This window comes from Streptomyces sp. NBC_01463, assembly GCA_036227345.1.
In the GTDB taxonomy this organism is placed as follows: domain Bacteria; phylum Actinomycetota; class Actinomycetes; order Streptomycetales; family Streptomycetaceae; genus Streptomyces.
This window is the reverse complement of record CP109468.1, coordinates 2,011,827-2,069,497: the sequence shown is the minus strand read 5'-3', so window position 1 is coordinate 2,069,497 and position 57,671 is coordinate 2,011,827. Positions and strand designations below refer to the sequence as shown.

The window sequence follows — 57,671 nt, the reverse complement described above, 5'->3', positions numbered from 1 at the left end:
CGCTTCCACGCCGTCGGCAAGATCCACCCCGACACCGGCCTGCCCGTCGCCACCTCCGGCCTCGACTGGACCTCCGTCTTCGGCGAGGAGATGGTCAAGCTCGGCCACGAGCGCGAGGACATCGTCGCGATCACCGCGGCCATGCTCCAGCCGGTCGGCCTGACCAAGTTCGAGAAGGCCTTCCCGGACCGGATCTACGACGTCGGCATCGCCGAGCAGCACGGCGCGGTCTCCGCGGCGGGCCTCGCCACCGGCGGTCTGCACCCGGTCTTCGCGGTGTACGCCACCTTCCTGAACCGCGCCTTCGACCAGGTCCTGATGGACGTCGCCCTGCACAAGTGCGGTGTGACGTTCGTCCTGGACCGGGCCGGGGTCACCGGTACGGACGGCGCCTCGCACAACGGCATGTGGGACATGTCGATCCTGCAGTGCGTGCCGACGCTGCGGATCGCCGCCCCGCGCGACGCCGACCAGGTCCGCGCCCAACTGCGCGAGGCCGTCGAGGTCGACGACGCGCCGACGGTCGTCCGCTTCTCCAAGGGCGCGGTCGGCCCGTCGGTCAAGGCCGTCGGCACGGCCGGCGGCATGGACGTGCTGCGCAAGCCGGCCGCCGCCCGGCCGGACGTCCTGCTCGTCTCCATCGGGGCGCTCGCCCCGATGTGCCTGGAGATCGCGGACCTGCTCGACGCCCAGGGCATCTCGACCACCGTCGTCGACCCCCGCTGGGTCAAGCCCGTCGACGAGGCCATGGCCCCGCTCGCGGCCAGGCACCGGGTCGTCGTCACCGTCGAGGACAACAGCCGGGCCGGCGGTGTCGGCTCCGCCGTCGCCCAGGCCCTGCGCGACGCCGACGTCGACGTACCGCTGCGCGACTTCGGCATCCCGCCGGTCTTCCTGGACCACGCCTCCCGCAAGGAGGTGATGGCCGAGATCGGGCTGACCGCACCGGACATCGCCCGTCAGGTCACCGGCCTGGTCGCCAAGCTCGACGGCCGCTACGACACGGACGCGGCGAACAGCTCGGTGGCGGAGCCGGTCCGCGACTGACGCGTACCGCCGCACGGCCGACTGGGCCGGTCGCCCACCCTGTACGGGTGGACCGACCGGCCCATTCGTGTGAAATCCCGCCCGGTGAGGCGTGGCGGAGGCGGCCGGGTCCGAATCATGGCGTGCACGACGAGTGCGTGGAGGTACGCCGGTGAGCACCCAGCAGGACCTGCCCCCCAGTGGAGACGGGCTGTTCCGGACCAAGACGGTCGAACAGTCCATCCGCGACACCGAGGAGCCGGAGCACGCCCTCAAGAAGTCCCTCTCCGCCCTGGACCTCACGGTCTTCGGAGTGGGCGTCATCATCGGCACCGGCATCTTCGTGCTCACCGGCAAGGTGGCCAAGGAGACCGCCGGACCGGCCACCGCCATCGCCTTCGTGGTGGCGGGCGTCGTCTGCGGCCTGGCCGCGCTCTGCTACGCGGAGTTCGCCTCCACCGTCCCGGTGGCCGGCTCGGCGTACACCTTCTCCTACGCCTCGCTCGGTGAGCTGGTCGCCTGGATCATCGGCTGGGACCTGGTCCTGGAGTTCGCGCTGGGCACGGCGGTGGTGGCGGTCGGCTGGTCCGGCTACGTCCGCTCGCTGCTGGACAACGCGGGCTGGCACCTTCCCGACGCGCTCTCCGGACCGGACGTGGCGGACGGATTCGGCTTCGACATCCTCGCCTTCGTCCTCGTGCTGGTGCTGACCGTCATCCTGGTCCTCGGCATGAAGCTGTCCGCGCGGGTCACGACGGTGGTGGTCGCCATCAAGGTGACCGTCGTCCTGATCGTGATCATCGCGGGGCTCTTCTTCATCGACACGGCGAACTACTCGCCCTTCGTCCCCGAGGCCCAGCCGCAGCCCTCCGGATCGGGCCTTGACGCCCCGCTGGTCCAGCTGATCTTCGGCTACGCCCCCACGAACTTCGGCGTCATGGGCATCTTCACCGCCGCCTCCGTCGTCTTCTTCGCCTTCATCGGCTTCGACGTCGTCGCCACGGCCGCCGAGGAGACGAGGGTCCCGCAGCGCGACATGCCGCGCGGCATCATGGCCTCGCTCTTCATCTGCACGGCCCTGTACGTCGCCGTATCGATCGTCGTCACCGGAATGCAGCACTACACCGAGCTCTCCGTGAGCGCCCCGCTCGCCGACGCCTTCAAGGCCGTCGGCCACCCCTTCTACGCGGGCGTCATCAGCTTCGGCGCCGCGGTCGGCCTCACCGTGGTCTGCATGATCCTGCTGCTGGGCCAGACCCGGGTGTTCTTCGCGATGAGCCGCGACGGCCTGCTGCCGCGCTTCTTCTCCAAGACGCACCCGCGGTTCCACACCCCGTACCGCCCGACCATCCTGCTCGGCGTGCTCATCGCGGTCATCGCCGGTTTCACCAGCATCAACGAACTCGCGACGCTGGTGAACATCGGCACGCTCTTCGCCTTCGTCGTCGTGGCGCTGGGCGTCATCGTCCTGCGCCGCACCCGCCCCGACCTGCACCGCGCCTTCCGCACGCCGCTGGTCCCGCTGATCCCGATCCTGTCGGTCGCCGCGTCGGTCTGGCTGATGCTCAACCTGCCGGCCGAGACGTGGCTGCGGTTCGGCGTCTGGATGGTCATCGGCGTGGTCATCTACTTCGCGTACGGACGCGGGCACAGCCGGGTGAACCGCACCCGGGTGTGACGACGACGGCCCCGCCGGGCCACGGGGCCGGCGGGGCCGTACGGTCTGCCGCGGCGTCAGCCGCCGGTGGCAGGCGACTTCTTGGCGGACTCCGGGATGGTGGCGTCCTCGCGGATCGCCTTCCACAGCGTGCCGGCCTGCGGCTCCGCGGAGATCACCCGGTTCGGGTCGATTTTGTCGTAGGCGACAGGGAGCATGATGGTCTCCATCGATGCCGGGTCGACCCCGTTCATCGAACGGGCGAAGTCGGTCAGCGACTTGAGCGAGGCGAGACCCTCGTCGGTGGTCAGCGACTTGGTCGCGGAGTTAGCGATCTTGTAGGCGCTGGTCGGACTCCCCAGCAGATCCTGCTTCTTGACCTCGCTGAGCAGGGCGAACAGGAACTGCTGCTGGAGCCCGATGCGCCCGAGGTCGCTGCCGTCACCGATGCCGTGCCGGGTGCGGACGTAGGCGAGGGACTGGGTGCCGTCGAGCTTGTGGGACCCGGCGGTGAGGTCGAGACCGGAGGACTTGTCGTGGATGTCCTCGGGGACGTCGACGGTCACGCCTCCGATGGCGTCGACGAGACCCTTGAACCCGGAGAAGTTGATCTCCAGGTAGTGGTCGATGCGCACACCGGACAGCTTCTCGACGGTCTTGACCACACAGGCGGGGCCGACCTGGGAGTACACGGAGTTGAACATCACACGGTTCGCGGACTTCACCGTCGAGCCGTCGGCCTTGGTGCACTCGGGCCGGGTCACCAGGGTGTCACGGGGTATCGAGACGGCGACCGCCTTGCTGCGCCCTTCCGGGATGTGCACGACCATCGCCGTGTCGGAACGTGCCCCGCTGACGCCCGCGCCGCCGCCCAGCTCCTTGTTCTCGGCCCCGGCCCGCGAGTCCGAGCCCAGGACCAGCAGGTTCTGCCCGCTGGTCGGCAGCTTCTCGGGACGGTCCTCACCGAGCGCCTTGTTGATGTCGACGCCCTTGATGTTCCCGTCGAGCCGGCTGTAGAGCCAGTAGGCCGTGCCGCCCGCGGCGATGACGAGCACCAGAACGGACAGCAGGACGGCCCGGCGTATGCGCTGGCCCCGCGTCCGCACACGCTTGCGCCCGCGGCGGGGGTTCTCCGGGGAGCTCCGGTGTCCGGGCATGGTGGCGTCTTGGCTCATCCTGAGTGAGTCCTCACAACTTGTGGCCTGGTCAGGGCGCAGGTGATGGGGGTGGGACTCGGGTGGGGGGTGAAGCCGGTCCGCGTTTCCTGGTGAATGAGCACTATAGACAGTCGATCTGGTGTACGTACGGTGCCCATGGTGTGAAGACGGCCCGCCGACCGGCCGGGGGAGTCGCCGGGCGGCCGCGAAACCGTACGCGGGGCGGGCCGGAAGGCACCTTCGGGGCGGGGCTTAGGATGTGACAGCTTCGGGACGCTGCACGCGTTGCTCGAACACCGGTTCTTGAAAGGTGATCGCAGACCATGCTCGGACAGGATGCCCGTGCGACCTCGAAGGTCGCGCCTGAAAGCAAGGCGCTCCGCGGCATCTGGCTCACCCGCGGGAAGGACGGCAGGCTCACCGCCTACGTCCCCGGGGAGGGCGGCCTGCGCCGCTGGACGGAGAGCCGCCCGGGCGGTCCCGGCTGGGACGCTCAGGACACGGTGCCGGCGCCTGACCTGACGCATCTGTCCGTGACCCAGAACGCCGATGCCTACGTCCACTTCGCCGGCCGTCGTGAACGAAGCGCGGCCGACGGAGCGGTCACCGTCGACATCGTGCACGCGATCCAGTACCAGACCGGCCGCCCGGCCTCGGCCTGGCACTCGCTCGGCACCCCGCACAAGGAAGCCGACGTGGGCCGCAGGCTCGGTGCGCCCGTCGCCGTCGTCAGCGAGTCCGGCGAGGTGCACATCGCCGTACGCAACGGGCGCGGGGGCATGATGATGCGCCGCGAGCGGCCCGACGGGAAATGGCGTGGCTGGGAGGACCTGCGCGGCAAGCACATCAAGCAGGAGCCCGCGGTGGTCGCGCTCGCCTCCGGCTGCGTCGTGCTCCTCGCGGCGACGCACGAGGCCTGCCTGTACTGGGAGCAGCAGGAGCCCGCCGGGGGATTCGGCGCGTTCCGGAGCCTGGAGATCACGGCGGACCCCGGCTCCCTCAGCGTCCTGGAGACGGCACCCGGCCGGGCCACCTACTACTGGACGGATCCCGAGCACGGGGTCGTCGCCTACCGCGCCGGCACCGGGACCATGCCCCTGGGCGGCGCCCCGGGCGACGGTCCGCACGCGGCGGTCCGCACGTCCCTGGACGGGCTCGACTGCACGGTGCTGGCCCATCGCGGGACGAACGGCACCGCGGTCGTCGGCGTCGGGGTCACCGAGAACGAGGCCGACGGCCTGTGGTGGTCCGACACCGGAGCCCCCTGCCTGACCACCCCGGCGCTGGCGCACGACGCCGAGGGCCTGCTGGTGATGGCGGTCGCCGGCCCGGACGGTGTGCCGCGCGTGGCGAGGCAGACGGACGGGCCGGGCCTGAGCTTCGGGCAGTGGCGCGAGATCTGAGCCGTCCCCGTCACCTCCACAACACCGCGGGAGCGGTGGGGTGATGACCTCGGCACCGGACGACCGGTGCCCGTGAAGGCTGGGCGCGGGACGCCGGGCACGGCGGCAGCCACCCGTTCATGTGTCCGATCCTGCCTATGATGTCTCGATTCTGGCCCCCGATGTGAGGGCCGCTGCCCTGGAAGGTTGAGGAAGAGCCATGCGGGGTGCCCTGTCACACGAGGCGGAGCGGCGGAGCGCGCCCACCGGCGCCGGACCGGTCGGCCGGGTCCTGGGCGGACCCTGGCTGCTGGCCGGACAGGACGGCAGGCTCACTGCCTACGTGCACACCGAGGACGCGCTGCTCCGGTGGACGGAGGAGGCCGTGGGGGGTCCGCGCTGGTCGGGTCCGGACACGTTTCCGGCGAAGGACCTGACGCACCTCACCGTGGTTCAGGGACCCAACCGCTATGCCCACCTGATCGGACGCCGGGTGCGGCCGAAGGCCGACGCCAGGTCGGCCGTGGACATCGTGTGTGCCACTCAGTTCCAGACGGGCCGCCCCGTCACCGAGTGGCGGTCGCTGGGCAATCCCTTCAAGGACATCGACCGGTCCGAGCAGGTGGGAGCTCCCGCGGCAGCCGTGGCCGACGGGGGCGCCCTGTACGTCTGCGTTCCGACCGCCTGGGGAGGCGCGGCGCTGCGGCGCGAGGACAAGCACGGGCAGTGGGAGGCCTGGAAGGAACTCGACGTCGCGGGCGTCACCGACCGGCCCTCGCTCGCGGCGACGGCCGCCGGGCTGGTCGAGGTGCTCGTCCCCACCCGGGTGGCAGCCCTTCATCTGCACCAGGGCAGCCAGGGCGGGGCCATGGTCCGGGGCTACGACGCCGGAGTGATCCCGCTCCCCGGGTCGGCGACGGCCCTGGAGACCGCTCCGGGCCGGATGACGCACTACCTGACCGATGTCCGGGGGGCCGGTGTCGTCGCCTTCCGGGCCGGGAACTGGCCGATGCCGCTCGGCGGCACCCCCGGGGACGGGCGGACCGCGGCACTGCGTGCGACGGTGGACGGTTTCGACTGCACGGTGCTGGCCCTGCGGGATACGGACGGCGTGGTCCGGCTGGGTGTCTGTCCGGCCGAGGAGGAACGGGGCGGTATGTGGTGGACGGACACCGGTACGGACTGCGCCGGGGACCCGTCGCTCGCGCTCGACGGACACGGCCGGGCGGTCGTGGCGGCGGTCGGGACCGACGGCTGCCTCGTTCTCGCCCGGCAGACGGACGGGCCGGGTCTGACCCTGAGTGACTGGAGACGGATATGAGCACCACCGCCGGGAGTGGCCGGGTGGCCGTCGTCGCGGAGTGCGCGCGAGACGCCGCGGTGCTCGTCGCGGCCGAGGCCGCCGGCGGGTCCGGAATCGGTGTGATCTGCCTCCGTGACGACGGCAAGGAGGGGCGGGCTGCCCTGGACCGGGCCCTTGCCGATGCCTCGGGGCGCGGCTGCCGGGTGGCGGGACCGCCCCGGTTCGTGACCGGGGAGCGCGAGGCCGCCGTCGCCGGAGTCGTGAAGGAACTGCTTGCGCTGCGGCCGCGGCGGATTCGCGTTCCTGACCCCGATCCGACCCATCGGGACTGGGACATGGAGGCGGGCCGCCCCGTGTACGACGAGCCCGACGAGCGCGCTGCGGCGGCCCTGGTCGCGCTCCGGGCCGCACGCGAGTACCAGGTGGAGTCGTCGGCTCCCGTCCTCGTGGACTGCCGGCGTACGGAACCCCCCACCGCCCACGGCGCCGCCGTCTCCTGCCCGCGCTATCCGGCTGTCACCGGCTGGCTGACCGAGGGTTTCGACGGCAGATCGTCCGCCTTCCTCCCCTCCGCGGCGGGTGTGCTGAGGTGGACCCAGCAGCGGCGGCACGGCACCGCCTGGGACGGACCGGAGCTTCTGCCGGGGCCGCGACTGATGCCCGGGCTCCGCGTCGTGCGGGACTTCTCGGGTCTCCCGCACCTCTTCGCGCTGCGCAGGACCGCCCGCAAGGGCGGGGGCGATGACATCGAGATCGTGCACGCCGCCCAGTACCGCACCGGACACCCGCTCACTCCGTGGCACTCCCTGGGCAGCCCGAACGCCGGGGACGCGTACAAGAGCCGGGAGACCGGATTCCCCGCGGCCGGGTTCGACGCCGCGGGCGGCCTCGTGGTCTTCGCACGGAACTTCGGCCACAGCGTCAGCTTTCGCGAGCAGCGGCCGGAGGGCGGCTGGTCCCCCTGGCGGCACCTCTCGGGTGTGCGCGTGGCCGACGAACTGGTGACGGTCACGACGCACAAGGGAGAGGTCGAGCTCCTCGCCCGGGTGCGGGACTCGGCGGCCGTCGTGCGCTGGCACCGTCCGGCGCCGGACGGGGAGTGGGCCGAGGACCGCACCGTGCCCATCGCTCCCTGCGCCGGCTCCATGGCGGCGGGACCCGAACCGGGCACGGTGGTCTACCGGGACCTCGGGACGGGTGAACCGTGGCTGTGGTACCTGGGCTCGACGGCCCCGGTTCCGCTCGGCGGGGCCGCGGGCGAGGGCCCGGTCACGGGGGTGCGCGGCGTCGAGGCCGACGGGTGGAGCTACTCGTTGCTGGTGCGGCCCGACGCCGGCGGCGCGTGCGCGGTCGGCGCGTTCGCCGAGGGCAGGCCCGATGCCGGGGTGTGGTGGAACAGCCTGGCCGGAGCGGAGCCGTACGGCGTGCCCGCGGCGGTCCTGGACCGTACCGGCATGGTCACGGTGGCGACTCTCACAGGAGAGGCACAGCTCACCGTGATGAACCGAGAGTCACGGACGGGGGGCTTCGAGTTCGGCCCCTGGTACACAGCGTGATGGTGGCCGACCGAGGCTGATCGTTCTTCTCCATATGAACGATCAATGCTGGTGAACATCGGTTTAGTTTTTGATAAAGTCCGCAAGCCTTCATGTGAGGGACCCGTGGACATGTCGCGAAGATGAAGGCACCTCTCGCCTGAACGTGCATCGCCCGGGCTGTCCGCTGTCGTTCTCGTGACTGAGGGGTTATGGCCAAGCTGTCCCTGCGTGCTGTCCAGAAGCTGACATGCAAGAAGCGTGACGCGTGGTGGACGGTTGTTCTGGTCGATCCTGTCGCGACCCGCATGCTCATCGTCATGGCGAGGTTCCGCTTCATCACGCCGAACCGCGTGACCTGGGCCGCCCTCTTCGTGGGGCTCGGTTCCGCCGCACTGTTCCTCAAGGGCGACACGCAGTCCCTCATCATCGGCGCCGCGCTCTACCACCTGAGCTTCATCTTCGACTGCATCGACGGCAAGCTCGCACGCCTCAAGGGCAACGGCACGGTGTTCGGCGGCTGGCTGGACTACGTTTTCGACCGCATCCGCGTGCTGTTCTGCGCCCTCGCGCTCATGGGCGGGCAGTACCTGCGGAACGGGGACGAGCGGTACCTGCTGGCGGCGCTGCTCGTCGTCTTCCTCGACATGCTGCGGTACGTGGACGCCCTGCAGATCTACAAGATGCGCATGTCGATGCGTACGAAGATCGAGAAGGTCACCCGGGAGAAGCAGGAGGCCGAACTCGCGGCGGCCGAGGCGGCGAGGGGCGCGTCGGGCGAGCCGGCGGCGCCGCAGATCCAGTTCATGGAGGACCTGCTGCGCGAGAACCCCGAAGCCGAGGCCGAGACGCTCAAGGAACAGGCCGAAGCCGCGCACGTCGTGGACCTGCACGCACAGTTCCGCCACCGCTTCCCCTGGTACCAGCGGTTCCGTCAGGCCCTGCTCCGCAGCCGGATCAGGCCGCACCTGATCAGCGGCATCGAGTTCCAGATGTTCATCTTCATCGTCGGTCCGCTGATCGGCCGGATCCTGATGACCACCCTGGTCTCCGCGGTCCTGCTCGGCATCTTCGAGCTCGTCATCATGTACAAGTTCTGGCTCTCCACCCGCGACTTCACCACCGTCATGGAAGAGCTGAGCACGGCCCCCACCCAGGCGGGCACCATCGCCCCCCACCTGCACCGCGGCCGTCATCGCCGCGGAGTGCAGGACGAATTCCTGGTGGACCAGCGCCTCGTCGATCCGCGGCCCGACGAGGACCCGTACTTCCAGCCGTACCCCGAGCCGTACACGTCGTACGAACCCGACGCATGGGAACCCCATGCGCAGACGTACACGCAGCAGCCGGTGGAGGGCTACGTCCTCCCGGTGCACGGCGGGTCGCACGCGGCCGGCCCGTACCACCCCCTGCCGCAGGAGCAGGGATACCCGGGTGAGCGAGAGAGCGTCGGATGAACAACGAACGGGACACCCCTGACGTCTGGGTGACAGTGGTCATCCCCGCCTACAACGCCGCGACGACCATCGGCAAGGCGGTCCAGTCCGCCGTCAACCAGACATACGAGCTGGTCGAGGTCGTCGTCGTCGACGACGCCTCCACGGACAACACGCTCGACGTCGTCAAGGGCTTCGCCGGCAACAACCCGCGCGTGCGCGTACTGCGCCGCGCGGAGAACAGCGGTGGCGTCGGAGCGCCGCGCAACATGGGCATCGCCCAGGCCGCCGGCCGGTACGTGATGTTCCTCGACGCCGACGACGAACTGCCGCCGCGCGCGTGCGAGCTGCTGCTGGCCAGTGCGCTGGAGACGGGCAGCGACATCACGGCGGGCAAGGCCGTCCGGACCAACCGGGCCACCGGCGACAGCCAGACTTGGGCTCCCGAGGTCTTCGCACTGGGGCGCACCGTCCCCAACCTCGTGGAATTCCCCCTGATGCTCACCGACCCGATCGCGGCGGCGAAGCTGTACCGGGTGGACTTCCTCCGGTCACAAGGGGTCTTCTTCCCGGAAGGGGTCTTCTACGAGGACACCTACTTCTCCACGGTGGCCGGCTGCCTGGCCGACGGGATCACGATCATCACCGACCCCGTCTACCGGTGGATGTGGGAATCCGATGGCGGTTCCATCACCGGCCGCACCGGGGAGCTGCGCAGCATCACGGACCGGGTCGCGGTGCACCGTGCCACCGACGCGTTCCTCCTGGACCGCGGTCTGTGGCAGCTCAAGGTGCGCAAGGACTCCAAGTTCCTCGCCCACGATCTCCGCCTCTACATGCGCGCACTCGCCGAAGGCGACCCGGACTTCCAGCAGGGCTTCGCGCAGATCGCGAGCAACTACCTCTTCTCGATCAGTGAGGAGGCGTTCGAGCTCTGCGACCCCGTCGACCGGGTCCGCGCCTTCCTGCTCATGTACCAGGAGATCGAAGCGGCGCTCACGACCCTGGACTACGCCCAGCGCAAGAGCACCCTGTCGTCCTTCCTGGTCGAGGAGGAGGGGCGCGTCTACTGGTCGGGCGATCACCTGCATCTGCCGGAGGCCCGGCGCATGCTCGACGTGACGGAACTCGGTCTGTCCGCCGCGAACCTCTCCCAGGTACCGCTCTTCGCCCAGCTGGACCGCTGGTCGCTGACCGGCGGAAAGCTCCGGTTCGATGGCAGCCTCGTCAACCGTTTCGGGCGGATAGCGGCGGGCGACGACCTCAAGCTCACCCTGGCCGTCCGCAACCGGTTCACGAAGCGGGACCTCACCGCCGCCGTCTCGGGCACGGAGGTCGACGAGCGGTTCGTGGGCTTCGGCGGTGTGGTGGACCTGGAGTCCGTGCTCGGCAGGGAATTCTCCGACAGCACCGTCTGGAACGTCTCCGTCATCGTGGAGTGGAAGCGGACCCGCTCCCGGTCCCCGCTCAACGTGCGCGACAGCGACCTCTCCGCCTTCACCTTCCGGGCGCAGGACCAGGAGCTGGAGGGGTACCGCACCGTCAGCGGCAACCTGGCCCTGCGATGCGCCGCCGACGGGCGCAGGACCTTCGACGCCGAGCAGAGCGACCCGGCCGCGCCCTGGATGTGGTGGCGGAACAGGATCTCCCCGCCACTGCCGTACGTGACGGGGGAGTACGGTCTCGCGGTCGTCGTGCCCTGCTACAACGTCGAGAAGTACATCGACGACTGTCTCGGCTCGGTCGCCGCCCAGAGCGGCTTCGCCGACACCCAGGTCATCCTCGTCGACGACGGATCCACCGACGACACCTCGCGCATGCTGGACCACTTCGCCGGCTTCTACGCCAACGTGGTCGTCGTCCACCAGGAGAACGGCGGTCTCGGGAACGCCCGCAACAACGGCCTCGACCGGGTCACGGCGCCCTACGTCACCTTCCTCGACTCCGACGACATCCTCGGCGAGGACGCCTTGGCGCACATGCTCCGGGCGGCCCGGCGCGACGCGTCGGACGTCGTGGTCGGCGACCTGGTCAACTTCCCGGACCGCCCCTACGGCCCCTGGAAGCAGTACTTCGGGGGCGGCGACCGCCTGGTCAAGGACTTCGCCGAGGTGCCGGACCTGGTCTTCAGCGGCTCGGCGTGCAACAAGCTCTTCAGCACCGGGCTGCTGCGCGACCTGGGTCTGCGCTTCGGTGAGGGCGTCCACTTCGAGGACGCGTGGCTGACGCTGCCCGCGATGCTGCGCTCCGGCGCCATCAGCGTGGTCGACCGGCCCGTCTACTACTACCGGGGCCGCCCCGACGGTTCGTCCATCATGGACTCGCTGTGGAGCAAGCCGGCGAACTACTGGGACCACCTGAAGCTCAACCACTTCCTGCTGAACATGTCGGCGGACGAGTCACCGGAGATCCGCAGGATCTTCCAGAGGTACGTGACCCGTACGTACAAGGGATTCCTCTGCAACGCCCGCAACATGATGGGGAGGTCGCAACTGGAGGAGATATTCCCCGGGATCCGGTCGCACTACGCGGACATCCCGGACGACGTGATCGACGAGTTCGTCACCAACCCGGCGCAGCAGCTCGACCACTATGCGGCGAAGACCGGGAACTTCGCCCTGTTCGTCGCGCCGGAGGACGTCCTGGAGAACGTTCCGCTGGCCGTTCAGGTGGACGACCAGGGCTTCTTCCGGATGTTCGGGAATCCCGCACGGCAGTCGAGTGCCGCCCGCGTGAAGGACCCCAACGTCGTCGTGGAGTCCGTGCGCGCGCGGGGCTCGGTTCTGGTGGTCGAAGGCTGCATGTCCTTCCCGGGCATGAACATCGACTCGAAGTTCGTCAACCTCCTGGAGTTCGTCCATCAGACGCGTGCGGAGAAGATCGTCGTTCCGCTCCGGCAGATCTACCGGCGGGACCTCAACAACGCCAGGAACGGCAAGGACGTCTATGCCGGCTGGTACGCCGAGATCCCGCTGAGCAAGCTCGTCGAGGGCGGGTTCAGGGCGGGCGACTTCCGGCTGCGCGTTCATTCGCCCGACGGCACGCGTCACCGCAACGTGGTGATGAAGGCCCGGCTGCCGCTGCACCGCCTCAAGGGCGTCGGTGAAGTCGGCGGGTACCGGTACATGATGACGATCGGGGACAGCGACTCCCTGCACTTCAGACTGATCAACCGCACGGTGAGGGCCCGTCTGAAGCAAGTCCTGTGGCGGACCGCGCGTGAACTCCGGATCATGAAGCGGCGGAACCCGGGCTGGCGGATGAGGCTGGCCTACTGGCTCGTCTATCCCCTGCTGCACTCGCGCGAGATATGGATCATCGGCGAACGCTCGGACACGGCGCAGGACAACTCGTACCACTTCTTCAAGTGGATCAGGGAGAACCGGAAGCGATGCCGCGCCTACTACGTCATCGACGGTGACTCCGCCGATTTCGCGAAGGTGAGTCCGTACGGAAACGTACTGAAGCTGGGCTCGTGGAAGCACCGCATGTACCTGCTCCACGCGACCAAGCTCATCGGGGCCTACGACTCCGAGTCCTATCTGGTCCCGCAGGGCTACCGGAAGGCTCTCTACCTGCACCGGTTCGGTGAGCTGATCCGGTACCAGCGCATATTCCTGCAGCACGGCATCACGTACAACGACGTGACGAGCGGTGCGTCGCAGTGGATCACCAGCTACGACATGATCATCACCGGCGGGCGTCAGGAGCGCGAGTTCTTCGCCGAGGAGGCGGGATACGGATCGAGGGCCGTGCTCGCCGGCTTCACCCGGTTCGACGCGCTGCGCAAGGAGCCGAGGGAGCGCCCGCGCATCCTTCTCATGCCGACCTGGCGCCAGTGGATCGTCACGGCTTCGTACAAGAAGGGCGCGGGCCCGGCGAAGACGTCCTTCACACAGTCCGAGTACTTCCGGTTCTACCGCGCGCTCCTGTCCGACGCCCGGCTCGCGCGGGCGCTGGACCACTTCGGCGTCGACCTGGAGTTCTTCCCGCACTACGAGATCCGTCCCTACCTCCATCACTTCCAGCTCGATTCGCCGTCGATCATCGTGGCCGATCCGCAGGCACGCAATGTGCAGCAGGCCATGAAGGAATGCGCCCTGATGGTGACGGACTATTCCTCCGTCTTCTTCGACGTGGCCTACATGGACACCCCGATCGTCCATGTGCCCTTCGACGAGGAGGACTTCTACGGGCGGCACTACAAGCGCGGCTACTTCGACCTCTCGACGGACGGGTTCGGTCCCGTCTGCCGGACGGTGGACACCGCCGTGGACGAGATCATCGCCTCGATCAGGAACCGGTTCGTCGTGCAGTCCCCGTACCGCGAGCGGGCCGAGCAGTTCTTCGCCCACCGGGACCACGGGAACTGCGAGCGGGTCTTCGAGGCGATCGACAGCCTGGGCACCGCGGGGGCGAGCGCCCTCGCACCGCCGGGACCGGTGGTCCCCGGTCACGTGCGGCAGACCGAGAAGGTGTGGGAAAGTGCTGCCTGAGAGCGGGGCGGGCATGGAGCCCGCATACCGGATCTTCATCGCCGGTGATTCGACCTCGGTCGCGAGGGAGATGAGCCGGGCGCCGATGACCGGGTGGGGGCAGGTGCTTCCGCTCTTCTTCGATCCCCGGGTCGAGATCGTGAACTGCGCCCGGGCGGGAGCCAGTTCCCGCACCTTCAGTGAGCGCGGCCGGCTGGACTGGATTCTGGAGAACATCGCGCCGGGCGACTACCTGCTCATCTCGTTCGGCATCAATGATGCCAAGCCCGAGAAATGGCTGCGGACCGAGGCCTTCGGCGACTTCCGTTCCTGTCTCCGCCGTTTCGTGCACGGCGCCCGCTCGCGCAACGCGCACCCGGTGCTGGTGAGCACGCACGAGCGGAACACCCACGACGTGCACGGAAACCTCTCGCGTGAGCACGTGGAATACGCCATGGCGATGCATGACGTCGCCGTCGAGACCAGCACGCCCTACATCGATCTGTATCACCAGAGCCTGTCGTGGTGGACGGAGCTGGGGGACGAGGGCACCCGTTCGCTGTTCGTTCACCTCCGGCCGGGTGAGCATCCGAACTATCCCGACGGCTTCGACGATCCGGGGCACCTGATTCCCGCCGGAGCCATCGCCTGCGCCCGTTTCGTCGCCTACTCGCTCGTCGCGCAGCAGATCATCCCGCCGAACTGGGCCGTCGATCTCGACCGGCAGGATTTCCCGCCCACGGCGGTGACCTGGCTCGACGACGAGACCCATGCCGCCTTGACCCGGGCCAGGACCTCCGGCGCGGGGGCGGAACTGTGACGGACACGCGCATGTACCCGATCGCACGGCTGAGGAGCGTCCAGCCCGGAAACCCGGCCATCGTCTGCACCGTGGAGCTTCACGGGGACAAGGACCCGGCCCGTCCGCTGCGACCGGGCGAGACGGCCGCGTTCGAGCTCAAGGTCGTACCCGAGGGGCCGGGATCGCGCTACTACGGCTATCTGATGGTCGAGTCGTTCAGCAGGGTGGCCGTGGTGGAAGGGGCCGCCGGGATGAGCCTGCTCGCGGTGGGCGACCGGTATGCGACCTCCACCGTCCCGGGGGAGGAACGGACGGCCCGGTTCGCGCTGACGGTTCATGAGAACGTGCCCCTGGACGCCTTCCTCGTACCGCAGCTGCGGGCAGGCATCATCGCCGACGGCGGGAGCAGCCTCACGGCGAGCACCCGGTCGATCAAGCAGCTCGGCTACCGGATCGCCCCGCTCCCGGCCCAGGGCAGGAAGCTCATGGTGCCGCCCGGGTACCGGGGCGCGGTCAACGGCCTCACGGACGGACTGGGGGACGGCGTGCGGCTGGTCGGCGTCGGCCCGGCCCGTTTCGGGGAGACGGGCGTCGGCCCCGACGGGCTGGTGACCTACAGCCCGGTCACCGGGTTCGCGGGCTACGACTCGTTCGACTACGTACTCGCCGACGCGGCGGACCGGCTCACACGTGCGCAGGTCACCGTCTTCGTGGGCGATCTGGGCACCACGCCCGGAGTGATCGCGGGCTGAGGCCCGCCAGTGTCCAGGGGCCGAGAACGTCCAGTCCACCAGGGGGCAGTGTGACACCGGCACGCGTCCGGTTCGGCGTGTGGGCCCTGACCGTCGGCCTGCTGGCAGCGGCATGCGGTCCCGGGCCCGGCGGGAGCCCCGGCGCCCCGCCCGCGAAGCGCTCGGCGTCCCCGGGGACGGGTGCGCCCGCCCCGACCGTCCCCGACGGGGTGGAACTGGAGCGGTCCACCCGCCGGCTCGCCGACGGCAGCCCCGTCAGGATCAGTGTGATCTCGCTGTCGCCCGGTGCGCGGGTGACGGTGAAGGGCGTGCACGGCAGGGGCCTGGCCGCGTCCGCGACCGTGCGCAGCATGGCCCATGAGGCGGGTGCCTGGGCCGCGGTGAACGCCTCCTACTTCGACATCCGCGGCGGGCCGGCGTTCAGCGGCTACGAGGGGGACCCGCTCGGGGTGTACGCGACGGGAGGCAGTCTGCTGAGCGAGGCGGCCAACGGACGGACCGCCCTGATCCTCGGAGGCCCCGCCACACGTCCCCGCATCGACGAGGTCTCCACGTCCTCGTCCCTCGCCGCGTCCGACGGCGCGCACCGGGAGCTGGACGGGATCAACCGGGTGCCCGGGCGCATCGTGGGCTGCGGAGGAGTCGGCGGAGACCGGCTCGCCCGTACCGGCGAACCCGTCTCCTACCCGGTCCACAACCAGCTGTGCCTGGACCCGGACGAGATCGTGGCCATCGGCGCCGCATGGGGCGCCGCCTCCCCCAAGGGCGGCAGGGGCAGCGTGGACGCACTCCTCGACAGCACCGGAAAGGTGACGGCACTCCGGGTGCCCGCCGGGGGCCCGGTGCCGTCCGGGGGACGCGTCCTGTCCGGGATCGGCAAGGGCGCGGAATGGCTCTCGCGCCACGCCCGGCCCGGGGCGTCCGTCGCGGTGACCTCCGCCGTGTACGACAGCCGGGAGGTACGGCTGTCCGGTACGCAGACCTCGGTCATCGGGGCGGGTCCCGCACTGGTCCGGGACGGCCGGACCCGGATCAACGCCGAGGCCAACGGGCTCTCCCGCGCCGCGGTCGCGCAGCGGGAGCCCCGAACCGTGGCGGGCGTCACCGCGGACGGAACCCTCCTGCTGGTGACGTTCGACGGCCGGAGGCCCGGAATCAGTGCCGGCGTCTCGCTCCAGGAGGCGGCGGACCTCATGGTCTCGATGGGGGCGGCCGACGCCGTGAACCTGGACGGCGGAGGTTCGACGACCATGGTGGTCGAGGACCGGCTGTGGAACCGGCCGACCGACTCGCCGGGCGGCGCCCGCACCGAACGGGCGGTGGCCACCGCCCTGGCGGTGATCGCCGAATGAACCGCGGCCCGGCACAGGTGTGCCGGGCCGCGGTCCGAGGAAACGAAGGGTGTTACGCCGGGACGCTCGCCACGCCCTGCGCCAGGAACTTCTTCCCGTTCACCCGCTCGGAGACGCCCTCGCGGTCCAGGTACGGCGTGATGCCGCCCAGGTGGAAGGGCCAGCCCGCGCCGGTAATCAGGCAGAGGTCGATGTCCTGGGCCTCGGCGACGACGCCCTCGTCCAGCATCAGACCGATCTCCTGCGCCACCGCGTCCAGGACGCGGTCGCGGACCTGCTCCTCGGACAGGACGACATCGCCCTGCTTCAGGAGTGCGGCGACCTCCGGGTCCAGCTCCGGCTTGCCGGAGTCGTAGACGTAGAAACCGCGCTTGCCGGCCTTGACCACGGCCGCCAGGTTCTCGGAGACGGTGAAGCGCTCCGGGAAGGCGCGGTTCAGGGTCTCGGAGACGTGCAGGCCGATCGCCGGGCCGACCAGCTCCAGGAGCACCAGCGGGGACATCGGCAGGCCGAGCGGCTCGATGGCCTTCTCCGCGACCTCGACCGGGGTGCCCTCGTCGATGACGTTCTGGATCTCGCCCATGAAGCGGGTGAGGATGCGGTTCACGACGAACGCCGGGGCGTCCTTCACCAGCACCGCGGTCTTCTTCAGCTTGCGGGCGACACCGAAGGCCGTGGCCAGCGAGGCGTCGTCGGTCTGCTCGCCGCGGACGATCTCCAGGAGCGGGAGGATCGCGACCGGGTTGAAGAAGTGGAAACCGACGACCCGCTCGGGGTTCTTCAGCTTCGACGCCATCTCGGTGACCGAGAGGGACGAGGTGTTGGTGGCGAGGATCGCGTGCGCCGGGGCGACCGCCTCGACCTCCGCGAACACCTGCTGCTTGACGCCGATCTCCTCGAAGACCGCCTCGATGATGAAGTCGGCGTCGGCGAAGCCCTCCGCCTTGTCCAGCACACCGGAGACCAGGGCCTTCAGACGGTTGGCCTTGTCCTGGTTGATGCGGCCCTTGCCGAGCAGCTTCTCGATCTCGGCGTGGACGTAGCCCACACCCTTGTCGACGCGCGCCTGGTCGATGTCCGTCAGCACGACCGGTACTTCGAGGCGGCGCAGGAAGAGCAGCGCGAGCTGTGAGGCCATCAGGCCCGCGCCCACCACGCCGACCTTGGTGACCGGACGGGCCAGGGCCTTGTCCGGGGCACCGGCCGGGCGCTTGGCGCGCTTCTGGACCAGGTTGAACGAGTAGATCCCGGAGCGCAGCTCGCCGCCCATGATCAGGTCCGCGAGGGCCTGGTCCTCGGCGTCGAAACCGGCGCTCAGGTCGCCGTCCTTGGCCGCGGCGATGATCTCCAGCGCGCGGTACGCGGCCGGGGCGGCGCCGTGCACCTTGGAGTCGGCGATGGCCCTGCCCCGGGCGACGGCCTGGTCCCAGGCGTCACCGCGGTCGATCTCGGGGCGCTCCACCGTGAGCGTGCCGTTCAGGACGTTCGCCGTCCAGATCAGCGACTGCTCCAGGAAGTCCGCGCCCTCGAAGAGCGCGTCGGCGATCCCGAGCTCGAAGACCTGCTTGCCCTTGAGCTGGCGGTTCTGGTTCAGCGAGTTCTCGATGATCACCGAGACCGCGCGGTCCGCGCCGATCAGGTTGGGGAGCAGCGCGCAGCCGCCCCAGCCGGGGACCAGACCGAGGAAGACCTCGGGCAGCGAGAACGCGGGCAGCGCCTTGGAGACGGTGCGGTACGAGCAGTGCAGACCGACCTCGACACCGCCGCCCATCGCCGCGCCGTTGTAGTACGCGAACGTCGGGACCGCGAGGCCGGAAAGGCGGCGGAAGACGTCGTGGCCGCCCTTGCCGATGGCCAGCGCGTCGCTGTGCTCCTTCAGCAGCTCGACGCCCTTGAGGTCGGCGCCGACCGCGAAGATGAACGGCTTGCCGGTGATGCCGATACCGGTGACCGTGCCCTCGGCGGCCTCCTTCTCGACCTGGTCGATGGCGGCGTTCAGGTTCGCCAGCGACTGCGGTCCGAAGGTGGTCGGCTTGGTGTGGTCCAGGCCGTTGTCCAGGGTGATGAGGGCGAAGTTGCCCGCACCGCCCGGGAGGTCCAGGTGGCGTACGTGCGCCTGGGTGACGACCTCGCCGGGGAACAGCTCGGCCGCGCCCTTCAGAAGCTCAGTGGTGGTCGTGCTCACTTGTTGCCTCCGTCGAAGTGCGGGTTCTCCCAGACGACCGTGGCGCCCATGCCGAAGCCGACGCACATGGTCGTCAGGCCGTAGCGGACCTCCGGCTGCTCCTCGAACTGGCGGGCCAGCTGGGTCATCAGCCGGACGCCGGAGGAGGCCAGCGGGTGGCCGTAGGCGATCGCGCCGCCGTACTGGTTGACGCGGGCGTCGTCGTCGGCGATGCCGTAGTGCTCCAGGAAGGCGAGCACCTGCACGGCGAACGCCTCGTTGATCTCGAAGAGACCGATGTCCGAGATGGACAGCCCGGCCTTCGACAGCGCCTTCTCCGTCGCCGGGATCGGGCCGTAGCCCATGACCTCCGGCTCGACGCCGGCGAAGGCGTAGGAGACGAGGCGCATCTTGACCGGGAGGCCCAGCTCGCGGGCGACGTCCTCGGCGGCGAGCAGCGAGGCGGTGGCGCCGTCGTTGAGACCCGCGGCGTTGCCGGCCGTCACGCGGCCGTGGGCGCGGAACGGGGTCTTCAGACCGGCCAGGGACTCCAGCGTGGTGCCCGGGCGCATCGGCTCGTCGGCGGTGACCAGGCCCCAGCCCGTCTCACCGGCCTCCGCGTTCGTGCGGCGCACGGAGACCGGCACCAGGTCCTGCTGGATCTTGCCGTTGGCGTACGCCTTGGCGGCCTTCTCCTGCGAACGCACCGCGTACTCGTCGGCGCGCTGCTTGGTGATCGTGGGGTACCGGTCGTGCAGGTTCTCCGCGGTCATGCCCATGAACAGGGCGGACTCGTCGACCAGCTTCTCCGACACGAAGCGCGGGTTCGGGTCCACGCCCTCGCCCATCGGGTGGCGGCCCATGTGCTCGACGCCACCGGCGACGACGACGTCGTACGCGCCGAAGGCGATCGAGCCGGCCGTCGAGGTGACGGCGGTCAGGGCGCCCGCGCACATGCGGTCGATCGAGTAACCGGGGACGGACTGCGGCAGACCGGCCAGGATTCCGGCGGTGCGGCCGAGCGTGAGGCCCTGGTCGCCGATCTGTGTGGTCGCGGCGATGGCGACCTCGTCGATCTTGGCGGGGTCCAGGTCCGGGTTGCGGCGCAGCAGCTCCCGGATGGCCTTCACGACGAGATCGTCGGCGCGGGTCTCGTGGTAGATGCCCTTCGGGCCCGCTTTGCCGAACGGGGTGCGGACGCCGTCGACGAAGACGACGTCCCGGATGGTACGAGGCACGATGGCTCTCCTCCAGGGTGCGGGATGGCACTGCTGCGGGGCACGCCCAGGAGCGCGCCGCCACCCACATGCTACTTGCGGGTAACCAGACTGCCCAGTCCTTGTGGCGGGAGCGGCGAAGGTCACATGCGCGAAAAGGCCCGGACGGCCCCGAAAAGGGGCCGTCCGGGCCTGGGACGAGCGCGTGGTGCGGGTCCGGGGAGCTCGTGGAACCTGGCGTGAATACGCCCCTGTCCCATGCCTTCTCAGGCGGCCCTCCTCCGAATTCTTCGGATTTCCCGGACTCCCTCAGGCTTCCGAGGCGAGCGCGCGGAGCAGGATCGGGCCCACCTGCTCGATCTGCCAGTGCCGCGCACCGTATCCGGCGAGTGCGTTCTCGACCGTGTCCGGCGTCAGGTTCTTCGGCGGCTCCCAGCAGACCCGGCGCACGGTGTCGGGGGTGATGAGGTTCTCCTGCGGCATGTTCAGCCGCTCCGCGAGCTCGGACACGGCGGTGCGGGCGGCCGACAGCCGGGCGGCGGCCGCCGGGTCCTTGTCCGCCCAGGCGCGGGGCGGGGGCGGGCCCGTGAGGGGCTGGCCGGGCTGCGGCAGCTCCGTGTCGGGCAGCTCCTTCGCCCGGTCCACGGCCCCCTGCCACTGCTCCAGCTGGCGCCGGCCCATGCGGTGGCCGAAGCCGGGCAGGGCGGTCAGCGCCTGGGTGTTCGGCGGGAGCGCGAGCGCGGCCTCCACGATCGCGGCGTCGCCGAGCACCTTGCCGGGGGAGATGTCGCGGCGCCGTGCGACCTGGTCGCGCAGCGTCCACAGCTCCCTGACCACGGCCATCTGCCGGCGGCGGCGGACCTTGTGCATGCCGGAGGTGCGGCGCCACGGGTCCTGGCGCGGGGGAGCGGGCGGTGCCGAGGCGATGGCCGCGAACTCCTCCTGCGCCCACTCCAGCTTGCCCTGCCGGTCGAGCTCCTCCTCCAGCGAGTTGCGCAGGTCGATCAGCAGCTCGACGTCGAGCGCCGCGTAGCGCAGCCAGGGGTCGGGCAGCGGGCGGGTGGACCAGTCGACGGCGGAGTGGCCCTTCTCCAGTGAGTAGCCGAGCACGCTCTCGACCATGGCGCCGAGGCCGACCCGCGGGAACCCGGCCAGCCGTCCGGCCAGCTCGGTGTCGAAGAGCCCGGTCGGGGTCATCCCTATCTCGCGCAGACAGGGCAGGTCCTGGGTCGCCGCGTGCAGGATCCACTCGGTTCCGCGCAGCGCCTCCCCGAGCCCGGACAGGTCGGGACAGCCGACCGGGTCGACGAGCGCGCTGCCCGCGCCCTCACGGCGCAGCTGCACGAGGTAGGCGCGCTGCCCGTAGCGGTAGCCGGAGGCGCGCTCGGCGTCGACGGCCACCGGGCCGGTGCCCGCGGCGAAGGCCGCGATCACCCCGGCCAGGGCATCGTCGGAGGCCACCACCGGTGGAATGCCCTCGCGCGGTTCGAGCAAGGGGATCGGCGCCGGGGCGACGTCGTCCGGGGGGGCGCCCCCGGTGGTTCGCAGTGAAGTGTCTGCTGCGGTCTCTTGGGCGTCGGTCACGTGTCAAGGGTATCTGTGTATGTACGGCGCCCGTCGACGGAATGATCCGTCGACGGGCGCCGATGCATGTAATCCAGCCGGTTCCGCATCTCTGCACACCGGCGGGGGTGCGGTTTCGTCGGGATTCAGTGGATGATGCCCGTTCGCAGGGCGACGGCGACCATGCCTGCGCGGTCCCCGGTGCCGAGTTTGCGGGCGATGCGGGCGAGGTGGCTCTTGACGGTCAGGGCGGACAGCCCCATGGAGACGCCGATCGCCTTGTTGGACTGTCCTTCGGCGACGAGGCGCAGGACCTCCACCTCACGTCCGGACAGTTCGCGGTAGCCGCCCGGGTGGCTCGGGGTGCCGGGGGGCCGGCGGTGCATACGGGCGGCGGTGGCGCCGATGGGTGCGACGCCGGGACGGGTGGGGTGGCCGATGTTGGTACGGGTGCCGGTGACGACGTAGCCCTTGACGCCGCCCGCGAGGGCGTTGCGCACGGCGCCGATGTCGTCGGCGGCGGAGAGGGCGAGGCCGTTCGGCCAGCCGGCGGCTCGGGTTTCGGACAGCAGGGTCAGCCCGGAACCGTCGGGCAGGTGGACGTCGGCTACGCAGATGTCGCGCGGGTTGCCGACGCGGGGGCGGGCCTCCGCGATGGACGACGCCTCGATGACGTCACGTACTCCGAGTGCCCACAGATGGCGGGTGACGGTGGAACGGACGCGCGGGTCGGCCACGACGACCATGGCCGTCGGCTTGTTCGGGCGGTAGGCGACCAGGCTTGCGGGCTGCTCGAGGAGAACGGACACCAGGCCTCCTGGGGAGTGGCGGGACGGGCCGGCTCGGGGATGAAGCCGGGGCGAACCGTGCTTGAAGGGTCATTGACTCCTTCGGCAGCAGACCCCTGCTCCTTTAGAGGAAGATCACGATTTGGTGAGTAACAATTCGGGCAAATAGGACGCGCGATCGATTGTACGAAAAAAGAGCCGGTGACTGTGCGAGGTTCCGTGACGCTGTGTCACGGAACCTGGACGCGGAGACGCGGATCCGGAACGGAAATCCGGAGCGGGGGGCTCGCGCGGGCGGACGCCTACGAGACCTGCGGACCGCGCCGCTGCGGCAGCGTCACCACCGCCGCGTCCACGGGACCCGACGGCGGCAGGCCGGCGATCTGGCACAGCAGGTCGCCCCACGCCATCAGGTGCGCCGCCGTGTCCGGCACCCCGCCGCGGCCCTCGCGCGGCGTCCAGGACGCCCGGATCTCGATCTGTGTGGCCGGCCGCCGCGTCTCCAGCGCACCGAAGTAGTGCGATCCCGCCCGGGTGACCGTGCCGCCCGCCTCCCCGAACGACAGACCGCGCGCCTCCAGTGCTCCCGTCAGCCACGACCAGCACACCTCCGGCAGCAGCGGGTCGGAGGCCATCTCCGGCTCCAGCTCGGCACGCACCAGCGTCACCAGCCGGAAGTTGCCCTGCCAGGCCTCGTGGCCGTCCGGGTCGTGGAGCAGGACGAGCCGCCCGTCCGCGAGGTCGTCCTCGCCGTCGACGACCGCCGCCTCCAGCGCGTACGCGTACGGAGCGAGCCGTTTGGGCGGCCGCGTCGGCTCCACCTCCAGTTCGGGGCGCAGCCGCGCCGAGCGCAGCGCGTCCACCGCCGAACGGAACGCGGGCGGGACGGAACCACCCTCCGCACTGTCCTCGCTGTCACCATCGGATTGATCGGAGAAGTGTCCCTGCGCCGGAGCCATGCCGGGAAGAGTAGGCGGAACCGGAGCCTCGCGCGCGGAAGGACACCCGTGCGGGGCAGGGCTCATTCCGTGTGCGTGCGAAGATTCTGTGTGTGAGTGCTATTGACCGCCCCTCGGGCCAGCAGACGAAGACCCCCGCCACCCACGACTCGGCGTTCCTGAAGGCGTGCAGGCGCGAGCCCGTGCCGCACACGCCGGTCTGGTTCATGCGCCAGGCGGGACGCTCGCTGCCCGAGTACCTGAAGGCGCGCGAAGGCATTCCGATGCTCGAGTCCTGCACGATGCCGGAGCTCGTCGCCGAGATCACGATGCAGCCCGTGCGCCGCCACAAGGTCGACGCCGCGGTCTACTTCAGCGACATCGTCGTCCCGCTCAAGGCGATCGGCATCGACCTCGACATCAAGCCCGGCGTCGGACCGGTGATCGCCGAACCGATCCGTTCGCGGGCCGACCTGGCCCGGCTGCGCGATCTCACCCCCGAGGACGTCTGGTACGTCACCGAGGCCATCGGCCTGCTCACCGCGGAGCTGGGCTCCACCCCGCTGATCGGTTTCGCCGGCGCTCCCTTCACCCTCGCCAGCTACCTGGTCGAGGGCGGCCCGTCCCGCAACCACGAGCACACCAAGGCCCTGATGTACGGCGACCCGGAGCTCTGGGCCGACCTGCTCGACCGTCTCGCCGACATCACCGGCGCCTTCCTCAAGGTCCAGATCGAGGCCGGCGCCTCCGCCGTGCAGCTCTTCGACTCCTGGGTCGGCGCGCTGGCCCCCGCCGACTACCGCCGCTCGGTGCTGCCCGCCTCCGCGAAGGTCCTCGACGCCGTCGCGTCGTACGACGTCCCGCGCATCCACTTCGGTGTCGGCACCGGTGAACTGCTCGGCCTCATGGGCGAGGCCGGCGCGGACGTCGTCGGCGTCGACTGGCGGGTCCCGCTCGACGAGGCCGCGCGCCGCGTCGGCCCCGGCAAGGCGCTCCAGGGCAACCTCGACCCCGCCGTGCTCTTCGCCCCGACCGCCGCGGTGGAGGCCAAGACGCAGGAGGTGCTGGACGCCGCCGCGGGCCTGGAGGGCCACATCTTCAACCTGGGCCACGGCGTGATGCCGAACATGGACCCCGACGCGCTGTCGCGGCTCGTCGAGTACGTCCACACCAGCACCGCACGCTGAACGACGGGCAGGCGGGCGCCGCTCAGGCGGTGCCCGCCTGCCGCAGCGCCGTCACCGTCTTGCGCGCCGCCACCAGCACCGGGTCCCAGACGGGCGAGAACGGCGGCGCGTACCCCAGGTCCAGCGACGTCATCCGCTCGACCGTCATTCCCGCGGTGAGCGCCACCGCCGCCACGTCCACCCGCTTCGCCGCCCCGTCCCGGCCCACGATCTGCACGCCCAGCAGCCGCCCCGTGCGGTACTCCGCGAGCATCTTCACCGTCATGGGCCGCGCCCCCGGGTAGTAGCCCGCCCGGCCCGTCGACTCGATCGTCGCCGAGACGAACCGCAGGCCCACCGCGCGGGCGTCCTTCTCGCGCAGACCGGTCCTGGCGATCTCCAGGTCGCAGACCTTGCTCACCGCGGTGCCGACCACGCCGGGGAACGTGCCGTAGCCGCCGCCCACGTTCGAACCGATGATCTGGCCGTGCTTGTTGGCGTGCGTGCCCAGCGCGATGTGCCGGGTGCGGCCCGCCACCAGGTCCAGGACCTCGACGCAGTCGCCGCCCGCCCAGATGTTGTCGTGGCCCACGACCCGCATCGACAGATCGGTGAGCAGCCCGCCGTGCGGGCCGAGCGGCAGCCCGACCGCCCGGGCCAGTGCCGTCTCCGGCTCGACGCCGATGCCGAGCACCACCACGTCCGCCGGGTAGGACGCGTCGGCCGTCTCGACGGCGGCCACCCGGCCGTCCGGCCCGGTGCGGATCGCGGTGACCGCGGCCCTGTTCACCGTCGTGATCCCGAGCCCGTCCATCGCGTCGTGGACGAGACGCCCCATGTCGGGGTCGAGCGTCGCCATCGGCTGCTCGCCCCGGTTGAGGACGGTCACCTCGAAGCCGCGCTTCAGCATCGCCTCGGCCATCTCGACCCCGATGTAGCCCGCGCCGACGACGACCGCGCGCCGGCGCTCACCGCCCGCCCGGTCCAGGGAGTCCAGCAGGGCCTGCCCGTCGTCCAGCGTCTGCACACCGTGCACCCCGGCCGCGTCCATGCCGGGCAGCGCGGGCCGCACCGGACGGGCGCCCGTCGCGATCACCAGCTTGTCGAAACCGGTCCAGGCGCTCTCGCCCGAGTCCCGGTCAAGCGAGCGCACCCGCTGCCCGGCGACGTCGATCTCGGTCACCTCGGTGCGCGTGCGCAGGTCGATGGCGCGGGCCCGGTGCTCCTCGGGCGTGCGGGCGATCAGGTCGTCCCGCTGTTCCACGTCGCCGCCGACCCAGTACGGGATGCCGCAGGCGGAGTACGAGGTGAAGTGGCCCCGCTCGAAGGCGGTGATGCTCAGCTCGTCCGGGCCCTTGAGCCGGCGTGCCTGCGACGCCGCCGACATGCCCGCCGCGTCGCCTCCGATGACCACCAGTCGTTCCGCCGCCATGCCAGGTCCCTTCGACACCCCGTCCGAGGGGCCCACGCTACGGCGCGGCGGAACCCGGGGGCGCCGCGGCGCCCCCGGGAGACCTCACTCGCCGGCCGGCGGCGCCCCCGCCCTCCTGCCCCGGCGGCGCAGCAGCACCCGCCACAGGACCAGCAGCACGGCGGCCACGGCCAGGAACGGGGCCGAGGCGCCCAGCACCATCGCGATCCACCGCAGCGTCGTCACGAAGGCGTCCCAGCCGCCCGACAGGGCGTCCAGGAACCCCGGACCTTCGTCGTCGTCCTCGGCGGCCGTCTCCGGCTCCGTCAGGTCGAGCGTGATCGTGGCCATGCCCGTACGGTCCTTCAGCGAGGCCTGCTGGGCGAGCAGCGACTCCAGGGCCGCCTGACGGCTGCTCAGTTCGCCTTCCAGCGTGACCACGTCGGCGAGCCTGTCGGCCCGGTCCATCAGCTTGCGCACCCGCGCCACGCTGGCGCGCTGGGTGGCGATCCGGCTGTCGGTGTCGACGACCTGGTCCGTGACGTCCTTCGCGGTCGACGTACGGGAGAGGAGCTTCCCCGCCCCCGAGAGCTCCCGCAGCACACGGTCGTACGCGTCCTGGGGCACCCGCAGGACGAGATGCGAGGAGTCGTGCGTCTCGTCGACCTGCTCGGTGCTCTCGTCGGCGACCAGACCGCCCGCGTCCTGCGCGACGGTCCGGGCGCTCGCGGCGGCCCTGGAGGCGCTCTTGACCTGCACGGACAGTGCCGCGGTGCGGATGACGTGCGGCGCGGACGCCGGGTCCGGCTTCTTCGGCTCCGCCGACTTCGCGGGTGCCTGCTTGCCGTCGGCCTCCCCCTCCCCGGCCGCGGAGTCCGCCTTGTCCTGCCGCTTGGCGGAGAGCGCGGGCCGGTCGGAGCTCGCGCCGTCGTCACCGGCCGCGCCGCAGCCGCTCAGCGCGAGGACGGCGGTGAGCAGCCCGGCGGCGAGCGCGGTGCGCGAGCGGCGGGCCGCGGGACCGGCCGTTCGTCTGCCGGTACGGGTCTGGAGTGCTGCCTGCATAACTGTCCCCCCAGGACGGGTGATTGATGGCTCCGATTCGACGTACGAGGGGGTGGGCCGGGTTGCGTGAAACCGGTTTCGAAGCGGTCACGGTCGGGACTCGGAAGAGGTTTGAGAGAGTGGGGGCATGCAGCGTTCAACACAGCGTGCGGACAGGGCCCCGGGGCACGTCGTCGTCATCGGCGGCGGCATCGCCGGACTCGCGGCCGCCCACCGGCTTCTCGGTACCGGCCTGAAGGTCACCCTCCTGGAGGCCACCGCCCGGCTCGGCGGCAAGCTCATGACCGGTGAGGTCGCTGGCGTGCAGGTCGACCTCGGCGCCGAGTCGATGCTCGCCCGGCGCCCGGAAGCGGTCGGCCTGGCCCGCGAGGTCGGCCTCGGCGGGCGCCTCCGGCCGCCGGCCACGGCCACCGCCTCGCTGTGGACCCGCGACGCGCTGCGCCCCATGCCCAAGGGCCATGTGATGGGCGTGCCCGGCGACCCTTCCGTCCTGGGCGACGTGCTCTCGCCCGAGGGCCTCGCCCGGATCGCGCAGGAACGCGACCTCACCCCGACCGCCGTCGGCGACGACGTGGCCGTCGGTGCGTACGTGGCCGACCGGCTGGGCCGCGAGGTCGTCGACCGGCTGGTCGAGCCGCTCCTGGGCGGGGTCTACGCCGGCGACGCCTACCGGATCTCGATGCGCGCCGCCGTACCGCAGCTCTTCGAGCTCGCCCGGCAGTCCGGCTCGCTCCTCGACGGCGTCACCCGCATCCAGGAACAGGCCGCCGCGCGGCAGCAGACCGGACCGGTCTTCCAGGGCATCGAGGGCGGGATCGGCACGCTGCCGGGCGCCGTCGCCGACGCCGTGCGCGCCGGCGGCGGCGAGATCCTCACCGAGACCCCCGTGCTGGGCCTGACCCGTACCGCGGACGGCTGGGACGTACGCACGGACACCCGGGTGATCACCGCCGACGGCATCGTCCTCGCCGCCCCCGCCTGGTCCGCCTCCACGCTGCTCGCCGCCGAGTCCCCGGCCGCCTCAGCCGAACTCGCGGGCGTCGAGTACGCCTCCATGGCCCTGGTCACCATGGCCTTCCGCCGCTCCGACGTGGCCGGGCTCACGTCCTTCGACGGGCGCTCCGGCTTCCTGGTGCCGCCGGTCGACGGACACACCATCAAGGCCGCCACCTTCTCCACCCACAAGTGGCAGTGGGTCTCCGACGCGGCACCCGGCCTCTTCGTCCTGCGGACCTCGGTGGGCCGGTACGGCGAGGAGGACCACCTGCACCGCGAGGACGCCGAACTCGTCGGCGTCTCGCTCGCCGACCTCGCCGCGGCCACCGGACTGACCGCACGGCCCGTCGCCACCGAGGTCACCCGGTGGATCGGCGGACTGCCGCAGTACCCCGTGGGCCACCTCGGCCGCGTCGCCCGGATCCGCGACGAGGTCGCCAAGCTGCCGGCGCTGCGCGTCTGCGGTGCGGTCTACGACGGTGTCGGCATCCCCGCCTGCATCGCGAGCGCCCGGCGCGCCGCCGACGAGATCGCCGCGGACCTCGCGGGGGAGAGCGGCACGGACACCGCCGGTGACGGCGGGGAGATCATCGCCACGGGGACCCTGGTTCAGGGCACACGGAGCGAGGCGGGACAATAGCCGTATGAGTGCTCCTGAGACTGAGACATCAAGCAAGGTCCCCAACGCCGGCAAGAAGGCGAAGGACCTCAACGACGTGGTCCGCTACACGCTGTGGTCCGTCTTCAAGCTGCGCGACGTGCTGCCCTCGGACACGGACCGCGCCGCGTACTCCGGTGAGGTCCAGGAGCTGTTCGACCAGCTCGCCGCCAAGGACGTCACCGTGCGCGGCACGTACGACGTGTCCGGGCTGCGCGCCGACGCCGACGTCATGGTCTGGTGGCACGCCGAGACGGCGGAGGCGCTGCAGGAGGCGTACAACCTCTTCCGGCGCACCCGGCTGGGCAGGAGCCTCACCCCGGTCTGGTCGAACATGGCGCTGCACCGCCCGGCCGAGTTCAACAAGTCGCACGTCCCGGCGTTCCTCGCCGACGAGTCGCCGCGCGACTTCATCAGCGTGTACCCCTTCGTGCGCTCGTACGACTGGTACCTGCTGCCGGACGAGGACCGCCGCCGCATGCTCGCGGACCACGGCAAGATGGCCCGGGGCTACCCCGACGTGCGCGCCAACACGGTCGCCTCGTTCTCGCTCGGCGACTACGAGTGGGTGCTGGCCTTCGAGGCCGACGAGCTGTACCGCATCGTCGACCTGATGCGTCACCTGCGGGCCTCCGAGGCGCGGATGCACGTCCGCGAGGAGGTCCCCTTCTTCACCGGCCGGCGCAAGTCGGTCGCGGACCTGGTGGCCGGGCTCGCGTAGCGAGCGGGTTCCGACCACCCCAACCCGGAAGATCAGACGGCGGACCCAGCGGCATCCGTGCCGCCCGCCGTTCCAGCGACACCGGGTTCGGCCCCCGGTGCGGCGCGCTTCCAGCGCGCCGCACCGGTGTCATTCACGGGAAGATCCGCGCGGTCCCGCCGCGGCCGGTGAGCGCGGCCCGCAGCGCCGGATCGGCCACCGCGCCCACGCCCCGCACGGCGAACGCCACCAGCGCGTCGCGCTCCTGTCCGCCCGCCGACGCCGTACGCGCCTCCAGCAGCCGCTGTCCGGCGGGGGAGGCCCAGGAACTGTACGGGCGCACTTCCATCCGGGCGATGGCCAGACAGCCCAGGGTCAGCACGAGCGGGAGCCCGAACCAGACCAGCACCGGCACCGCCGAGCCGCCCGGAGTCTGCTCCCGGCCGGGGGTCAGCACTGCGGCGGCGCCCAGCGCGACCACGAGCAACGCCGCCCCGCGCACCGCCCGCAGCGCGGCCCCGATGTCCGACCCGGCCCCGCCGGGCAGCGCCAGGCCCGCCGCGACGAGCCGGTCGGCCAGGGCGCGTACGGCATCGGCCGCGGCCGCCGCCGACCGGACCGGCGCGATCGGTGACTGGCCCCGCGGACCTATGGCACGGATCACCGTGCGCTCCACCTCGTCCCGGCCGTCGGGGTCGACGACCGTCGCCCAGCCGGTGTGCGCGAGCAGCAGCCGCCGGCGCAGATGCATGGTGACCAGGGCCAGATCGGCGACCCGGTGCGGGCCGCCGGCCAGGAACGCCGTCTCGTACAGGGTGAGTTCGGGGCCGTCCGCCGGACGCGGACCCTCCCCGGCCTCCCGGGACGAGCCGTCGGGCGGCGGGGCCAGGCGCGCGGCCACCAGGCAGAGCCTGGTGCATGAGATGGCTGCCGCACCCCATGCGACCAGCAGAAACAGAACCCAGAGCATGCCGGATTTCTATGCGAGACGGATCCGGAGCACCAGGGGATTTCATCATGCGGACGACGACGGCTCAGGAACTGCTGCCGCAACTGGACCCGGAACTGCCGCCGCAGCTCGATCCGGAGCTGCAACTGGACCCGGAGCTGCAACTGGATCCCGAGCTGCAACTGGACCCCGAGCCGGAACCGCAGCTCGACCCCGAGCCGCCGCAGCCGCCCCCGCCGCCGGTTCCGGCGGAGCCGCCGCAGCCGCCGCCCGGGCTCGATCCGGCACACCACACCGTCGGCACGAGCAGCATCCCCGAGGAGTCCGAGGTGTGGTGCGAGGGCGGGTACGCCCCCGTGGGCCGCGTCCGGGCCGCCGCGATCAGATGCGTGCGCAACGCGGGGTCGGGGAGTGCCCGGAGCCCGGCCGTCGCCACCAGATGGGCCGCGTCCGTCCGGTACGCGTGGGCGAAGCGGTACTCCGCGGCGGCCCTGCGGCCGGCCTTGGTGATCCGGGAGCGGGCGCCGGACGCGCGGATCAGCCCGATGAGGGTGCCGGCGACCAGGGCGGGGAACACCAGGAGGAAGAACGGGACGCCCTCCCCGGAGAACCGGGCGAGGGTCAGCACGAAGGCGACCGGGAAGCCCAGCAGGCAGACGAGTCCCTGCACCCGGCCCCACACGTGCCACTTCAGGTTCTCCCCTGGCGGATTCAGCAGTCCGCGCCCGGCCAGGCCGTCACCGAGTTCCTGCACGGCGGGATGACGCATCACCGCGGTCCGCAGGACGGGCAGCGCGCCGCTGGGGGCCGCGGCCAGCTCCTGGAGCACGGCCCGCTCCACCGGGTCGTGGGCGACGGGGCGCTGGACCGCGACGATCCCGGGCCCGCCGACCACCAGCCTGCCGTCCTCCTGCATCGCGGCGAGCGCGGTGTCCACCACCCGGCCGGGCCCGCCGTTCAGGAAAGCCACCTCGGACAGGTCGTGGGCGGGGCCGCCGGGGCCGCTGCGGGCGGTCCGGGCCGTCCCCACGATCAGGAGGGTCGAGGAGACCACCACGGCGAGATTCAGGACCAGGGCCAGTGTGTTCATCCCGGTCACCTTCCTACGAGTACGGAACGGGCCGCCCGGGCCAGCCGGGTGACGCGGCGGGGCGGCCTCGGGGCCGCCCGGTCCTGCCACCAGTGGGTCAGCCGGCGGCGGGCCGCGGCGTCCCCGGGGTGGCCGGTGAGGAGCAGGTGCTCGGCGAAGTCCAGGGCGTCGCGCCGGTACCCGGCGGACATCGGACGGGCTCCGGCGTACGCGAGGAACGCGTCCCGGTAGCCGCGCCCCAGGATCTCCGGGAGCTCGGGGGCCACCTTGGCGACGACATCGGCGCGCTTGGCGGCCAGCGCCCGGCTCTGGACCCGGAGCCGGCGGCGGTCGAAGCCCTCCGGGGCGGGCGTGCCCGCGACGAGGGCGGACAGCAGCGAGGTCTGCGCGACCGCGACCCGGTCACGCAGGGCCTCCGACGCAGGGTCCGGGGCCGGGTCCGCGTCCGCCGATGTCTCCGGGGCGCCGGAGGCCGGCCGTCGCACGCGGTCCCCGTCCCCGTCCCCGTCGAGCGTCGCCCGGATCGTGTCCAGCTCACCGGCCAGCTCGGCCGCCGGCGGGAAGTCGTCGTCGCGCTCCAGCAGGACGCCCGGCGGGGAGACCCGGGAGCGGAGCTCGGCAAGGATGTCGAGGACCGGTGCCGTGACCGGGTGGGCGTGGGTGTCGTGCCAGACCCCGTCCTTCTCGACGCCGCCCGCCACGTGCACGTACGCGATGGCCTCCACCGGCAGTTCGTCCAGGGCCCTGACCGGGTCCTCGCCCCGGTTGACGTGGTTCGTGTGCAGGTTCGCCACGTCGATGAGCAGCCGCACCCCCGTGCGCTCGACGAGCTCCGCCAGGAACTGCCCCTCGGTCAGCTCCTCGTCGGGCCAGGAGAACAGCGCCGCGATGTTCTCCAGCGCCAGCGGCACCGGCAGCGAGTCCTGCGCGATCCGGACGTTCTCGCACAGCACGTCCAGCGCCGCCCGGGTCCGCGGCACCGGCAGCAGGTGCCCGGCCTCCAGGACCGCGGAACCGGTGCGCGCACCGCCGGCCCGGACGAAGGCGATGTGCTCGGTCACCAGGGGCGCGTCCAGCAGGGCCGCCCGGGCCGCGAGAGCGGCGAGCCGGTCCGGGTCGGGGCGCTCGGCCCCGCCGAGGCCGAGCGAGACCCCGTGCGGCACCACGGTGACCCCGCGCTCCCTCAGCCGTACCAGCGACGCGGGCAGATGGTCGTCGCAGAGGTTCTCCGCGACCGCCTCCACCCAGTCGATCCCCGGCAGCGCCTCCACCGCGTCCGCGATCTCCGGCCGCCAGCCGATCCCGATTCCCAGCTTCATGGTGTCCCCCTCCTCCGCTCCGTGCAGGGGTCATGGCCCCGCCGCGCGGCGGTGAATCCGAAGAGGGGGACGTTCAGAGGTCGATTTGAGGTTCCGGATGTCCGCCGGTCAGGGCATCGGCGCCGTGGAGGGCCGCGAGGTGAAGGACTGGTCCCCGGTCGGCGCGGCCGGAACCGGCTGCGGCAGCACGGAGCCGTCCGGCGCCGTCGGCGGACCCGTCGGACTGGCGGTGGCCGCCCCGGCCGCCTCCCGGGCGATGGCGTCGAAGTCCACGAAACTCGTGCTCTCCAGCATGGTGATGTGGTCGAGCACGGTCTGGTTGGCGTCCGTGGCCAGCTGCCGGATCAGTGTGTTGCGGGTGGTGTGCCGGACCTGGGCGATCAGTGCGAAGACCTTGCCGTGCGCGTTGCGCAGCAGATTGGCGAACTTCCGCTCGTACTCCTCGCCGCTCGCCGCGGTCAGCTCCCGCAGCCAGCCCTGCTGCTGCTCGTTCGGCTGGTTCGGCAGCTCCACACCCAGCTTGGCGGCGACGGCCCGGGCCCGGCGGTCGAGATCGGTGTGCCCGACGACCAGATGGTCCCCGGTGGCCTTGATCGCCTCGGTCGGTGCCCGCTCGATGGCCTGCTGGCCGGCGGGCAGCTCCCAGAGTCCGGCCAGCCGCACCTTCACCAGGAAGTCCCGGTCGGTCGCGGAGAGCGGACCCCACTGGGTGGCGGTGGTCGACGCGTCGAGGTTCGCCTGACCGGTGCCGGAGCGGTCGGCGTACGACCAGACCGGGTAGGCGAGTGCGCCGAGCGTGGCGACGAGCGCAGCGATGATGAGGGCCGTTCCGTTGATGCGTCGCACAGAGGTCTCTCCCGGGCCGAGGCGTGACGGCGTCCAAGCAACCGCCGGTCGGAGCGGCCGGGGACTGACCGGCCGTGCGACCTACCGGGCAGTATTGCCAGTGCGGCGGCGTCAGGGGATACGTATCGGCGCACCGGACCGTTCAGCGGACCGGACCGAAACCTGTGTACGGGTGGGACGGCTGAGCACCTGTGTGCGGGTGGGACGGCTCGGCACCGGACGGGTGGGACGGCTCAGCGGCGCAGCGCCGGGTGGTCGGCGACCACCGTGCACGAGCCCGGCGCGATCTCGGTGAACCCGGCGTCCCGCACCACGGGCAGCCCGCCCACCGTGAGTTCCCGCCAGCGGGCCGCGTCCGGGGTGGCGACCGAGAGCGGGAAGCCCGCCTCGCGCCACGCCTTGCGCTCCGTCTCCGACAGCTCCCACCAGGCGAGCTGGGCGCCGTGCCCGGCCTGGGCCATCTCCTTGCCGGCGGACATGCCGAGCTCCGGGTTCAGCCAGAGGACCGGGCCGGTGAGGTCGGGGGCGGCCGGGGGCTCGGGGTCGTCCAGGTCCGTCCCGGAGACCTGGAGCTTCGCCAGCTCCTTGGGCCAGCCGTCGAGCGGCACCGGCGGGTAGACCCGCACCTCGGCCTCCTCGCCCGTGACCGTGATCCCGGGCAGCGCGCAGGCCTTGCGCCACTCCGCGCCGCGAGCCCGCCGCACCACCTTGCGGATCCGGGCGTCCTGCCAGTCCCGCATCACCTGCGCCCACTCGCCCTCGCCCACCGACCGCTCGTCGGACAGCATCACCAGCACCGCCCGGGCTGCCGTGCGCAGCGCGTCGGTACGGGTCGGGGGCGCCGTCTTCTCGATGTGCACCACCAACGGGAGGACGTACTGAGGTGCTTCGTCCCGTTTCGTCCGCTCGGAACGGAAGGGGCTGTCCGCCGGAAGGGCGGCGGGAACGGACGGGGACTCGGGGATGTCGTTGCTGCTCACCCGTCCAGTCTGCCAGCCGCCCCGGCTCACCTTCTTGGCGGAATGAAACCCTCCGGGTGAGGATGCACCGCATGAAGAGCGATCTCTTTTCCAGCGAGCACATGGCACAGCAGGCGACGGCCCCCGGCATGACCCTGCAGAACGCCAAATCCATCAAGTACGCGGTCAACGGCGAGATGCACGCCAGGCAGGGATCGATGGTCGCCTTCCGCGGTGATCTCCAGTTCGAGCGCAAGGGGCAGGGCCTCGGCGGCATGCTCAAGCGCGCCGTGACCGGTGAGGGGCTGCCGCTGATGGCGGTGCGCGGTCAGGGCGAGGCCTGGTTCGCGCACGAGGCGGCCAACTGTTTCATCGTGGAGATGGAGCAGGGCGACGTCCTCACCATCAACGGCCGCAACGTCCTGTGTTTCGACGCCACGCTCGCCTACGAGATCAAGACCGTGAAGGGCGCGGGCATGACCGGCGGCGGCCTCTTCAACAGCGTTTTCACCGGCTACGGCAAGCTCGGCCTGATGTGCGAGGGACACCCCATAGTGATCCCCGTCACCCCGCAGCAGCCGGTCTGTGTCGACACGGACGCGGTCGTCGGCTGGAGCGCCCACCTGAACACGTCGCTGCACCGCTCGCAGAGCGTCGGCTCGATGCTGCGCGGCGGCTCGGGGGAGGCGGTGCAGCTGCGTCTGGACGGCGAGGGGTTCGTGATCGTCCGTCCCAGCGAGCTCAAGACCGAGAAGGCGTCGTCCAACTGAGCACCGAGATCCTGCGGTTGCGCGGGGTGGGACGGCGGTACGGCCTCGCCGGGCCCTGGGTGCTGCGCGGGGTGGACCTCGGTCTGCCCGCGCGCACCCTCGTCCGCGTCGAAGGCGCCAACGGCACCGGCAAGTCCACCCTGTTGCGCCTCCTCGCCGGGACCGACGCCCCCACCGAGGGCCGGATCACCGGCAGCCGGCCGCGCACGGCGTACGTCCCCGAGCGGTTCCCGGCGGCCCTGCCCTTCACGGCCGCCGGCTATCTCGTCCACCTCGGCCGGATCCACGGGCTGCGCCGGGCCGAGGCGGCCGCGCGGGCGGACGAGTGGCTGACCCGCTTCGGGGCCGCCGGGCACGCCCGTACTCCGCTGGCGGAACTCTCCAAGGGCACCAGCCAGAAGGTCGCCGTCGCCCAGGCGCTCCTGGCCGCACCGGAGTTGCTGGTACTGGACGAGGCCTGGACCGGCCTGGACACCGCGGCCCGGGACGAACTGGACCGGGCCGTCGCCGCCCGGGTCGCCGCCGGATCCACCGTCGTCTTCGTCGACCACGACCCGCGCCGGCTCGCGGGCGCCGCCGGCTCCGTCCTGAGCGTCGAGGCGACCGGAGTCGTCGCGGCGTCCCTCGCCCCGTCCGGGACCGCGACCGGGCCCAGGGTGCGGATCGAGGTGTCCGGCCCGCCCGGCGCCCCGCTCCCCGACGCCCTGCCCGGCGCCCCCGTGTGCGGCGCCGCCGAGGACGGAACTCTGCGGCTCACCGTCGCGGCCGCCCACTCCGACGCTTTGCTGAGCGCCCTGCTCACGGCCCGCCCGCCCTGGCACATCACCCGGCTGACGGCGCTGTCCCGCACCCCCGACGAGACGCCATGACCGCCCTGATCCGCTATCAGACCGCCCTGCTGCTGCGCTCCCAGCGCTGGCTCGCGCCCGTCCTGCTGTACGTGGCCTTCCTCGGCGTCGGCGTGCGCTACGGGACAGCCCGTCCTGGACTCGCTCGGCTACGCCGCGGCCGGGCTGCTGCCCGTCACCGCCTGGCTCGTACAGGTCTGCGCCACCCAGGAGCCGCCCGCCGCCCGGACGGTCGTCGCCGCGGCGGCGGGCGGCCGGCCTCGGGCCCATCTGGCGGCCCTGCTCACGGCGCTGGGGTGCGCCGGGCTGCTGGGCGCTGCCGCCACCGCCGTCGTCCTGCTGATCAGCGAGCCGGCCAGCACCGGTCACACCGTCCGCGTTCCTCTGCCGTCCGCCGGGCTCGCCGGGCTGCTCGCCACCGCCTGCTGCGTCCTGCTCGGGGCGGCGGTGGGGGCGCTGTGCACCCGGCCGCTGCTGCACCGGCGCCGCTGGTCCATCGCGGCGACCGTGCTCGGGGCCCTGCTGGCCCTGGTGACCACCGGCTCGCCCGCGAAGTACGCGGTGACGGACCTGGTCACCGGCTCCCTGACCGGCACGGTCCATGTGCCGCTCCTCCCGCTGCTCGGTGCGGCGGCCGTGGCGACGGCGGCCGGCGCAGTCGCCTGCGGACTCACCGCGGTACGGGCCTGAGTAGGCTCGTACCCATGGATGAGCGCACGGACGAGGGCGGCGACGCGCCCGGGAGCGAGACCTGTTGCGAGACACCGGCCGCGTCCCCGGACCGGGCCGCCGGGCCCCCGTACGCCGAGTGCGTCCTGTGCCGGAAGCCGACCGAGTACGCGGAGTCGGTCAAGGGCATCACGCTCTGCCCGGTCTGCGAGTGGCAGGAGGCCCAGCGCACGGCCTGTTCGGGCTGAGCGGCGGTCAGGTCCGCCCGGGCCGGCCGGCCATCAGCTGCGACACCCGCACGAAGCGGTATCCGCGCTTGCGCAGCTCCGGGACCACCTGGCGCACCGCCTCACCGGTGACCGGTGCGGCGCTGCGGGTGCAGTGCATGACGACCAGCGACCCGGGCTTCACCCCGTCCAGCACCTGCTGCGCCACCGCGTCCGCGTCCGTCGCGAACGCGTCCCCGCTGACGACGTCCCACTGCACGGCCGTCACCTTCTCCGGCGCGATCGCGCGCAGGGCGGCCTTGTCGTAGCAGCCGCCGGGGAAGCGGAAGTACGGCACCACATGGCGGGCGCCGGCTTTCCGGATCGCGTCGAACGCCCGCTCCACCTCGCCGCGCATCGCGTCCTCCTCCACGGCCGGCAGCCCGTAGCAGGGCGAGGTGAAGGCGTAGTGGCTGTAGGAGTGGCTGGCGATCTCGAAGAGCGGGTCCGTGCCGATGGAACGGGCCTGCCCGGGGTACTCCTCGGCCCACCGGCCGGTCATGAACACCGTCGCCGGCACCTTCAGCCGGCGCAGCAGGGCGATCAGTTCCGGATTGTCGAAGTGCTCGCCCGCGGCCGCGCGCGGTCCCTCGTCCGCCGTCATGTCGGCGTCGAAGGTGAGGGCCACGACCTTGTCCGTGCGGCTCGGCCCGCGCTCCAGGACGGGGGTCAGGCCGCCGGGCCCGGGCGCCAGGACCGGCGGCTTCCCGGCGGCCGGTGAGGCGGTGGCCGAAGGGGAGGCGGCCGACGGGGAGTGGGCCGGGGCGTGCGCGGCGGCCGGGGCGTGGCCGGGAGAGTCCCCCGAACTCCCGCAGCCGACGAGGGCAGCTCCGAGCACCGCCCCCAGAACGGTCATCGCCGTCAGTTTCCGTACAGAGTTGGTCACTCGCGGAAACTAACCGATCATTCGGCGGCGTCGTGCCCACGGCACTCCTGTGCCGGGAAGCGGCCCCCGGATTCACTCACTCGTCGAGCAGATGCTCCGCCGTGAAACCGAACAGCCGCTCGGCCGCCGTGGTGTCCACCGGCGCGGCGCGTCCGGGCAGCGGAAGCAGCAGCGGCGTCGCCGGGTGGTAGCGGCGCAGCAGTTCCTCCGTCGGGAACGGGACGAGGGTCTCGGGCGCGCACACATGGACGGAGTGCGCGCCCGGGCCCGGCACGCCGAGAGCCAGCAGGGCGGCCCGCGCCGCGTCCCGCACCTCCAGATACGTCCACAGGTCCCGGGCCCCCGCCGCCGGCTCCGCGGTGAGCCGCGCCGCGTGCGCCCGCAGCCGTTCGTCGAATCCGCCGACGAACGGATAGCGCAGACAGACCACGCTCATCCCGTGCCGCCGCGCCATCGCCGCGGCCGTCAGCTCGTCGACCTGTTTGGACAGCCCGTACGGGTCGGCCACCTGCGAAGGCATCGCCTCGTCGACCGGCACGTAGGCGGGGTGCGGAGACGGATCCGCCGTCCACGGCAGACCCGTGATCCCCCAGGAACTGGCGACCGCGGCCTGTCGCACCCCGGCCAGCCCCGCCTCCTCCAGGACCGTGAACGTGGCCAGGGTGTTCACCGCGAAGAGCTCCTGCGCGGGGGTGCGCTCCGGCGTGGGGATCGCCGCCAGATGGATCACCCCGTCGGCGCCGGCCAGCGCCGCCCGGACCGCCGTCGCGTCGGCGGCGTCCCCGGCGACGACCAGCCGGGCCGGCAGATCGCCCGGATCCTCCAGGACGAGGGCGTTCGCCTCGACGGACCGTTCGGCGAGCAGCGCGAGGACCGCCCGGCCGATCCGTCCCGCCGCCCCCGTGACCAGGACTCGTGTGACCACCTGCTGCTCCTATGCGTAGGCGCGCACCGCGACGACGTGCGCCGACGCGGCCCCGTTGGTTGCCTCGACGACGATTCTCAACGCTGCCGTGGTGACCGGCCCGTCCAGGGTGTGCACCTGTCGCCGGCGCCGGTTGTCCGACGTACGCGCGACGACGTTCCAGCTGCCGTCCGGCTCGCGCGCCTCGACCCGGTAGTCGCGCAGGAGGGTGGGGAGCGTGTCGAACGGGGTCCGGTGGTGGTGCAGATTGATCAGGTCCTCGTTGACGTCGTCGTCGGCGAGCACGTCGATCCGCGACAGCGTGACCGGCCGGGGCCAGGACAGCTCCAGCCACTCCTCCCCGTCCTCCCGCAGCGGCTCCGAGACCCACATGTGCGGTCCCGCGTACGGGCGGGCGTACCCGTCCACGGCCTTGGCCGGGGCGTACGCCGAGGTCGCTCCCGTGCGCAGGCAGAACGTGCGGCGCTGGAGTCCCGCGTCGGTCCACTCCCGAAGGGGCTGCGGAGACTCGTCCTGCGGTCGCAGCGGCACCCGGGTGAGGGCCAGGACTCCCGGGGCCGGTTCGGCGGCGCTGTACAGGGCGAGATCCTCGTTGGCCCGTACGACGACGAACGCGTTGCGGGAGGTCTCCGGCGACCAGCGCAGCCCGGTGCGCACCCACTGCTTCGGCCCGGCGGCGACCGGGACGGTGACGGAGGTGACGAGGCGGCGCGGGACGTAGTTCTGTCCCAGCTCCGGGTCGTACAGCTCGACCACGAGGTCCGTGTCCCGGCCGGCGTCGACGAGCAGCTCCAGCGCGGTCAGCTCCGGGTCGACGGGCAGTACGAGACCCGCGTCGGCGGTCAGCGGCCAGCGTTCCCCGGGCGTCGGCGCGTCCGGCCCGGCCAGGGCCGACGAGGCCGTGGCCACGGCGGTCAGCGCCAGGTCGTCCGGGTCCGTGGAGCCCAGGCCGATCACCGAGGCGTCCTCGTGCAGCAGCGTCCGCTGCAACGCGGCGGCGGCGAGCTCACGCGGCGCGAGACCGCCCTCGGCGCACAGCGCGGCTGCCGTGCCCGCGGCCTGGCCGATGGTGGCGCAGGTCGCCATGACCCGGGTCGAGCCGAAGGCGACATGACTGGCGGAGATGTTGCGCCCGGCGAACAGCAGATTCGTCGTGTTCACCGAGTAGAGACTGCGGTACGGAATGTGGTAAATGCCGTCCGCGTACCGCTGCCTGGCCCCGTCCTCGGTGGCGTACACCCCCTTCGGCGGGTGCAGGTCGATGGACCAGCCGCCGAACGCCACCCGGTCGGCGAACTCGCTCTGGCCGAGGATGTCGCCCTGGTGGAGGACGTAGTCGCCGAGGAAGCGCCGGTACTCGCGCTTGCCGGGCACCGAACCCACCCACTCCAGCGTCATGTTCGCGGAGTCGAACTCGCCGGAGTTCTTGATGTGGTCCCAGATGCCGTGGATGACCGCCCACAGCTCGTCGCGGATGCGCTCGTTGTCGTGCACCGTGTCGAGCTCGCCGCCGAACTCGATCCACCAGTAGGCGCAGCCGTTGTCACCGGACTTGATGATGCGGCGCTGCGGGATGGTGGTCTCGGCGATGTTCCGGGCGAAGTCCGGCGCGACGAACTTGACGGGGTGCCCGGCGTCCTTGGTGTAGAAGAGCAGCGTCGAGCCGAGCGTGAGGGCGTCGGCCGTCTCCGGGGCCCACGGCTCGTCGTACTCGGCCCGGGACTCCCGCCCGATGCGGTGCCGGGCGCCGGCGAGGTGCCCGATGAGCCCGTCTCCCGAGCAGTCCAGGAACACGTCGCTCTCGAAGCGGATCCGCCGCTCGGACCCCATCATCCAGCCGGTGACGGCGGTGATGCGCCGGGCGTCCTCGGGGCCCCCGGCGTCCACCTCGCGCACATCGGTGTTGAGGTAGAGCGTGATGCCCGGTTCGGCGCGGACCGCGTCCAGCACCACGGCGTCCCAGTAGTACGGGTTGCCTTCGGGGTTGCGGAACTGGTTCTCGACGAACAGTTCGCCCATGATGCCGCCCTCGCGGGCGTAGTGGTTCCTCCCGTGCCCGGTCGCGCCGCACACCCAGACGCGGACCTCGCTGCTCGAATTCCCGCCGAGGACGGGCCTGTTGTTGATCAGGGCGACGGTGCGGCCGAGCCGGGCGGCGGCGATGGCCGCACTCACCCCGGCCAGGCCGCCACCGACGACGGTGATGTCGTGACGTGCGGTTTCGTTCCTCATGGCCCGCGGGCTCCTACTTCCAGTCGGGGTTGGCGGCGAGTCCGTAGAAGATGCGCGGGCCGCCGTCGAGCGTGAGGGTGACCTTGCCGCCGGCGGCGGTGAGCGTGCTCTCCTGCCCGATGCAGTTCAGTACGGTCACGGTGCCCGCGACCGCGCCGGAGTGGGCGACGACCTCGGTCTTCGTCGTCCAGGTCTCGGTCCAGGGCTCGGGTGACGCGTACCAGGCGTCGTCGCCGTGGTCGGCGTTGAGGACGTAGCCGTCCTTGCGGCTCCACAGGAACGACACCGGGCCGCGGTCCGGCGTGGTGAAGAGGAGGCCCTTGACGTCGGGGTCCGCGAAGACGAGCGGGCGGACGTAGGTGGCCCGGTCCAGGACGCGGGCGGCGGTCGCGTACGCGAGCAGCGAGGGCTTGGCACTGGTATCGCGGTTCATCAGGCCGGTGTGGTACTCGACGTTGGTGGGGTCGGCCGACTGCGGGTGGCTGATGACGGAGTCGTGCAGCTGGTACCAGTTGACGCCGCGCACCCCTTCGGACTTGGCCAGTGCGAGCGAGAGCAGCACGTTCTCGGCGGCGTGCCGGTAGGTGTCGTGCCACCAGGAGTTGGGCTTCGTGGGCGCGTACGCCTCGCTGAGCCACAGCTCCTTGTTCCCGCCGTACGTGTCGACGATCTCCCTGGCCTTGCGCACCGCCCCGAGGAAGTTCCAGTACGAACCGGTCGACCCCAGCGTCCACTCCTCCACCGGCGGGGCGTAGTCGGCGGTGAAGTTGCCGCGGCCCGGGTGGATGGCGAAGGCGTCGATGAGGTCCCAGCCGCCGGCTGCGTGGAAGTTCGTGGTCCAGACGTGGTCCATGCCGCCGAGGCCGGCGTTCATGACCTTCATCGTCGAACCGGCGGCGGTCAGCCGGTCGGTGACCTGGCGAAGACCGTCCCTGACGTACACATCGGCGCCCCGGCCCGACATCCAGGGCGTGTTGACCTCGTTGGCGACCTCGAAGTACGGGGCCTTCGAGTCGATCGCCTTGGCGACGTTGGTGTCGGCCCAGGCCGCGATCTGCTCGGCGGTGCCGCCGAGGGGGATGGAGCTGAGCTCGACGTTGTGCCCGATGCCGTGGGCGTCGAGGGTCGCGATGTCGATGCCGGGCGCACCGGCGTAGGCGTTGCGGACGCGCTTGATGCCCAGCGTCTTCATCAGCCCGAGGACCGCGTCCTGGCTCGGCTTCAGCAGCCAGGGGTAGTTGGCGATGCCGAACATCGACTCGTCGCCCGCCTGGTAGGCGAAGTCCGGCAGGACGGTGAGGTTGGTGCGGGCGAACGCCGTGTCGCTGCCCGCCACGGCCTCCACCTCCGTGAAGACGATGCCCTGCGACGGGGAGGTGACCGTGAAGGCGGCGTCCCACGCCGTCCCGGCGGCCACCGTACGGGAGACCGTGCCGCCGGCGATCCGGGTGCCGGCGAAGTCGCGCGCCCACCAGTTGAGGGTCACCGCCCGGTCGGCGGCCGCCCCGTTGACCACCTGCGCCTTGAGCGTCATGGTCTGCCCGGCGGCCTTGTACAGGTTGAACGGCTGGTCGGTCCAGACCTCGATGCCCAGGGGCCGGCGCTTCGCGAGGGCCCCCGCACCGCGCGGCCGCATGGTGCCGAGCACGATGTCGGCCTCGGTGACGGCGGTGGTCGTGCCGGTCGGGGTGCCGGGGGCGTGCACCCAGGTGGCGTTGGTGTAGGAGGGGGTGGTGGCGGACAGGCAGACGAAGGCGGTGGCGTCCGGCCAGGTGTCGGTGTAGACGGCGCCCGCGTTGACCTCGTACGGGATGCCGCCCCGGGGGTCCTTCTCCCAGGTGGTCAGTGCTTCGTACGACTCCGTCGCGCCGGTGCCCTGGGCGGCGCGGGCGAACAGGAAGCCGGTCGGTGTCAGCGTGGTGGAGCCGCCGACCTCCCACTTCAGGTGCGCCTTGTGCGCGGTGACGTCGAAGGTGCCGGTCACGGTGATGCCGGGGGCGCCGCCGCCCAGGACGTACGTGATCCGCAGGGCGGGGCGCCCGTCGGGCAGCGTGATCCGCGCCGGGGTGCCGCCGAAGGTGCGCTGCTGGCCCAGCACACTGTCCTTGATCATGAAATGGGTGAGCAGCAGGCGGTCGGTGCCGGCGGCGTCCTGGAGCAGCACACTCCCGTCGCTCCGGCCGACGAGCGTGATGCCCTCGGCGGTGAGGGTGACGGGGTCCGCGGCGTACGCGGCCCCCGCCGGGATGAGGGCCGTGCCCGCGGCGACGGCTGTGCCCTGGAGGAATCTGCGGCGTGCGACTGACATGGCAGTGCCTTTCTCTTGTCCCGAAGAGGAAGTGCAGTGAGAGGGCGGGCTGGGAGTCAGCCCTTGACGCCGGTGAAGCCCAGTCCGGCGACGATGTACTTCTGGCAGACGGCGAAGACGATGACGGGCGGCGCGACGGCGAGCACCATCGCGGCGATGAGCTGGTCCTGCGGCGCCTGGGTGGCGAGCTGCGCGAGCGCGACGCTGATCGGCTGCTTCTCGGGGTCCGTGATCGCGACCAGCGGCCAGATGAAGTCCTTCCAGCTGTGCATGACCGCCAGCAGGCTGATCACGGCGAGCACCGGCCGGCTCATCGGCAGCACGATCTTCGTCAGCAGCTGGCGGGTGCTGACGCCGTCCACCCGGGCCGCGTCGAAGAGCTCCCGGGGCAGCGCGTCGAAGAACTGCTTGGCGAGCAGCACCGTGAAGGCGTTCGTCCCCGCGGGCAGCCAGATCGCCCAGTAGGTGTCACCGAGGTTGAGGTGGAGGAACGGCACGTCGATCACGGTCATGAAGAGGCTGACCATGTTCACGGTGTACGGCACGAACATCGTCGCGAGGATCGCCCCGTAGACCACCTTCCCGAACCGGGGCCGCAGCACCGACAGCGCGAAGCCGGCGGTGGCCGAGACGAACAGCTGGACCAGCCATGAACCGCCCACCACCAGGAGGGTGTTCATCAGGTAGTGACCGACCCCGAGGTCCTTGTACGCGGTGGTGAAGTTGCCCGGCAGCGGCCGGTCAGGCCACAGGGCGAGGGGGTGCGTCGTCAGCTCGGTCGGCGGCGACACCGCGCCCTTGACCATCCAGTAGAGCGGTCCGATGCCGATGAGCAGCAGCAGGAGGAGCGTGAGGACCTGGATGGAGCGCACGGCCGCCCGGGCGCCGGGCCGCTGCCGGTCGTTGACGGAGACGAAGGTGGTGAGGGAGGTCATGACTTGCTCCAGCTGCGGGTGGCCCGCAGATAGACCGCGGAGAGCAGGGCGAGGGCGAGCACCATCAGGAAGGAGAGCGCGGCCGCCTGGCCGTACGCGCCGTCCTGGAAGGCGTACCGGAAGATCAGCAGCAGCACGGTCAGGGTGGAGTTCTCCGGGCCGCCGCCGGTGAAGACGTACGGCTCGGTGAAGACCTGCACCGTGTTGATCAGCTGCACGAGCAGCAGCAGGCCGATGACCGGACGCAGTTGCGGAAGCATGATGTGCCAGAGTCGGCGCCGGATCCCGGCCCCGTCCATCTCGGCGGCCTCGTACAGCTCACCCGGGATGCCGACCATGGCCGCGAGATAGATCAGCACGGCGCCGCCCATGCCCGCCCACGTGGCCTCCAGGACCAGGGACAGCATCGCGCTGTCGGAGGACTCCAGCCAGGAGTACGGGCCGAGGCCGATGGTCCCCAGGGCGCTGTTGAAGAGCCCGCTGCCCGGGTCGTAGAACCACTTCCACAGCAGGATCGCCACCACCGGCGGAATGACCACGGGCAGATAGACGAGGAAGCGGAAGACTCCGGCGCCGCGCCGCACCGTCGACATGACGGCGGCCAGGAAGAGGGGCGCGGGGAAGCCGATCAGCAGGCCGAGGCCGACGAAGAGCAGGGTGTTGCCGACGGCGGTCCCCAGCAGCGGATCGTCGAAGACCGCCCGGAAGTTGTCGAGGCCCACCCAGACGGCGGGGTCGACGAGATTGGTCCGCTGGAAGCTGATCAGCAGGCTGCGGACGATCGGCCACCAGGCGAAGAACCCGAAGACCAGCAGCGTCGGGACCAGGAACAGCCAGGCGGTGAACTGCTTGCGCAGCGCCCCGCCGCGCGGGCCGGTCCGCCGGTCCGCGTCCGGTGGCCGCGGCTCCTTGTGTACGGCGGCGGTGCGCCGGGAAGGGGTGAGCAGGCTCATGGCGGGCTACTTCTGGCCGGCGGAGAGCTTGGTGTTGACGTCCTTCTCGGCCGCGGCCAGAAGGGCGTCGACATCGGCGCCGCGCTTGGTGAGCACCGACTGGACGACCGAGTCGAGCGCCGTGTAGAGCTGCTGCGCCTGGTACGGCGGCTCGGGCTTGAGGTCGAGCTTCGCCAGCCCTTCGGTGTACGGCCGGAAGTTCTCCTGCTTCACGTTGGCGTACGGCTTGACCGCCGCGTCGATCTGCTTCTGCCGCCCTGCGTCGAAGACCGGCAGGGTCGGCACGCCGACCGCGGACTTGGGGTCGGCGGCCAGCGCCTTGGCCTGCTGCGCGGCGATCTCGGTGCTGTACTGCGGCTGGGCGTAGGCGAACGTCAGCCACTTGACCGCGGCGGCCGCGTGCTTCTTGTCGGCCGACTTCGGGACCATGTAGATGTCGCCGCCGGTCAGCGTGGCGTTGCCGCCGGACTGCGGCATGGCGCCGACCCCGAAGGCGTCGGGATTCTCCATGCCGAACTGCATCTTGGCGAGCCGGAACGTTCCCGGGCTCCCCATGAACATCCCGACCTGCCCGGCCGCGAACTGCTTGACGACGTCGTTCTGGTTGTTGAGCAGGTTCCGGCCGAGCGAGTCGTCCTTCCAGCGCATGTCCTTCAGCAGGCTGAGCGCCTTCTTCGTCTCCGGGCCGGTGAGGGTCGCGGTGTACGTGCCGCCCTGCTGCTTCTCCAGCTCGCCGCCGAAGGCGTATGCCAGCATGGTCAGCTGCCAGCCGCCCTGGTTGTCCTTCGACTCGTGGACGAAGCCCGCCTTGCCGGTCTTCTCGCTGATCCTCTTCGCGGCCGCCCGGACCTCCTCCCACGTCGTCGGCGGCTTGTCGGGATCGAGACCGGCCTTCTCGAAGAGGTCCCGGTTGTAGACGAGGCCCTGGGCGTACGGATTCTGCGGTACGCCGAAGACGTCGCCGGAGCTGTCGCTGACGGGCTGGAGGACCTGCGGGTTGAACTCCTTGAAGTGGTCCCAGGTCTGGAGCTGCCCGGTGATCGGCTGCACCTGCTTCTGCTGGATGAGCCGCTGGGGCTCGGTCAGCGGCACCTTGATGACGTCCTCCACGCTGCCGCCGGACAGCTTGGCGGAGAAGGTCAGCGGGTCGAAGACGGTGGTGGACCCCTTGACCTTGATCCCCGGGTTGGCCTTCTCGAAGTCGGCGACCTGCTGCTTGAACAGGGCCAGGCCCGGCTTGTCGGTGGCCGGGGGCATGCCCTGGACGCGCAGGACGAGGTCTCCGCCCGAGCCGGCCCTGCCCGGGGTGACGGAGGAACAGCCGGTGAGGGTCACGGCCACTGCTATGCAGCCGAGCACGGCCGCACGTCGGGAGGTTCTGGACATTTCTGCTCCAAGGAAGGCAGGAGAGGGTAGGGAGAGGGCTCGGGAGGAGCTCGGGGAACGCGGAGAGGTCCGTACGCGCGGGGGCGGCGGCTCAGTGCGTGGGTGCGGGGCCCGTGGAGGCGCGCGGGACCAGGCGGGAGCCGATCTCCACGCAGGGCGCTTCGCCGCCGCCCGGGCGGCCGGCGATCGTCTCGATGAGCAGGTCGCCGGCCCGGGTGGCGATCTCCTCGGGGTCGATCCTGATGGTGGTCAGGCCCGGGGTGGAGACGGAGGCCAGCAGGGTGTCGTCGATCCCGACGACGCTGACGTCCCCCGGCACGCTGATGCCCAGGTTCGACAACTGGTGCAGCACGCCGAGGGCGACCAGGTCGTTGTGGGCGATCACCGCCGTGGCGCCGTGCGCGCCGACGAGCGTGGCCGCGTGCACCCCGGTCTCGAACCGCGGTTCGTACGGGCCGAGTTCGACCAGTGAGAGGTCCAGGGCCTCGAAGGACTCCTGGATGGACTTGCCGCGGCTGAGCTCGGCGCGCGAGGCGTTGATGAACACGCAGCGGCGGTGGCCGTAGGCGCGCAGATGCTCGACGGTCTGCGCGATTCCGGCCGACAGGGAGATCCGTACCTCGGGAATGCCGGGCACATGGCGGTTCACGACCACCACCGGCATCCGGTCCGACAGCTCCCGCAGCCGGTCCTCGGTGAGCGTGGAGGCCCACAGCACCAGGCCGTCGACCCGCTTGGACACCGCCGCGATCGCCTCCAGCTCATCGGCCTCGCGCTCGTCGCTGTCGGCGACCAGCACCGTGTACCCCAGCCGCCGGGCGCGGGCCTGCATCGCCTTGACGATCGGCGGGAAGAACGGGTTGGCGATGTCCGGGACGATCAGCCCGAGCGTCCCCGTGCCGCCGCCCCGCAGGCTGCGCGCCGCCGGGTTGGGGGAGTAGCCCAGCCTGGCCGCGGCGTCCAGGATGCGCTGCCGCGTCTTCGGCTGGACCTGGTCGGGTGCGGTGAACGCACGGGACACCGTCGACACCGAGACGCCCGCGGCGCTCGCCACCTCCCGGATTGTGACTGCCACAGCCGGCCTCCTCGCCTGATCCCTGCTGGATGCGGTGGATCCTTGCGAACGTTCCCGGACGTGTCAAGAGTGTTTCCACCAGGAAAATCTGCTGTGCACAAGGGGCTTGTGCCCGGGCGGCATCGATGCCGATGATGCGTTTTCATCAACAGCCATGAAATTGCGGGAACGTTTTCATCGAGGAGTGGCATGAAGATCACCGGCCTGGAAGTGCTGACGCTGCCCGACCACGGCGACAGCATGATGCTCGTGGTGGTCGACACCGACGAAGGCATCCACGGCCTGGGCGAGGTCGGCATCAGATCCCGGCAGCAGGCGGTCGCGGGCGGGCTCGCCCACCTGGCCGAGCTGATCACCGGTGAGGATCCGCGGCGCATCGAGCACTTGTGGCAGGTGATGTTCCGCCGCGGCTTCTTCCCCGCCGACCGGATACTCGGCGCCGCCATCGCCGCCGTGGACGTGGCCCTGTGGGACATCCGGGGCAAGGCGCTCGGCGTACCGGTGCACGAACTCCTCGGCGGCCGGGTCCGCGACCACGTACCCGCCTATGTGCACGTCGGCGACGGGTACCACGACCGGGAGTGGTTCCTCGACCGCTGCCGCGACCTCGTCCGGTCCGGCTGGCGCCATCTGCGCTTCGCCGCACCGCACGACGCCGACGACGTGCTGGACGCCCGCCGCTGCCTGCGCGACACCGTCGAACTCTTCCACCAGGTCCGGGACGCGGTGGGCCACGAGGTGGAGCTCATCCTGGACGTCCACACCCGGCTCGACCCGCCCGAGGCGCTGACCCTGTGCCGGGAGATCGAGGCGGCCCGCCCGTACTTCGTGGAGGACCCGCTGCGCTGCGAGAACCCCGACAGCTACCGGATGCTGCGGGCGCGCACCGGCGTCCCGCTGGCCGCGGGTGAACAGTACGGATCCAAATGGGAGTTCAGGCCCCTGATCGAGGGCGAGCTCATCGACTACGCCCGGGTCGACGTGGGCGTCGCCGCCGGTCTGACCGAGGCGAGGAAGATCGCGGCCATGGCGGAGGCCCACCACATCAAGCTCGCCACCCACAACCCGCTCGGCCCGGTCACCGCGGCCTCCTCGCTCCAGCTCAACCTGGCCTGCCCGAACGTGGCGGTCCAGGAGCACCAGACCGACCCCGAACCGGACATCGCCGCGCTCTTCACCCACCGCCCGGTGGTCGTGCCCGGACGGATCGAGCTCAGCGAACTGCCGGGCATCGGGGTCGACATCGACCGCGACGAGGCTCGCGCGTACCGGGCGACCGCGGCCGAGCGCCCCCATCTGCGCACGTCGGACGGGGCGTTCACCAACTGGTAGGGGACGCCGGGGCGGTGACGGCCGGACCGTCCGCCGCCCCGGTCGCTCAGCCGGTCAGCGCCAGGGGCCCGTCACCGCGAACGTCGTCCCCGGCGTGTAGCAGTTGACGAACATCGTCCCCTGGTCCGGCGCGAACGTGACCCCGGCGAACTCACCCCACTCCGGCTCCTCGTCCGTCCCGGTGTTCTGCCGGCCGCGCGCCATCGCGTACACCTCGCCGCGCCGCGTCAGACCGAACACGTGCTGTGCCCCGCCGCCGTCCTCGCACACCATGAGCCCGCCGTCGGAGGCCAGACAGATGTTGTCCGGGGACTCGCCGGGAAGCTGGATGTCCGTGTCCGGACCGAAGGCGATGACCAGCGTCAGCCGGCGCCGCTTCGGCTCGTAGCGCCACACCTGTCCGAAGTGGTCGGCCGCCGACCCCTCCGCGCTGTGCGCGAAGCTGGAGACGAAGTACACCGAGGAGCCGCCCCAGTAGCAGCCCTCCAGCTTCTGGCCGTGGGTGACGCCCTTCGGCCCGAAGTCCTGGAAGCGGATGGCCGTTCCGGCGGCCAGCGGATCCGGTACGGGGACCCACTCGATTCCCTCGAAGACCGTTCCGGTCTCCTGGACCGCGGAGAGGTCGGGCACACCCGGCACCCGCATGGCCTCCAGCCGGCCGCCGGCCCGCAGCGAGCCCGTGCCGCCGAGCGGCTTCTCGGGCATGAAGCGGTAGAAGAGCCCGAACGGCTTCTCGAACGCGTCCTCCGTCTCGTACACGACGCCGCTGCGCGGGTCGATCGCGATCGCCTCGTGCTGGAAGCGGCCCATCGCGGTCAGCGGCACCGCACCGGTGCGGTGCGGATCGGCGCCGTCCACCTCGAAGATGAAGCCGTGGTCCTTGGTGTAGCCGTTGGTGCCGGCCTTGTCCTCGGTCTCCTCGCAGGTCAGCCAGGTGTCCCAAGGGGTGCGCCCACCGGCGCAGTTGACCGCGGTCCCGGCGATGGCGACGCGTTCGCCGAGGACCTTGTTCCGGCCGTCGAGCTCCAGGGCCGTACAGCCGCCCTTGCCCATCGGGTCGTAGGTGAGCCCCTCGACGGTCGGTACGGGGATCGCGGCGTCGACCCGGTTCTCGTGGTTGCGTACCAGCCGGACGTGGCCGCGCCGGCCCGCGAAGGCGGCCATGCCGTCGCAGTGGCTGGGCACCGGGCCCTCGCCGGAGCGGAGGGGGTCGCCCTCCCGGGACAGCACCCGGTAGCGGAAGCCCTTGGGGAGGTCGAGGAGCCCGTCCGGGTCGGGCACCAGCGGGCCGTAGCCCGCGTGGCCCCGGGCGGCGGCGGTGCCCGCGAAGAGTTCGGAGAAGGCCCCGGTGAAGGCGATCGAGACGGCGGCGCCGCCCGTGGCCAGGACTTGTCGGCGTGTCGCGGAACGTCGAGGTGCGGTTGACATGAGCAACTCCCTGTTGGCGGACAGGTGACATGGCTTCGTCAAAAGCAGGCCTGCCCGTTCGAGGCCTCCGGTGAACGTTGTCACGCCGGAGTGTCCGGTCCCGGCCCGACGCTCCGGGGCGGAGGCGGACGCTGCGCGGACCCCGGGACGGGGAGTGCATCCCCGGGCGCCGGACCGGGACCGGACGGCCGGAGCGGCCGCAGCGGACAGCACTGTCCCCGGGCGGCAGGTGCCGGCCCGGGGACAGTGGGTGAGCGCGGAACGATCAGGCGAGCGAGGCGCTGAGCGTGATCGTCGTGCCCGTCAGCGCCTGGCTGACCGGGCAGTTCGCCTTCGCGTCCTCGGCCGCCTTGACGAAGCCCGCCTCGTCGAGACCGGGCACCTCGCCCTCGACGGTGAGGTGGATCCCGGTGATGCCGGTGCCCGGCTGGAAGGTGACCTCGGCCTGGGTGTTCAGCCGGGTGGGCGGGGTGCCGGCCGTGGCGAGACCGTTGGAGAGCGCCATCGAGAAGCAGCTGGAGTGTGCCGCGGCGATGAGCTCCTCCGGGCTGGTCTTGCCGTTCGCCTTCTCCGCGCGGGACGGCCAGGAGACCGGGTACTCCCCGATCCCGGAGGAGTCGAGGGTGACGACACCCTTGCCCTCGAGCAGGTTGCCTTCCCAGACCGTGTGCGCCTGACGCGTGGTAGCCATGCTGGTTCCCTTCAAACGGAATGCGCGGTTCTACGGGGGAGGCGGGCCACTTCGTCGTGTCCCGCCGGTCGTACGTCCCCGAACCTACTGCGCCACCAGTCCCTTTGCGTCGCGCGCCAGCGCCGTCAGCCGGGAGATTGCCCGGAAGTACTTCTTCCGGTACCCGCCGTTCAGCATCTCCTCGCTGAACAGCCGGTCGAACGGCATCCCGGAGGCGAGCACCGGCACCTCCCGGTCGTACAGCCGGTCCGCGAGCACCACGAGCCGCAGCGCGGTCGACTGGTCGGGCACCGGCTGCACCTCGGTCAGGCACACCGCCCGGACGCCGTCCGTCAGCGCGCCGTACCGGCTCGGGTGGACGCGGGCCAGATGCTCCAGGAGCGCGGGGAAGTCGTCCAGGCTCGCGCCCTCGGTCGCGTACGCGGCCCGGGTGACCTGCTCGTCGGAGTACGGCGGCGGAGCATCGGGCAGCCCGCGGTGGCGGTAGTCCTCGCCGTCGATGCGCAGCGGGCGGAAGTGCGAGGACAGCCCCTGGATCTCCCGGAGGAAGTCGGCCGCGGCGAACCGGCCCTCACCGAGCTTGCCGGGCAGCGTGTTGGAGGTCGCGGCGAGCGCCACGCCCGCCTCGACCAGCCGGCTCAGCAGCGAGGAGACCAGCACGGTGTCGCCCGGGTCGTCGAGCTCGAACTCGTCGATGCACAGCAGCCGGTGCCCGCTCAGCGTCTGCACGGTCTGCTGGAAGCCCAGCGCGCCCACCAGGTTCGTCAGCTCCACGAAGGTGCCGAACGCCTTCAGCGAGGGCGCGGCGGGCGTGGCGTGCCAGAGCGAGGCCAGGAGATGGGTCTTGCCGACGCCGTAGCCGCCGTCGAGATAGACGCCGCGCGGGCCGCTGGGTGCCGCGGGCTTCTTGCCGCCGAACCACTTGCGCTTGCCCGTCCCCGTCGCGTGCGCCCCGCCGAGCCCGGCCGCGAAGGCGTCGAGCACCTTGACGGCCTCGATCTGGCTCGGCTGGGCGGGGTCGGGGACGTAGGTGTCGAAACGCACCGAGTCGAAGCGCGGCGGCGGCACCATCTCGGCGACCAGCCGGTCGGCGGGGACGCGCGGCTCGAGGGCGCACAGGGACAGCGGGGCCGTTTCGGCTATGGGGCGGGACCCCGGCACGGCGGTGGAGGAGGACACAACTGTCTAGCTTACGGCCGTGCCAGACTGCCTGACATGCGACGCCTGTTCCCTGTGACCGACCTGACAGCGGCCGACGACCGTGGCGAGTGGAGTCTGGACGCCCTCGCCGAGGCCTACGCCTATCCCGAGACGGGCGGCCCGTGGCTGCGCGCCAACATGGTGTCGACCCTGGACGGCGCGGCCCAGCACGACGGCCGCTCGCAGCCGATCTCCTGCGAGAGCGACATGCGGATCTTCGGGACGCTGCGCGGGCTGGCCGACGTGGTGATCGCGGGCGCGGAGACGGTACGTCTGGAGGGCTACCGGCCCGCGCGCGCCCGGGAGGCCTTCGCCGCCCGGCGGGAGGCCGCCGGACAGGGGCCCGCGCCGGCGATCGCCGTGGTCAGCGGCAGCCTGGACCTGGACTTCTCGCTCCCGCTGTTCACCTCCCCGCTGGTCCCGACCCTGGTCCTGACCGGCGCGGGCGCGCCGCCCGACCGGATCGCGACGGCCCGGAAGGCGGGTGCCGAAGTGGTGATCGCGGGGGAGGGCTCCCGGGTGGATCCCACCCGGGCGGTGCGGGAGCTGGCCGGACGCGGGCACCGGCGGCTGCTGACGGAGGGCGGGCCCCGGCTGCTCGGCCAGTTCGTGGCGGCGGGGGTGCTGGACGAGATGTGCCTGACCCTGGCGCCCGTGCTGACGGCGGGCGACGCGCAGCGGATCGCGGGGGGTCCTTCGGTCGCCGTGCCGGAACGATTCGCCCTGGCCTCGCTGCTGGAGGAGGCCGGGTTCCTCTTCTCTCGGTACCGTCGGATCTGACAATCGGCGGAATATTCCGTTCCGGTTAGCGTTCGGTGGGCAGAATGGATCTCGCAGACCCCGTGCGAGCACGGGGAAGGATGGTTTCAGCAGCGACCGGTGACGGTCACTGAAGCAGAAGGGCGCCTGTGGTGTTCACCAGCGTTTTGATGATCGAGAAGCCCCTCACTTCCGAGGACGTCGAGTTCGTCACCACCCTGCACGGGGAGGAGCAGATCTCCTTCGTCGTGCTGATGCAGCCGCGTGGTGACCAGGCGGATGTGCTGTTGCGGGCCATCGACGACCTGGCGATGGGCGAACTGAAGGAAGCGGCCCGCGAGAGCGAGGAGCCCGAGGGCAAGAACGCCAGACAGTCCGCCGAACTCGCGCTGGAGGTGTCCCTGGAGGCGCTGCGCCAGGCGGGCTCCGAAGCCGTCGGACAGGTGATCGAGGACCACCCCCTGGACAAGCTCACGTCCGTCGTCGAGGAGGCGGAGGCCGACGAGGTCATCGTCCTGACCGCCCCGCACTACGTCGAGGAGTTCTTCCACCGCGACTGGGCATCCCGCGCCCGGCACAAGGTCGGCGTACCGGTGCTCAAGCTCTTCGCGCACAGCGAATAGGCTGGGAGCCCCTACCCGTACCACCCTGGGAGACACACGCATGGCACCCGGTATTCCTGCCGCCATGGAACGGCCGCACTTCATCGGCATCGGCGGCGCCGGAATGTCGGGCATCGCGAAGATCCTCACCCAGCGCGGTGCGAAGGTCGCGGGCAGTGACTCCAAGGAGTCCGCCACGGCCGGGGCGCTGCGTGCGCTGGGCGCGACCGTCCACATCGGACACGCCGCCGGACACCTCGCCGACGACGCCACCTGCGTGGTCGTCTCCAGCGCCATCCGCGGCGACAATCCGGAGCTGGTGCGCGCCGGGGAGCTCTCGGTCCCCGTCGTGCACCGCTCCGACGCCCTCGCCTCCCTGATGCGGGGACTGCGCTCCATCGCCGTCGCGGGCACCCACGGCAAGACGACCACCACGTCGATGCTGGCCGTCGCCCTGACCGAGCTGGGCCTCGACCCCTCGTACGCGATCGGCGGCGACCTGGCGGGCCCCGGCACCAACGCCACGCACGGCGAGGGCGCGATCTTCGTCGCCGAGGCCGACGAGAGCGACCGGAGCTTCCAGAAGTACGACCCCGAGGTCGCGATCGTCCTCAACGTCGAGCTGGACCACCACGCGAACTACGCCTCGATGGACGAGATCTACGACTCCTTCGAGACCTTCACCGGCAAGATCGTCCCCGACGGCACCCTGGTGATCTCCGCCGACCAGTCCGGCGCCGTCGAGCTGACCCGCCGGGTGCGCGACCTGTCCACGCTCAAGATCGTCACCTACGGCGAGTCCGAGGACGCGGACGTCCGCGTCCACAAGATCACCCCGCGCGGTCTGACCAGCGAGGTCACCGTCGTACTGAACGGGAAGTACCTCACCTTCACCGTCTCGGTCCCGGGCCGCCACTACGCGCTGAACGCGGTGGCCGCCCTCGCCGCGGGCGTCGCCCTCGGCATCCCCGCCCACAACCTCGCCTCCGCCCTCGGCAAGTACACCGGGGTCAAGCGCCGCCTCCAGCTCAAGGGCGAGGCCGCGGGCGTCCAGGTCATCGACAGCTACGCCCACCACCCCACCGAGATGACCGCCGACCTCGAAGCGATGCGCGGGGCCGCGAGCGACGCCCGGATCCTGGTCGTCTTCCAGCCCCACCTCTTCTCCCGCACCCAGGAGCTCGGCACCGAGATGGGCCAGGCCCTCGCGCTGGCCGACGCCTCCGTGGTCCTGGACATCTACCCGGCCCGCGAGGACCCGATCCCCGGCATCACCAGCACCCTGATCATCGACGCCGCGCGGACCGCGGGCGCCGACGTCACCGCCGTGCACGACAAGGCGACGGTGCCCGAGGTCATCGCGGGAATGGCTAAGCCCGGCGATCTCGTTCTCACCATGGGGGCGGGCGACGTCACGGACCTCGGCCCGCAGATCCTGGACCACCTGTCGAGCTGAGGGAGCCACCGTGCCGTACGACATCGAGAAGCCGGACGAGCAGTGGCGGGAGGAACTGTCCCCCGCCGAGTACGCGGTCCTGCGCAAGGCCGGCACCGAGCCCGCCTTCGTCGGCGAGTACACCGACACCAAGACCACGGGCGTCTACTCCTGCCGCGCCTGTGACGCGGAGCTGTTCCGCTCCGACACCAAGTTCGAGTCGCACTGCGGCTGGCCGTCCTTCTACGACCCGAAGGACACCGACGCGGTCGAACTGATCCAGGACCGCAGCCACGGCATGGTCCGCACCGAGGTCCGCTGCGCACGCTGCGGCTCGCACCTGGGCCACGTCTTCGAGGGCGAGGGCTACCCGACCCCGACGGACCAGCGGTACTGCATCAACTCGATCTCGCTGCGGCTGACCCCCGAGGCCTGAGAACCGGCCCCCGAAGAGGACTGACGCGCCGCGTCAGTCCTCTTCCGGCGTCTCGGGCTTCAGCAGCGGGTGCACCACACCGGGGAAGACCCGGGCCCGCACGACCGACTCGGCCGAACCGCCCTGGATCACGGTCTCCGCGACACCCCAGGGCCGCCCCGCGAGCTCCACGGTCAGCGTGTACGCGGCGGAGCAGCCGGTGCACTCGTAGCGGTCCACCCACGTCTCCACCTCGGTGGCGCTCCCCGGGTACCGCGCCACGTGCCGGTGCCGGGCGTGGCACCGCCCGCACGTCTCGCCGGGCTCGCAGGTGCCGCCACAGGGGCAGGGCACGTCGAAGGATTCCGCCGGGCGCCAGCGCTGCGTGAGGACGGCCTCACGCGTGGCACCCATGTCCTTCATCGCCTTGAGATTGCGGGCGGCCACGTTGTACGACTCACCGGTCGCCGCCATCCGGTCGCGGATCACGTCCTTGCGGCCGCGGTTCGTCGTCATCTGTCGTTCCTCCTGGGTGTCACGCAGCCCGCCAGGAGGCCCACGAGATCGGTAGACACCAAAGGTACCCGGCACACCGCACCACCGACGACACGCACGGGAGGGCCCGCGGCCGTTCAGATCCGGCGCACCCGGCCCGCGATCCGCCGGCCCAGCCGCCCCAGGGTGCCCTGGCCCCGGCGGTTCCAGTCGCGGAATGCCTCCGCCCGGCCACTGCTGCCCGAGCGCCCCACGGCCTCCTCCACCGCCGCGACCTCGTCGGCGGAGAACGTCCGCACCGCGGGGCGCAGCACCTCCGTCAGCAGGGCGGCGGACGTCCTGCTCCACTCCGCACCCGCGTGCGGATGGGCGGTCCAGACGGCGAAGCAGTCCGCGGCGTAGGCCGGCTCGGCCGCCAGCCTGGACCGGACACCGGGGCCGCGCGCCGCCCGGTCGTACGCAGCCACGAGATCCGGGTCACCGCTGTGCACGAGGGCGTACAGCTCGGCCTCCGGCCGGTCCGGTGCGAGCAGCCGCTCGGCGAGGGCCCCGAAGGCGTGCCCGAGCACGTCCGGTTCCACCGGCTCGGCGTCCTTGCGCAGCGCCCGGGCCCGTTCCGCCCACTCCGGGGCCGCCGCGTCGGTGCGTATCTCGCGCGCGAAGTCCAGCAGCAGCAGCGCCGCGCGCTCCCGCCCGCCGATCTGCTGCGGGAATCCCCGCAGCAGGTCGTGCGCCAGCGCGGGTGCGTCCTCGTCGCCGGCGGGGGCGCCGAGCGCCGCGGCGACCAGGTACGACCAGGTGCCGGCCGTCCGGTGGGCGTCCGAGGTGGCGGCCTCCAGCAGCATCCGGGCCTCGGCCGCCGTCATCCCGCCCTCCTCCCACACCAGCCCCACGGCCGTCCGCAGCACCAGCGGCTCCGCGAACGGCGACATCCCGGCGGCCCGCAGCACCCGGTGCACCGCGCCCACCCGGTCCTGGCCGCACCCGGCCTTGGCCTCCGGCGCCTCGGCGCACATCCGCAGGTGCGGCAGCAGCTGAGTGCCGGTGAACGGCAGCGGCACCCGCCCCAGCAGCCGCTCCACCCCCGCCGGGTCCTGCGGAGCGATGGCGTCCAGCGCACCGAGCAGAGCCGTACGGACGTCGAACTGCTCGTCCATCAGCTCCAGCAGCGCGGGCGCCCAGCGGGGCTCGCCGTCGGCGTCCGCCAGCAGAGCGGGCGCGAGCCGGCGCACGACCGAGGGCAGCAGTTCCGCACAGTCCACGTCGAGCAGCCGGGCCACCCGCAGCAGCTGCACCGTCCGGGCCACGTCCTGGCCGGCGCCCGCGCCGCTCAGCTCGGTGACGGTCTCCGGACCGAG

Annotated in this window: 47 protein-coding genes and 1 pseudogene (2 of these 48 cut by a window edge); 22 read left to right on the top strand and 26 right to left on the bottom strand. The window is 71.6% G+C overall.

The features are described 5' to 3' along the window. Positions 1-1,047 carry the 3' portion of a 1-deoxy-D-xylulose-5-phosphate synthase gene (dxs, locus tag OG521_09015; protein WUW20924.1) on the top strand. The gene continues 933 nt to the left of window position 1, outside the view, so only the last 1,047 of its 1,980 coding nucleotides appear in the window; its start codon lies off the left edge, out of view; it ends in the stop codon at positions 1,045-1,047. 151 nt (positions 1,048-1,198) lie between these two features. Continuing rightward, positions 1,199-2,704 carry an amino acid permease gene (locus tag OG521_09010; GenBank protein ID WUW20923.1) on the top strand — a complete coding sequence of 502 codons (1,506 nt, stop codon included), beginning with the start codon at positions 1,199-1,201 and terminating at the stop codon, positions 2,702-2,704. A gap of 56 nt (positions 2,705-2,760) precedes the next feature. Here OG521_09010 and OG521_09005 read toward each other — a convergent pair whose 3' ends face one another. Beyond that, on the bottom strand, positions 2,761-3,858 hold the full coding sequence (locus OG521_09005) for an LCP family protein (GenBank protein ID WUW20922.1): 1,098 nt from the start codon (positions 3,856-3,858) through the stop codon (positions 2,761-2,763). A 305-nt stretch (positions 3,859-4,163) separates the two neighbouring features. Here OG521_09005 and OG521_09000 point away from each other — a divergent pair, with 305 nt between their 5' ends. The 8 genes from OG521_09000 (at position 4,164) to OG521_08965 (ending at position 16,877) form a co-directional block, all read left to right on the top strand. Then, positions 4,164-5,243, top strand: a complete 1,080-nt coding sequence (locus OG521_09000) for a hypothetical protein (protein WUW20921.1) — start codon at positions 4,164-4,166, stop codon at positions 5,241-5,243. Positions 5,244-5,442: 199 nt separating this feature from the next. Beyond that, positions 5,443-6,543: a hypothetical protein gene (locus tag OG521_08995; protein WUW20920.1), complete on the top strand. Its 1,101-nt coding sequence runs from the start codon at positions 5,443-5,445 to the stop codon at positions 6,541-6,543. After that, the gene (locus OG521_08990; protein ID WUW20919.1) at positions 6,540-8,081 is read left to right on the top strand and encodes a hypothetical protein; all 1,542 of its coding nucleotides are present in this window, start codon (positions 6,540-6,542) and stop codon (positions 8,079-8,081) included. The genes OG521_08995 and OG521_08990 overlap by 4 nt, the downstream gene beginning before the upstream one ends. Positions 8,082-8,272: 191 nt before the next feature. Then, positions 8,273-9,517, top strand: coding sequence for a CDP-alcohol phosphatidyltransferase family protein (locus tag OG521_08985; GenBank protein ID WUW20918.1), 1,245 nt, complete (start codon positions 8,273-8,275; stop codon positions 9,515-9,517). Next, a complete protein-coding gene (locus tag OG521_08980) occupies positions 9,514-13,992 on the top strand; it encodes a bifunctional glycosyltransferase family 2 protein/CDP-glycerol:glycerophosphate glycerophosphotransferase (GenBank protein WUW20917.1) in 4,479 nt (1,492 codons plus the stop codon). The genes OG521_08985 and OG521_08980 overlap by 4 nt, the downstream gene beginning before the upstream one ends. 13 nt (positions 13,993-14,005) lie before the next feature. Further along, on the top strand, positions 14,006-14,791 hold the full coding sequence (locus OG521_08975; protein WUW26617.1) for a rhamnogalacturonan acetylesterase: 786 nt from the start codon (positions 14,006-14,008) through the stop codon (positions 14,789-14,791). A gap of 11 nt (positions 14,792-14,802) precedes the next feature. Next, a complete protein-coding gene (locus OG521_08970; GenBank protein ID WUW20916.1) occupies positions 14,803-15,525 on the top strand; it encodes a cadherin-like domain-containing protein in 723 nt (240 codons plus the stop codon). Positions 15,526-15,575: 50 nt separating this feature from the next. Then, positions 15,576-16,877 (top strand): phosphodiester glycosidase family protein, encoded by a 1,302-nt coding sequence (locus OG521_08965; GenBank protein ID WUW20915.1) that lies wholly within the window; start codon positions 15,576-15,578, stop codon positions 16,875-16,877. 52 nt (positions 16,878-16,929) lie between these two features. Here the strand turns inward: OG521_08965 and OG521_08960 are convergent, their stop codons facing one another. The 5 genes from OG521_08960 to OG521_08940 all read right to left on the bottom strand — a co-directional run bounded on the left by OG521_08960 (position 16,930) and on the right by OG521_08940 (position 23,568). After that, entirely contained in the window at positions 16,930-19,062 is a 2,133-nt protein-coding gene (locus OG521_08960; protein ID WUW20914.1) for a 3-hydroxyacyl-CoA dehydrogenase NAD-binding domain-containing protein, read from the bottom strand. Next, on the bottom strand, positions 19,059-20,279 hold the full coding sequence (locus OG521_08955; protein ID WUW20913.1) for an acetyl-CoA C-acyltransferase: 1,221 nt from the start codon (positions 20,277-20,279) through the stop codon (positions 19,059-19,061). Before OG521_08955 ends, OG521_08960 begins: the two co-directional genes overlap by 4 nt. A gap of 288 nt (positions 20,280-20,567) precedes the next feature. Next, entirely contained in the window at positions 20,568-21,842 is a 1,275-nt protein-coding gene (locus tag OG521_08950) for a ribonuclease D (protein WUW20912.1), read from the bottom strand. A gap of 125 nt (positions 21,843-21,967) precedes the next feature. Further along, complete coding sequence (locus OG521_08945) at positions 21,968-22,630, bottom strand: response regulator transcription factor (GenBank protein WUW20911.1); 663 nt, start codon at positions 22,628-22,630, stop codon at positions 21,968-21,970. A 281-nt stretch (positions 22,631-22,911) separates the two neighbouring features. Next, positions 22,912-23,568, bottom strand: a complete 657-nt coding sequence (locus OG521_08940; GenBank protein WUW20910.1) for a DUF3000 domain-containing protein — start codon at positions 23,566-23,568, stop codon at positions 22,912-22,914. 92 nt (positions 23,569-23,660) lie between these two features. Here OG521_08940 and hemE point away from each other — a divergent pair, with 92 nt between their 5' ends. After that, positions 23,661-24,734, top strand: coding sequence for a uroporphyrinogen decarboxylase (hemE, locus tag OG521_08935; protein WUW20909.1), 1,074 nt, complete (start codon positions 23,661-23,663; stop codon positions 24,732-24,734). A gap of 22 nt (positions 24,735-24,756) precedes the next feature. Here hemE and OG521_08930 read toward each other — a convergent pair whose 3' ends face one another. Beyond that, positions 24,757-26,145 (bottom strand): FAD-dependent oxidoreductase, encoded by a 1,389-nt coding sequence (locus tag OG521_08930; GenBank protein WUW20908.1) that lies wholly within the window; start codon positions 26,143-26,145, stop codon positions 24,757-24,759. 84 nt (positions 26,146-26,229) lie between these two features. Next, the gene (locus OG521_08925) at positions 26,230-27,186 is read right to left on the bottom strand and encodes a DUF4349 domain-containing protein (GenBank protein ID WUW20907.1); all 957 of its coding nucleotides are present in this window, start codon (positions 27,184-27,186) and stop codon (positions 26,230-26,232) included. Positions 27,187-27,313: 127 nt separating this feature from the next. Between OG521_08925 and hemG the strand changes: the two genes are divergently transcribed. Both hemG and OG521_08915 read left to right on the top strand, forming a co-directional pair. Next, entirely contained in the window at positions 27,314-28,822 is a 1,509-nt protein-coding gene (gene hemG / locus OG521_08920; protein ID WUW20906.1) for a protoporphyrinogen oxidase, read from the top strand. A gap of 4 nt (positions 28,823-28,826) precedes the next feature. Next, positions 28,827-29,561: a chlorite dismutase family protein gene (locus OG521_08915; protein ID WUW20905.1), complete on the top strand. Its 735-nt coding sequence runs from the start codon at positions 28,827-28,829 to the stop codon at positions 29,559-29,561. A gap of 133 nt (positions 29,562-29,694) precedes the next feature. Here OG521_08915 and OG521_08910 read toward each other — a convergent pair whose 3' ends face one another. The 5 genes from OG521_08910 to OG521_08890 all read right to left on the bottom strand — a co-directional run bounded on the left by OG521_08910 (position 29,695) and on the right by OG521_08890 (position 34,724). After that, complete coding sequence (locus tag OG521_08910; GenBank protein ID WUW20904.1) at positions 29,695-30,510, bottom strand: TIGR04222 domain-containing membrane protein; 816 nt, start codon at positions 30,508-30,510, stop codon at positions 29,695-29,697. 64 nt (positions 30,511-30,574) lie between these two features. After that, positions 30,575-31,579: a TIGR04222 domain-containing membrane protein gene (locus tag OG521_08905; GenBank protein ID WUW20903.1), complete on the bottom strand. Its 1,005-nt coding sequence runs from the start codon at positions 31,577-31,579 to the stop codon at positions 30,575-30,577. Between the two features lie 5 nt (positions 31,580-31,584). Continuing rightward, complete coding sequence (locus tag OG521_08900; protein ID WUW20902.1) at positions 31,585-32,898, bottom strand: DUF692 domain-containing protein; 1,314 nt, start codon at positions 32,896-32,898, stop codon at positions 31,585-31,587. Between the two features lie 108 nt (positions 32,899-33,006). Then, positions 33,007-33,744, bottom strand: coding sequence for a DUF4142 domain-containing protein (locus tag OG521_08895; protein ID WUW20901.1), 738 nt, complete (start codon positions 33,742-33,744; stop codon positions 33,007-33,009). Between the two features lie 233 nt (positions 33,745-33,977). Further along, a complete protein-coding gene (locus tag OG521_08890; GenBank protein WUW20900.1) occupies positions 33,978-34,724 on the bottom strand; it encodes a peptidyl-tRNA hydrolase in 747 nt (248 codons plus the stop codon). Positions 34,725-34,795: 71 nt separating this feature from the next. Between OG521_08890 and OG521_08885 the strand changes: the two genes are divergently transcribed. The 4 genes and pseudogenes from OG521_08885 (at position 34,796) to OG521_08870 (ending at position 37,238) form a co-directional block, all read left to right on the top strand. Then, positions 34,796-35,473, top strand: a complete 678-nt coding sequence (locus tag OG521_08885) for an AIM24 family protein (GenBank protein WUW20899.1) — start codon at positions 34,796-34,798, stop codon at positions 35,471-35,473. A gap of 26 nt (positions 35,474-35,499) precedes the next feature. Next, entirely contained in the window at positions 35,500-36,342 is an 843-nt protein-coding gene (locus OG521_08880; GenBank protein ID WUW20898.1) for an ATP-binding cassette domain-containing protein, read from the top strand. Further along, positions 36,339-37,011, top strand: a pseudogene (locus OG521_08875) (ABC transporter). The gene OG521_08880 and the pseudogene OG521_08875 overlap by 4 nt, the downstream one beginning before the upstream one ends. A 14-nt stretch (positions 37,012-37,025) precedes the next feature. Next, complete coding sequence (locus OG521_08870; protein ID WUW20897.1) at positions 37,026-37,238, top strand: hypothetical protein; 213 nt, start codon at positions 37,026-37,028, stop codon at positions 37,236-37,238. 7 nt (positions 37,239-37,245) lie between these two features. On the opposite strand, the gene OG521_08865 is transcribed toward OG521_08870, so the two are convergent. From OG521_08865 to OG521_08830, 8 genes are all read right to left on the bottom strand, one after another. Beyond that, the gene (locus OG521_08865) at positions 37,246-38,121 is read right to left on the bottom strand and encodes a polysaccharide deacetylase family protein (protein WUW26616.1); all 876 of its coding nucleotides are present in this window, start codon (positions 38,119-38,121) and stop codon (positions 37,246-37,248) included. 97 nt (positions 38,122-38,218) lie between these two features. Then, entirely contained in the window at positions 38,219-39,067 is an 849-nt protein-coding gene (locus tag OG521_08860) for an NAD(P)-dependent oxidoreductase (protein WUW20896.1), read from the bottom strand. Between the two features lie 9 nt (positions 39,068-39,076). After that, the gene (locus OG521_08855) at positions 39,077-41,299 is read right to left on the bottom strand and encodes an FAD-dependent oxidoreductase (GenBank protein ID WUW20895.1); all 2,223 of its coding nucleotides are present in this window, start codon (positions 41,297-41,299) and stop codon (positions 39,077-39,079) included. A gap of 13 nt (positions 41,300-41,312) precedes the next feature. Continuing rightward, positions 41,313-43,607 carry a hypothetical protein gene (locus OG521_08850; protein WUW20894.1) on the bottom strand — a complete coding sequence of 765 codons (2,295 nt, stop codon included), beginning with the start codon at positions 43,605-43,607 and terminating at the stop codon, positions 41,313-41,315. A gap of 56 nt (positions 43,608-43,663) precedes the next feature. Next, a complete protein-coding gene (locus tag OG521_08845) occupies positions 43,664-44,542 on the bottom strand; it encodes a carbohydrate ABC transporter permease (protein ID WUW20893.1) in 879 nt (292 codons plus the stop codon). Further along, the gene (locus OG521_08840) at positions 44,539-45,495 is read right to left on the bottom strand and encodes a sugar ABC transporter permease (GenBank protein WUW20892.1); all 957 of its coding nucleotides are present in this window, start codon (positions 45,493-45,495) and stop codon (positions 44,539-44,541) included. Before OG521_08840 ends, OG521_08845 begins: the two co-directional genes overlap by 4 nt. Positions 45,496-45,501: 6 nt before the next feature. Continuing rightward, the gene (locus OG521_08835) at positions 45,502-46,881 is read right to left on the bottom strand and encodes an extracellular solute-binding protein (protein ID WUW20891.1); all 1,380 of its coding nucleotides are present in this window, start codon (positions 46,879-46,881) and stop codon (positions 45,502-45,504) included. A 91-nt stretch (positions 46,882-46,972) separates the two neighbouring features. Continuing rightward, positions 46,973-47,956: a LacI family transcriptional regulator gene (locus OG521_08830; GenBank protein ID WUW20890.1), complete on the bottom strand. Its 984-nt coding sequence runs from the start codon at positions 47,954-47,956 to the stop codon at positions 46,973-46,975. Positions 47,957-48,145: 189 nt separating this feature from the next. Here OG521_08830 and OG521_08825 point away from each other — a divergent pair, with 189 nt between their 5' ends. Beyond that, positions 48,146-49,288 (top strand): mandelate racemase/muconate lactonizing enzyme family protein, encoded by a 1,143-nt coding sequence (locus tag OG521_08825; protein WUW20889.1) that lies wholly within the window; start codon positions 48,146-48,148, stop codon positions 49,286-49,288. A gap of 54 nt (positions 49,289-49,342) precedes the next feature. Here the strand turns inward: OG521_08825 and OG521_08820 are convergent, their stop codons facing one another. The 3 genes from OG521_08820 to zapE form a co-directional block, all read right to left on the bottom strand. Continuing rightward, positions 49,343-50,716 carry a PhoX family protein gene (locus OG521_08820; protein WUW20888.1) on the bottom strand — a complete coding sequence of 458 codons (1,374 nt, stop codon included), beginning with the start codon at positions 50,714-50,716 and terminating at the stop codon, positions 49,343-49,345. 265 nt (positions 50,717-50,981) lie between these two features. Beyond that, on the bottom strand, positions 50,982-51,407 hold the full coding sequence (locus tag OG521_08815; protein WUW20887.1) for an OsmC family protein: 426 nt from the start codon (positions 51,405-51,407) through the stop codon (positions 50,982-50,984). A gap of 84 nt (positions 51,408-51,491) precedes the next feature. After that, positions 51,492-52,586 carry a cell division protein ZapE gene (gene zapE, locus OG521_08810; GenBank protein ID WUW20886.1) on the bottom strand — a complete coding sequence of 365 codons (1,095 nt, stop codon included), beginning with the start codon at positions 52,584-52,586 and terminating at the stop codon, positions 51,492-51,494. 36 nt (positions 52,587-52,622) lie between these two features. On the opposite strand from zapE, the gene OG521_08805 reads away from it, so the two are divergent. From OG521_08805 to msrB, 4 genes are all read left to right on the top strand, one after another. Then, positions 52,623-53,387: a pyrimidine reductase family protein gene (locus tag OG521_08805; GenBank protein WUW20885.1), complete on the top strand. Its 765-nt coding sequence runs from the start codon at positions 52,623-52,625 to the stop codon at positions 53,385-53,387. Between the two features lie 149 nt (positions 53,388-53,536). Then, positions 53,537-53,989, top strand: a complete 453-nt coding sequence (locus OG521_08800; GenBank protein ID WUW20884.1) for an indole-3-glycerol phosphate synthase — start codon at positions 53,537-53,539, stop codon at positions 53,987-53,989. A gap of 40 nt (positions 53,990-54,029) precedes the next feature. Then, entirely contained in the window at positions 54,030-55,424 is a 1,395-nt protein-coding gene (gene murC / locus OG521_08795; GenBank protein WUW20883.1) for a UDP-N-acetylmuramate--L-alanine ligase, read from the top strand. Between the two features lie 10 nt (positions 55,425-55,434). Beyond that, positions 55,435-55,839, top strand: a complete 405-nt coding sequence (msrB, locus tag OG521_08790) for a peptide-methionine (R)-S-oxide reductase MsrB (protein ID WUW20882.1) — start codon at positions 55,435-55,437, stop codon at positions 55,837-55,839. Between the two features lie 33 nt (positions 55,840-55,872). Here msrB and OG521_08785 read toward each other — a convergent pair whose 3' ends face one another. Both OG521_08785 and OG521_08780 read right to left on the bottom strand, forming a co-directional pair. Next, positions 55,873-56,334 carry a hypothetical protein gene (locus OG521_08785; GenBank protein WUW20881.1) on the bottom strand — a complete coding sequence of 154 codons (462 nt, stop codon included), beginning with the start codon at positions 56,332-56,334 and terminating at the stop codon, positions 55,873-55,875. 116 nt (positions 56,335-56,450) lie between these two features. After that, a protein-coding gene (locus tag OG521_08780; protein ID WUW20880.1) for a GTPase-associated protein 1-related protein crosses the window boundary here: on the bottom strand, positions 56,451-57,671 show its 3' portion. The gene runs 1,227 nt beyond the window's last position; the window shows 1,221 of its 2,448 coding nt (coding positions 1,228-2,448); its start codon lies beyond the right edge, outside the window — the gene reads right to left on this strand; it ends in the stop codon at positions 56,451-56,453.

Excerpts from the sequence above, each read along its gene's own strand:
- OG521_09005 (WUW20922.1), bottom strand. The coding sequence starts at position 3,858 with ATGAGCCAAGACGCCACCATGCCCGGACACCGGAGCTCCCCGGAGAAC.
- OG521_09000 (WUW20921.1), top strand. The coding sequence starts at position 4,164 with ATGCTCGGACAGGATGCCCGTGCGACCTCGAAGGTCGCGCCTGAAAGC.
- OG521_08995 (WUW20920.1), top strand. The coding sequence starts at position 5,443 with ATGCGGGGTGCCCTGTCACACGAGGCGGAGCGGCGGAGCGCGCCCACC.
- OG521_08990 (WUW20919.1), top strand. The coding sequence starts at position 6,540 with ATGAGCACCACCGCCGGGAGTGGCCGGGTGGCCGTCGTCGCGGAGTGC.
- OG521_08985 (WUW20918.1), top strand. The coding sequence starts at position 8,273 with ATGGCCAAGCTGTCCCTGCGTGCTGTCCAGAAGCTGACATGCAAGAAG.
- OG521_08980 (WUW20917.1), top strand. The coding sequence starts at position 9,514 with ATGAACAACGAACGGGACACCCCTGACGTCTGGGTGACAGTGGTCATC.
- OG521_08975 (WUW26617.1), top strand. The coding sequence starts at position 14,006 with ATGGAGCCCGCATACCGGATCTTCATCGCCGGTGATTCGACCTCGGTC.
- OG521_08970 (WUW20916.1), top strand. The coding sequence starts at position 14,803 with ATGTACCCGATCGCACGGCTGAGGAGCGTCCAGCCCGGAAACCCGGCC.
- OG521_08940 (WUW20910.1), bottom strand. The coding sequence starts at position 23,568 with ATGGCTCCGGCGCAGGGACACTTCTCCGATCAATCCGATGGTGACAGC.
- OG521_08930 (WUW20908.1), bottom strand. The coding sequence starts at position 26,145 with ATGGCGGCGGAACGACTGGTGGTCATCGGAGGCGACGCGGCGGGCATG.
- OG521_08925 (WUW20907.1), bottom strand. The coding sequence starts at position 27,186 with ATGCAGGCAGCACTCCAGACCCGTACCGGCAGACGAACGGCCGGTCCC.
- hemG (WUW20906.1), top strand. The coding sequence starts at position 27,314 with ATGCAGCGTTCAACACAGCGTGCGGACAGGGCCCCGGGGCACGTCGTC.
- OG521_08915 (WUW20905.1), top strand. The coding sequence starts at position 28,827 with ATGAGTGCTCCTGAGACTGAGACATCAAGCAAGGTCCCCAACGCCGGC.
- OG521_08910 (WUW20904.1), bottom strand. The coding sequence starts at position 30,510 with ATGCTCTGGGTTCTGTTTCTGCTGGTCGCATGGGGTGCGGCAGCCATC.
- OG521_08905 (WUW20903.1), bottom strand. The coding sequence starts at position 31,579 with ATGAACACACTGGCCCTGGTCCTGAATCTCGCCGTGGTGGTCTCCTCG.
- OG521_08900 (WUW20902.1), bottom strand. The coding sequence starts at position 32,898 with ATGAAGCTGGGAATCGGGATCGGCTGGCGGCCGGAGATCGCGGACGCG.
- OG521_08885 (WUW20899.1), top strand. The coding sequence starts at position 34,796 with ATGAAGAGCGATCTCTTTTCCAGCGAGCACATGGCACAGCAGGCGACG.
- OG521_08870 (WUW20897.1), top strand. The coding sequence starts at position 37,026 with ATGGATGAGCGCACGGACGAGGGCGGCGACGCGCCCGGGAGCGAGACC.
- OG521_08855 (WUW20895.1), bottom strand. The coding sequence starts at position 41,299 with ATGAGGAACGAAACCGCACGTCACGACATCACCGTCGTCGGTGGCGGC.
- OG521_08850 (WUW20894.1), bottom strand. The coding sequence starts at position 43,607 with ATGTCAGTCGCACGCCGCAGATTCCTCCAGGGCACAGCCGTCGCCGCG.
- OG521_08845 (WUW20893.1), bottom strand. The coding sequence starts at position 44,542 with ATGACCTCCCTCACCACCTTCGTCTCCGTCAACGACCGGCAGCGGCCC.
- OG521_08840 (WUW20892.1), bottom strand. The coding sequence starts at position 45,495 with ATGAGCCTGCTCACCCCTTCCCGGCGCACCGCCGCCGTACACAAGGAG.
- OG521_08835 (WUW20891.1), bottom strand. The coding sequence starts at position 46,881 with ATGTCCAGAACCTCCCGACGTGCGGCCGTGCTCGGCTGCATAGCAGTG.
- OG521_08825 (WUW20889.1), top strand. The coding sequence starts at position 48,146 with ATGAAGATCACCGGCCTGGAAGTGCTGACGCTGCCCGACCACGGCGAC.
- OG521_08820 (WUW20888.1), bottom strand. The coding sequence starts at position 50,716 with ATGTCAACCGCACCTCGACGTTCCGCGACACGCCGACAAGTCCTGGCC.
- OG521_08815 (WUW20887.1), bottom strand. The coding sequence starts at position 51,407 with ATGGCTACCACGCGTCAGGCGCACACGGTCTGGGAAGGCAACCTGCTC.
- OG521_08805 (WUW20885.1), top strand. The coding sequence starts at position 52,623 with ATGCGACGCCTGTTCCCTGTGACCGACCTGACAGCGGCCGACGACCGT.
- OG521_08800 (WUW20884.1), top strand. The coding sequence starts at position 53,537 with ATGATCGAGAAGCCCCTCACTTCCGAGGACGTCGAGTTCGTCACCACC.
- murC (WUW20883.1), top strand. The coding sequence starts at position 54,030 with ATGGCACCCGGTATTCCTGCCGCCATGGAACGGCCGCACTTCATCGGC.
- OG521_08785 (WUW20881.1), bottom strand. The coding sequence starts at position 56,334 with ATGACGACGAACCGCGGCCGCAAGGACGTGATCCGCGACCGGATGGCG.